We start from the raw sequence: 56944 nt of genomic DNA, 5'->3' as shown, positions 1-56944 counted from the left end.
CTTACGATAATGATCTAACGTTGCATTTTGTGGAATAATACTTGATCCAGATAAACTATCACCCGGATTAAACGATGAGCCAATAATCCATAATAACGGATAGAAAATGATGGCACACATTACGAAAATAACTAAATAACTTAATGAGAGACGTAACATCTTCTGTCTTTTAATATTCATTTACATCATATCCTCTTCTTGGAATGATTTTGTTCTCTTAAATTGCCATAACGCAACTGTAATAACAATTAACGATAATATCATTGTAAGAGCTGCTGCTTTTCCATACTGCGCTGAAGTCATCGTTAACTTATAAATCCATGAAATTAAAATATCCGTTCCACCTGCGTCTTGTCCAGCTACAGCAGGACCTCCACCGTTAAATAGATAGATGATACTAAAGTTATTAAAGTTAAACGTATATTGCGTAATTAATATTGGTGCTGTTGCATATAACACAAGTGGCAATGTAATTTTGCGAAACTGTTGCCAAGCTGTCGCTCCATCTACTGTAGCCGCTTCATATAATTCTCCCGGAATCGATTGCAGTATACCTGTTGTCATCGCAAAGATAAACGGGAACCCAAGCCACGTTTGAATCATAATTAAAGCAATCTTCGCCCAAAATGGATCTGTCATCCAAGCAATCTTTTCAATTCCGAATAAAGCTAATACTTGATTGTTAATCGCTCCGAATGTTTCATTAAACATACCAGAGAAAACAAGAATAGATACGAATGCTGGAACCGCCCACGGTAAAATGAAGATTGTTCGAATAATCGCCTTTCCTTTAATACCGGGCTGATTTACGATAATCGCTAAGAAAATACCAAGTGCAACTTGTAATGTTGTTGCAACGAATGTCCAAATAACAGTCCAAGAGAATACACTTACAAATGTCTCTCTCCACATCGGTAAAGTGAAAATATCAATAAAGTTTTTAAAGCCCACCCAATCTACTAATTTAGCTGGAGGAGAATGATATAAATCATAGTTTGTAAATCCAATTAAAATTACGAAGATGATTGGAAATACAACCACAAAGATAAGTAGTAGAAAACCTGGTGAAACCATTAAATAAGGAAAACCTTGATCTAACAAATTACGGTATTGCTCTTTTACAGAATTTAACGGTGTTCCGCTATCACGTTTCTTTCCATTTTGGTATGCATCATATAAGTTAAATGCATATATGCCGAGCCCAAAAGCGATAACGATAAGGGCCAAGATTCCTTCTACTAATAGAAAAACAGAATGGTCACGTGGAACTTCTGTACCAAGCGTTACAATACCCCATAATCCCATATTTAATAAATCAGCAAAGGCTACAATAAATGAACCTGTTAATACTAGAAAAATAAGACCTTTTACAAATTGTTTATTATACATTTGGCCCACGCCTGGAATGATTGATAACATGGTTGCCATTTTCCTATGCTTTGAATGGTTTAACCCATTTGCTGGTTCCATAGATGTTTGCATGTTCCTTCCCCCTTTTTTCTTCCTACATGGAAGGGAGAGAATTCGTGCCTCTCATATTCGAGGCACGAATTTCACCTTATTTTTTCTTGTTATGATTTGCCTCAATATTACCTTTAATTTGTTTCACTGCACTATCAAGCGCCGCTTTTGGTGCCTCTTTATCTGTAACAACTAATTGAAGCGCATCTCCAGCTGGTTTCCAAACTTCTTGCATTTCTGGAATGTTTGGCATTGGAATTCCATTTTCAGATTGCGTTGCAACTGCTTTTGCAGCTTCGTTATCTTTAATAATTGGATCTTCCATTACTGATTTTACTGGAGGAATTTCTTTTGTTTTCTCAAATCGAATTTTTGCGTTTTCTTCATTTGTTACCCACTCAGTGAATTTTGTAGCTAAATCATTTTGTTTAGAGAAACTTGTTACATGCCATCCTTTAACCCCAACAAACGTTTTCATTGGTTGACCATTTGGTAATTTCGGCATTGGAGCAACGCCATAATCAATCCCGTTCTTTTCCATTGCTTGGAACGCCCATGGGCCATTCATGATAGAAGCTGCTTTTCCTTCATTGAATAGTCCATCAGCAGCAGGCCCACCTGATTCACCGATAATACCTTTTGGGAATAATTTTTCCTTGTACCATTTTTGAAGATATTCAGCACCTTGTACTGCTCCGCTATTATTTAATCCAACATCACTTGCATTTGGCTTTCCATCTTTTTCACCAAATACATAACCGCCCATACCTGCCATGAATGCATTAGCAAAGTAGAAGTTATCTCCTAATGCTAAAAATCCGTACTTGCCATCTTTCGTAAATTCTTTTGAGAAGTTAAACAGCTCGTCCATCGTTTCTGGCGCTTTTGGCATTAGTTTTTTATTGTAAATAAAGACTGGTGTCTCAATTGCTTTTGGTAAACCATATAATTTCCCATTATATGTCTGTGCTTCTATTGATGAATTAGTAAATTTACTCTTTACAGCATCATCTGCTTTCACTTCAGAAAGTAAACCTTCTGTTACTGCATTTCCGATTTGATCGTGTGGCAATGTTACAACATCTGGTCCAGTCCCCGCTGGCCCATCAAGGCGTAACTTCTTCACTTGATCTGTCATTTGCATTTCAACAACTTTTACTTTTACTTTATATTTTTCCTCAAAGCTTTTCACTGCTGGTTCTAAACCAACACCTTTTTTATCATCTTCCCAAACAAGAAGATCATAGTCTTTTTTCGCTTTACTTTCCTCTTTTTTCCCTGAATCTTTCGGCCCACATGCAGATAACATACCAATAGATAATGCTGAAACCGTTAATAATGATAATGCTTTCTTCATCCCAAAAACCTCCCTAAATTGTCTATGTACCTCAGTAACTGAAAACGTTTGCATTTAATAGTTTAATTGAAGCGCAAACAATATCTCAATCTATGAAAACGTTTGCGCTATTTGTCTATCATTATACATTCTTTTATTCATTTTGCAAATATTAATTTAAAAATTATGTCATTATACTCTTTATACATTGACTTTATATGAAATGAATACTACTCTTATAAGCAATATTAAAGCTACGAGAAAGGCAATCGTTTGCAATATAGGCTTTATTATTACACTTAAGGGAATACTATGTATAGAGATATTGAAGGGGGATTTTCTATATGTTTAAAGAAGCCATTTATCATAGGCCGAAAGATAATTATGCATACGCTTATGATGAACAAACAATTCACATCCGAGTACGTACTAAGAGAGATGATATTCAAAGCGCCGATCTTATTTACGGTGATCCTTACGAATGGAAAGACGGGAAATGGATATCAGCAAGTACACCCATGAAAAAAACGGGTTCTACTGCATTATTTGATTATTGGTTCATTTCAATCGAACCAAAATTTAAGCGCTTACGTTATGGGTTTGAATTAAAATCTGAAACAGACACTCTTATTTATGCAGAGCGAGGATTCTTTTCTAGCATTCCAAATGATGATGTTGGTAACTTTTTCTGTTTTCCATTTATTCATGCAGATGATGTATTCAAAGCACCATCTTGGATTAAAGACACCATTTGGTATCAGATTTTCCCTGAGCGATTCGCTAATGGCGATAGTACGCTGAATCCAGAAAACACCCTCCCTTGGGGAAGTGCGAATCCAACTCCAACTAACTTTTTCGGCGGAGATTTTTCTGGTGTTATTCAAAACCTTGATTACCTTGTTAAGCTTGGCATTTCCGGAATATATTTCACACCTATTTTCAAAGCTCATTCAAACCATAAATATGACACAATTGACTATATGGAAATTGACCCACAATTTGGGACGAAAGAAACTTTTAAAGAGCTCGTTGAAGAATGTCATAAGCACGGTATAAAAGTAATGCTCGATGCTGTGTTTAATCATAGTGGATACTTTTTCGAGAAATTTCAAGACGTACTAGAGAATGGTGAGAAGTCCGCATATAAAGAGTGGTTCCACATTCATGAATTTCCGATTATAACAGAACCACTTCCAAATTATGATACTTTCGCCTTTACACCGTATATGCCAAAATTAAATACAGCTCATCCAGATGTAAAAGAATACTTACTTGAAGTAGGACGTTATTGGGTACGAGAATTCAATATAGATGGCTGGCGCCTTGATGTCGCCAATGAAGTCGATCACAACTTTTGGAGAGAATTCCGAACTGAAATAAAGACACTAAATCCTGAAGTATATATTTTGGGAGAAATTTGGCACGATGCCCTTCCGTGGCTACAAGGCGATCAATTTGATGCTGTCATGAGCTATCCTGTTACAAACGCTCTACTTTCTTACTTTGCTAACGATTCCATTAAAGCAAGTGAATTCATGAAGCAAATTACAGAATCTCTACATTCCTACTCTATGAATGTAAATGAAGCAGCATTTCATTTATTAGACAGCCATGATACTCCAAGAATTTTAACAACATGCAACGGAGATAAAAATAAGTTGAAATTGCTCTATGTATTCCATCTTTCTTTCATCGGCTCTCCTTGTATTTATTACGGAGATGAAATTGGTATGGATGGCGGCATGGACCCTGATTGCCGTAAATGTATGATTTGGGATACTAAAGAACAAGATCATGCATTATTTACCCATATACAAACATTGATTTTATTACGGAAACAACATAAAGCATTTGGAGGACATGGTACTTTTCAATTCATCGAAGCAAATGATGAACATAATTATATTTCTTATACGAAAACATATGAGGATGAAACTATCTTTTTCGTTTTAAACCCTACTAATAGTGAAGTTACAGTTTCACTCCCTCTTCATGTTACTGGTAAGAAAATAATTAACATTTATACAAACGAAGAATTTTCAGCAGAAGCAAGTGTATTACAAGTTACACTTCCTCCATATGGATTCTCCATATTAAAATGGTAATCCAAAAAAGCCTTATGCCAAGTTTGAAGTGGCATAAGGCTTTTTCTTATTTCAATTTGAACACTATCGCTTCATACGGACGTAATGGAATGTTATCTATTGATCCGATTTCTACATCGTAATTGTGTATAAATAACTCTGATTCACTATAACTAATATCCTTAGGCATTTCAAATACACTTTCATCCGCAGTAAAGTTTGCAATGACAAGTAGTTTTTCATCTCCATATGTTCTTACATAAGCAAAAATAGAAGGGTCATTATCTAATATTAAATCATATGATCCATACACAACTATTTCATTATTTTTGCGTAGTTCAATTAATTTCTTATAGTAATAAAAAATTGAACCTTCATCTTGGATTGCTTGTTTCACATTAATCTCTTTATAGTTAGGATTTACAGTAATCCAAGGTTCACCTTTTGTAAATCCAGCGTGATTCTGATCATTCCACTGCATCGGAGTTCTAGCATTATCACGACCCTTTATATAAATAGATTCCATTACTTTTTCTATATCTTCACCATGGTCTATCACTTTTTCTTTATACATATTTAACGTTTCAATATCTCGATATTCATCAATTGATTGGAACCGAACGTTCGTCATTCCGATTTCCTCTCCTTGATAAATATATGGCGTTCCTTTCATCATATGAAGAACTGTCGCTAACATTTTTGCTGATTCAATGCGATACATTCCATCATTACCAAAACGAGATACAACGCGAGGCTGATCATGATTATTCCAATAAAGGCTATTCCATCCGGTATGCTCTAATGCTTTTTGCCACTTTGTTAAATTCTCTTTTAAAGTAAGAAGTGAGCATGGTTTTACATCCCACTTTCCACCTTCTCCTGAATCTAAATCCATATGTTCAAATTGGAATACCATTTGCAATTCTTTTCGTTCTTCTCCAGTATACAATTTCGCTTCTTCTGTCGTTACACCAGGCATTTCACCAACCGTCATAATATCATAATGCGATAATACTTCCTCATTCATTTCATGTAAATATTTATGAATGTTTGGACCGTTCATAAAATGCTTATGACCTGAAACATACCCCTCTTCTTCTGTTTCAACAGCTGGTAATCCCTCTTCTTTAGAAATAAAATTAATAACATCCATACGGAAGCCATCAATTCCTTTTTCTAACCAAAACTTCATCATTTCATAAACATCTTGTCTTACCTTTTCATTATCCCAATTTAAATCTGGCTGTTTTTTAGAAAACAGATGTAAATAATATTCATCTGTCATTTCATCATACTGCCATGCTGATCCACTAAACGCTGCTCCCCAGTTATTCGGCTCTTTTCCTTCTTTTCCAGGGCGCCATATATAGTAATCTCTATATTTATTATCTTTTGATTTACGTGATTCAATAAACCAATTATGTTCATCCGAAGTATGATTAACAACTAAGTCCATCATAAGTTTCATATTACGTTCATGCATTTCATGTAATAGCTCATCCCAATCTTCCATTGTTCCGAACTCGTTCATAATTTTACAATAATCGCTTATATCATAACCATTATCATCATTTGGAGATTCATAGACTGGTGATAACCAAATCACATCAATCCCTAACTCTTTTAAGTAATCTAGCTTTGAAATAATCCCTTGAAGATCTCCTATACCATCACCATTACTATCCATAAAGCTACGAGGATAAATTTGATATACTACACTTTCTTTCCACCATTGTTTTTCCATTATGCTACCCCATTTCATTCATCATTCATTTTTCTCTTTTTTAAGGCGCAAACGTTTTCATTAATGAATGATAACAGATTCTATCTCAATTTAAAATAGCGCTTACAATTTTTATTGTTCTTTTTCTAAGAAAACATATGAAAACCACTAATAAATCTCCAATAAATGAAAACGTTTTATTTTTTTATTTATTTTTTGAATCTATTCGTTTATAATGAACTCAAAGAAAACGTTTGCATAATTATTTCTAGGGGGAAATACCATGGCAGAACTTAAATTAGAAAACATTTATAAAATATATGATAATAACGTAACAGCTGTAACTGATTTTAATTTACACATTCAAGATAAAGAATTTATTGTATTTGTCGGTCCTTCTGGATGCGGAAAATCTACAACATTACGAATGGTAGCTGGACTTGAAGATATTTCAAAAGGCGAGTTTTCAATTGATGGTAAACTAATGAATGATGTTCCTCCAAAAGATCGAGATATCGCTATGGTATTCCAAAACTACGCTCTTTATCCACATATGAGTGTATATGATAATATGGCATTTGGATTAAAACTTCGAAAAATACCAAAAGATGAAATCGATCGTCGTGTGAAAGATGCAGCAAAAATTTTAGGACTTGAACAATATTTAGATAGAAAACCGAAAGCATTATCAGGTGGACAGCGCCAACGTGTTGCGTTAGGTAGAGCAATCGTTCGAGATGCAAAAGTTTTCTTAATGGATGAACCATTATCAAACTTAGATGCTAAACTCCGTGTTGCAATGCGCTCAGAAATTTCTAAGCTACATCATCGTCTTGGAACAACAACAATTTATGTAACACATGATCAAACAGAAGCAATGACTATGGCTTCGCGTCTTGTCGTTATGAAGGATGGAAAAATCCAACAAATTGGAACTCCAAAAGAAGTATATGAAACACCAGAAAACATCTTCGTGGGTGGATTTATCGGCTCACCAGCTATGAACTTCTTCCGTGGTAAATTGACTGAAACCGATTTCGTTATAGACAATACTATAAAAATTAAAGTATCTGAAGGAAAAATGAAGATGCTACGTGAACAAGGCTATGTAAATAAGGAAATTGTTTTAGGTATTCGTCCAGAGGACATTCATGATGAACTACTATTTTTAGAAGCTTCACAATCTACTGCCTTCACAACAAAAATTGAAGTCGCTGAGTTATTAGGTGCTGAATCCATTTTATATATGAAACTTGGGAATCAAGATTTTGCGGCACGTGTAGATGCAAGACATACGTTTTCACCTGGTGACCAAATTAAATTAGCATTTGATATAAATAAAGCGCATTTCTTTGATAACCAAACTGAACAACGTATTCGCTAAAAAATTTATCTTTACTATACACATATAAAAAACCGTCCACATATATTGAGGGCGGTTTTCATTATTATACTAGGGCTTCTACTGTATGAAATGATTGTCCTTTCGTGTCAATAATACCGAAAATCGGTAAATCACTAAGCACCACTTCTTCTTGCTGTTTCATAAAAGATGACGTTAATTGTTTTATCTCTATCCAAACGTCATTAATACAAAGTACATTGGAATCGTTCTCTTGTTGGCGAGAAAAAATAGAATCTATTTTATATAAACCAGCATTTTGAAAAAGCATGTCAATGCGACTGAATGCATTCAAAGTAATGCTAATAACGCGTTGCCAATCTCCTTGCTTTTCCATATCATAGAATACAAAAAGGGCTTCTCCGCCTAGATTCGTAATTTCCTCCACTGTTGCTTGTCCACTCTCTTGATCAATGTCCGTTACAATAACTTTTGCGCCTTGTTTAGCCAACAAAAGAGCTGTATTACGTCCAATACCGATGCCACCGCCAGTTACGATAGCAACTTTTCCTGCAAGCTTCATTTTCATTACCCCTTCTATAAGTCTTACCGTCATTCAGTATACTCCTTTATGAGATTATTCTGCAAGCAAGAAAAATTGCCATTCGATTTGTAAACGTTTACTTTTTATCCTTCTTTTTTCTTACTCTTACGCTGATCAAGAACTAGACCGATAAAAATAAGAATGCCCCAAAAAATTATGCTACCTCCTGTCATCTCAACTTCCCCCTTATTATATAAAGTAAAACTTTAATCAGCCCCAAATGGTGAGATAAAGATATTATTTTTAATCATTATACCATTATCTTAATTTTCAATCTATTATAAATGGAAATGACACATTTTAGCTTTTCCTTACTGTAAATATTCACAATATACTTATAAAATAAAAGAAGACCCTTTTATATATAAAAAGGTCTTTTTTTATTTTATTATACAAGACTTATTATTTTCGTCTTTGTAATTAAGTCCTGAAAACCGCAATTGTCTTTGCGGAACAACATCATATATACGTTACATATTAATGGAATTCCTAATAGCAATACGTTCGGTAATAACACTACAAAAAATCTTATAATTAATGTTTGCAACGTTAGCTTTTCACTCTTCAATGAAATTAATTTTATTCTCGTTACCTTTTTGCCAAGTGTAACACCGTTCCAAATAAAGGGTAATACAATAAAATATATCGCCATTAATATGAAAACTACTGCGAAATCATATCTAAAATCACCTAAGCTTATATTAAAGCGCTTAAACATAGCACTATAGTTTCCGGTCATAATAGCTACTACTGCACCATACATAACCGAGATTAAAAACATGTCAATTAGGGAAGCACCTATGCGATTCATTACAAGCGCTGGACGATGCATCTTTAACTTCATTTTATGTCGACTCCTTCATATCCTTCTTTACCCGTCTCATCGTACCACTTCTAAAAAACATTGTAAACTAGCGTTTCTCTTACTTTTCTTGTACAATTTGTTACAATAGCATTATAAAGGAGGTTCCCATATTGAAAAAATGGATAATCCTATTCGTCGCCTTCCTATTAACTGGTTGTGCAGGAAACACAAGTCACTTAACTTATACGGTTAACGATGAATACGAACTCATACGTACTTCTGGAAATGCATTTGAACTTTTCCCCTCGCAAGATGCTGTATATGCCACACAATACATCCCTGCAAAAATTACAGACATTGCTTGGGATGATAAATACATTATTGCAAAACAAACTGAGGAAAAATCAGATCCAAATAACCCTGACGCAGCAATTGCAAATAAAAAAAGTGAACATTATTGGATTATTGATGTAAAGCACAATAAACGTTTCGGTCCCTACAATGAAAAGCAATTTAATGAACAAAAAGATGCGTTTAAAATTAAGGTGCCTTTTCAAAATGTAGATTCATACATAAAAGAAATAAAAAAACAGTCAGCATAATATTTGTATGCTGACTGTTTTGTCTTACATTATTTTAGTGAGATGTTAAACGTTTGTGGCTCTTTTACAACATCTTGTGTTTCTGAATCTCCTGCAAGTAAATCATCAGTTGTAAACTGAATATCCTTTACCTTGTCTTTTCCATCGTCAAGTATTAAACCAATAATACCATCTCTTATTTCACCAGGCTTATAGTCTTCTCTTGATACATTTTTTGTACCAACTAACGTATCTTCGTCATATAAAAAGTTTTGAGTGGCTACTTTAAAATGTTGCTTACCATTAATCATAACATCATTCATAGAGAAAAATTGCATATTTTTATTTCCGCTATTCTCCACTTTATATGTAATCTCAACGTAACGAATTGTATTACTAATCTCTGTTCCACTTAGCGATGCATATAATTCTGCATCTTCTTGGCTTACTTTATCCCCTAATCTACGTTTTACTTCTTCAGGAGTTAGTGCCGTGTATACTTTCAATGTATTTTTTGCCTTTTCACTCATTTGTGATAAAGAGATTACTTTCACATCTTGTACGTGAATTTTCATTGGCGCTACTTCAAATGTTTGATTCACAGAATGCATCTGCTCTAACTTGAAATTACCCCATCCTGTTTCTTTCACTTTTTGTCCTACTTTTTTCAGCTCACGCCCACCATATTCTTTCGTTTCAGGAATAGATTCTTTCTTCTTCGGTTCAGCTTTCTTTTCTTCTTGATGGAAGCAACCACTTAACATAAGAAGAAAACTACATAAAACAAAAATACTTTTCCATGCTTTCATCATTTCATTTCTCCTAACGCTATCATTCATGAATATAAAATTAGTCCCTTGCTTTGTAAACTATAGAAACAATGACAATTCCACAAAATGAACTTGTCAATCCAGATACTATTATACCTCCAATTTGGAAAATATGAAAATAGGGATCTAGGAACGCATGCACGATAAATATAAAAGCTGTCACAATGATTATCGAAACCCAATACTTTCTTTTTTCTAAAGCTACAATCATATCTTTCCCTGTTTCATCTTTATACTTCCATAGTACGTATAATAGCAATAATAAGCCAACACATGTACTCCCATGTTGCATATATTTATACAATGGAATACTGCGTAATTCAATTTGTAACAATGCTATTTTCATAACGAAATAGCCTGTATTATGAGTAAATGCATCCCAAACAACATGCGTGAGCATACCGAATAATGCAGAATAGCAAAATACAAAGAATTCTTTCCAGGTATGTAGCCCCCACCTCTCATCTATTGCATATGAATAATAACCAGCAAACGGTTTAGGCAAATGCGTTATAAACGGCTTTTTTAAAATGTAATGATATATGTATGCGATTAGAAATACAAGCGGTAAATTTAAATATAAGAACCCAAGCCATGTATGGCCAATAACACCATAGGGTCTAAAGTGCAAAAAATATTCAAAGTCAGGCGCCATACTACCTAATATAAGAGCCGTTACTGAAATATGTTTAGAATGCTTTTTCGCAAAAGGAAGAACTGCTGCTGGATGTGCAAATGTAAACGGCATACTTTAACTCCTTCTCACATTTTCAATAGAATACCATATATCATAACGAGAGAATGGATCTCCATGCAATATTTATTTTCACATTGGAATATGATAGTTTAAATGATATAATCCACATAAAATATTCAGAAAACAAGAAGGGATTCAGGTGTCATTAACACTTGTATTTGCTGCCTTTTTAAATTCAAAATCCGTTATGAATTGAGGTTTATATATTGATTGACGTACCCTTTTTACAAAATGTCACATTAAAAAAAGAAAATATCCCTAGTTTTTCCGCATATCCTTACTGCTTACCCGCTATTCGAACATTACAATCACTAGCTTTCCATCCAAATGTAACATTCATTATTGGAGAAAACGGAACAGGTAAATCAACATTACTTGAAGGAATTGCAATTGCGTTAGGTTTTAATGCAGAAGGTGGAACGAAGAACTTCCGCTTTAGCACAAACGATTCCCATTCATCTTTACATGAATACCTTCGCATTTCAAAAAGTTTCAATACACCAAACGACGGTTTCTTTCTTCGCGCTGAATCATTTTATAACGTTGCTTCTTATATTGATGAAATAGATGCTGATAGAGAAGCACGTGGGAATCCGGTTATCAACTCTTATGGTGGTATCTCACTACACAAACAATCACACGGTGAATCATTCTTCTCATTATTTATGAACCGTTTTTCAGGACAAGGTTTATACATTTTAGATGAGCCTGAGGCAGCTTTATCACCAATGAGACAACTTTCCATGCTCATTCGAATGCACGAACTAGCTGAACAAGGTTCACAATTTGTTATCGCGACGCATTCTCCTATTTTAATGGCTTATCCTGAATCCACTATATATTCTTTAACACAAGAGGGAATTCACGAATCCACATTAGAAGAAACTGAGCATTACCAAACGACGAAACTTTTCTTTGAAAATCGCGATCGATTATTCCATCATCTATTTGAGTCGTAAAAAAAGAAGCAGCAATAGCTGCTTCTTTTTTATAGTGCTTCTATAAATAAGGCAACCCCGATACCGCCACCGACGCATAAAGAGGCAATTCCTTTTTCTAACCCACGTCTTTTTAATTCGTGAATTAAACTTACTGTAATACGAGCCCCTGTACAACCAATTGGATGCCCAAGTCCTACGCCACTACCGTTTACGTTCACTTTTTCACGGTCTAAGCCTAACTCTTTCTCTACAGCTAAATATTGAGCCGCGAAAGCTTCATTAATTTCAAGTAAATCTGCATCTTCCAATGACCAATCTACTTTTTCTAAACCTTTACGAATTGCTGGTGCTGGTCCAATACCCATAATTTTTGGATCTACTCCAGCTACTGAATATCCAACAATTCTAGCTAACGGTTGTAAACCTTTTTCTTTCGCTTTTTCTTCGCTCATTAATACTAGAACTGCACTCCCGTCATTAAGGCCAGATGCATTTCCAGCAGTCACTGATCCATCTTTACGGAATGCCGGCTTCAATCCAGCTAATTTTTCAGCTGTAATATCTGCACGTGGATGTTCATCCTTCGAAAATACAACTTCTTTTCTACGCTCTTTTATTGTAATAGGAACAATTTGATCGTCAAAGTATCCAGACTCGATTGCCTTCAGTGCCAATGTATGACTGCGAAGAGCAACTTCATCTTGTTCCTCTCTTGTAATTTCATATTGTTCAACTAAATTTTCCGCTGTTTCACCCATCATAATATGGTGAATCGGATCTTCTAACACTTCCCACACCGTATCACGAATTTCTCCGTGCTGTAGACGTTGTCCCCAGCGGTGCTGTTTCAATGCATAAGGGCTCGAACTCATCGCTTCTACCCCACCTGCAACAACAACATCACTTACACCTAATTGGATTTGCATTGCAGCTGACATAATTGCTTGCATACCTGAAGAACATTGACGTTGGATTGTATATCCCGTAACTGTGTCAGGAAATCCTGCCGCTAATGCAGCTGTTCTCGCCGTATTTGCTTCATCAGTTCTTTGAATACAATGACCTAAAATTACTTCATCAACTTCATGTGGTTCTACCCCGCCTCGTTTTACAGCTTCCTGAAGTACAGGAACAGCTAATTCTACTGGCGTTACATTTTTTAGCGCTCCTCCAAAAGTTCCAATTGGCGAACGAACTGCAGCTGTAATAACAACATTATGCATTTTGCACTTGCCCCTCTCTTATGTACCCTAGTCAGTTTTTAGGTGAAATTCCATAAGATGTATATCTATAACTATCATACTATAAACATACTAAAAAATCAAAATATTTAATATAATAAAAATAGAAGGAATTAACCTTCTATTCTGTCAGCGCATATAAAAACTTTTGTAAAATTTTCTCTGTCGTTTCATTCAATTTTGGCAACTTATCTACTGGAAAATATTGAAGTTTTAACCCTTCATGATCGAGCTTTAATTCCCCGCTCACATGATGTGCCTGATACAGATGAATAACATTGAAAATTTCATCGCCATTCGGATAACGGAAATATACTTCTTTTCCAGATAGAACACCAAGAAATTGCATTATTTTTGCAGTTAACCCCGTTTCCTCAAATAACTCTCTACGTGCAGTTTCTTCTGTCGTTTCGCCCAGTTCCATCGCCCCACCAGGTACACCCCAATCATATGTATCTGAACGATATTGAAGCAATACTTCTTGATTATCGTTTAATATAATAATTGCTGATCCTACGAGAATGAGCGGCCTTGTACCAACGACTTTTCGTAACTCTTCAATATACCCCATATGTAAATTCCCCTTTCCCTAACCTCCCTTATCATAACAAAATTTTGCTCTTTTTGTTCATGTAATTTTAAAGAAAAAAAGAAGCTTTCGCCTCCTTTTTTTCACCTTTATTTCTTAAAACTTTCATATTTTACAGCTTCAAAAGCTTCCTCAATTTCATCATTACGATAATGGACATATGTAAAACGCCCCAATTCTACTAATCTTGCTATTTCCTGTAACGCTTTATGCTGCTCATATGTTTCTTTCAGCTTAATATGTACATAAAACTTCATTAACGGATGTTCATATAAAGGTTCTCCCACCTCTACATATACATCTTCCACCCCTTGTACAACTCTTACATAACTCGCAAATTGATAAAGTGCTTCTCTGTCTGAAACGATTTTTAATGTATACATATATTCTCCCCCTTTCCTTTACTATATCAAAAAGATGATCACACTACGTTATAGAACTATGAAATTTTTTCGACTTGTCATCTATATATTCAATAAAGAAGGCGTTTATCCATACATGACATCTTTTTCCCACATATATTATAGGAAGAACTTTTTTCATTTGAGGTGTTCCTTATGGATCCATACGTCAATATATGTATTTGTATTACTCCCGGCGCCGATATTTCTGATGACCGCATCGCAAAAGATTTAGCTGTTGCAGAATCAATTTGGCACCCCATTACATTTCAAATTCAAGAAGTAATTGTATTAAATGAACTTTTCCGTTTTTTTGACCGTGAAATCAGTTATAAAAATTCCATTCAAAGTCAAGAAAAGCTGGCATCCTTTTTCCAAACATGTGTAAATGAAGCTCCTGAATGCGACCTTTATATTTGTTATATTGGCAGTGATTATTTCAAAGAAACAGCAGTAATTGCCTGCGCTTACTCTTTAGCAAAACAGCAACAACTTACAGGATATATCGTTTTAACAAACTCAGCTGCTCCTATGAAAAATATATATACGCTCGCTCACGAAATCGGTCATATCTTATTTACAAGACGTATTCACGGAAAACTTACTCATGCAGATCCTCATTCCCCAACTGGCTCGGAGCACCATCCTTCTCCAACCAATCTTATGTATCCGATAGTCCCTCGTCCAGAAAACGTTCATATTCATTCCTTATTAACAGCAGAACAAAAAGCGCTCTCTTTACAAAGCTCTTTATTACAAAGAAAAAAACAGTAACCCTCATGTTACTGTTTAAAACGACTTATTCCAATCAACAAACCAAATCCCGGCTGCTAGAAATAAAAATAGACAACTAAATGTAAATGTAATCCCTCTAAAAATCCCTATATAATATTTCTTTGGAAATAATTTTTGGTGTATCCAGAGCAGCCCTTTTCCAATAAAACCGAAGAACAGAATATAACCCGATGTGTCATCTAATAAAGTATCGAAATAGTCATCATGTACCTTTTTCACAAAGGTAGTATAGAGCCCAAAAATCGTTAAACCTAAAAACACAATAGACAATATACCTAGAAATATACTTTGCATATTCGTTCCCCCCTTGATAAAAAATTCAGTTCGTTCACTTCACTATTAGTATAAAACTAGCTTATAGTTTTTTCCTCTTCATTTTTAAAAGACCATCTCATTAATACATATAAACTTCCGTACAGAAGTAAAGGCTCTAACATTCCCCAATATGGGTTTTGCTTCCCTAATTCTTTAAATACAAACATAATTAATAACGGTATGATAACAGCTAATATTCCAATCCATCCAAGTATGTACGCTTCACCAATTAGCAGTACTAATAAGATTATTCCAGCTAGTATATAACTTTGCATTGTAGTTAATTGCAATACAGGTGTCCCGTACCATTTATTCATAAACATTAATAACACTAATAATAAAATAGGTATCATTACTATTACATAAATAATTCCAAACTCTACTAATTTACTTTTAAAAGAAGACATTCTAAACGCAAAAACCGTTCCAATAATTGTAATAATTAAAACGATAGGATAACCAATTAACTGTACATTTGTTAACGTAAATTGTTGATTCGAATTTCCAAATAAAATATTGGTTAGTAACCAATACCAATAATCATTCCTAAAACACTCTTTATACTTCCGCTTTTATCCTTCTCCATCTCTTTCGCTAATTCTTCCGCATACTCTTTTGGTGAGTCACCAAATATGTCCCTTACCGTCTTTCCCTTTTTTTCACCTTCTATTAAATGAAGTTCTGCATCTTCTAGAAAGGCGTTCACCTCTTCTTCTTTAATCCCTTTTGTTATTAAATATACTTTCGTATCGATTAAAAACTTTTCTCCTTCTTTAGAAACATTCATTATAACCCCTCCCTTATTTAACCATTTCTCTTCTATTCGTCTTCATCATAATTTCAAGGAAAATTAAAATAAACAAACTTCCGTATAAACATATAATTTGAAATAGCATTGGCATAAGATCTTCCGATGTAAATGTTTTAAACAGTAACATAATAGAAAGTGGAATGATTAAATATAAGTTTTTAAACCATCCTTCAAAATATATATTTATCGCTACTGTGATCATAAAAATCCCACCAGCTACTATATAACTTTGGACTTCGGTGAATGTGAGCATTTTTGTAGGATATATCACATCTAATATCGTAACAGCTCCTAATAAAAACAATGGAGCAATCATAACTAAAGACCACATGGAAAACCATGTTTTTGTAAAGCTTGTGACGAAGGTCATTTTGCGAAGTAGAAAATTAGGACCTATAACAACTAAAATCAATGAAAAACTGTAACCGATACACTGAATAAGTGAAATCTGTAACATTCCATGATTCACTATTAAGATAGAAGCAATAATCCAAAACGATACGATATTCATTACTGTAAAACCAATTTGCTTCCACGTTTCCTGTCTATCTCTTTCCATTACTTTGACAAGTTCATTTGCATATTCTTTCGGTGAGCTTCCGAAAATATCTTCTACACTTTTCCCATCACTCTCCCCCTCAATTAAATGGAGTTCCGCATCTTCTATAAAATTTTCAATATCGCTTTCTTTCACACTCTTTGCCGTCAAAAATAATCTCATATCTAACAAAAACTTTCGCGCTTCACTTGATAGCATTATTTTCTCCTTCCCTTCCCTTCAAGTAGACGTTCTACACTACTTTGCATCGTTTCCCAGCGATCCATAAATTCATCAAGTGCTTCCTCGCCTTTTTCTGTTAATGTATAATATTTTCTCTTTGGACCAGATGGAGATTCCTTCATTACGCTTGTTATTAGTCCTTCTTTTTGCATTCGTATTAATAACGGATAAATACTTCCCTCACTCGCCATTGTAAAACCATACTTCGCTAGCTTTTCACTCATTTCATAACCGTATATTTCGCCTTCAGAAATAATAGCAAGTAAGCATCCTTCTAAAATCCCTTTCAGCATTTGACTTGTCGACATAATTCAAATCCTCCTACTATCTTGCTTTACAAGATAGATAAGCGTAAGTATCTTGCTTTACAAAATAGTATAGCAAAGACTATTTTGCAAAACAAGATAGCTAACGATATTTTTTCCAAATGTTTGCAGGAATTTCATTATAGCTTCTCTAAATAGAGCACTATGAAAACTTTATTATGAAGGGATGTTTTTCATCATGGTTACAAATCGAGTTGTCTTTTTAACAGGTGCTGCAAGTGGCATTGGTTATGAAATGGGAAAGGCTTTTGCAAAAGAAGGTGCAAAAGTTGTGATTACCGATCGGCTTGAAGAACGCGCAAAAGAAGCTGCTGAACAATTACAAAATGAAGGTTTTCAAGCTATCGGTTTAAAATGTGACGTTACATCTGAAGAGGAAATTACAGCAGCAATTTCTCAAACAGTTGATCATTTCGGTTCATTACATATATTAATTAACAACGCAGGAATGCAACACGTTTCACCCATTGAAGACTTTCCAACTGAAAAGTTCGAGCTACTAATTCAAATTATGCAAATTGCTCCGTTTATTGCAATTAAGCATGCCTTTCCGATTATGAAACAACAAAAATATGGTCGTATTATTAATATCGCTTCTATTAACGGCCTTGTCGGGTTTGCTGGAAAAGCTGCCTACAATAGTGCAAAACATGGCGTAATTGGATTAACAAAAGTTGCCGCTTTAGAAGGTGCTACGCATGGTATTACTGTTAATGCCCTTTGCCCTGGTTATGTTGATACCCCCCTTGTACGTAATCAACTACAAGACTTAGCTACTACACGAAATGTACCACTTGAAAATGTTTTAGAAGATGTTATTTATCCACTCGTTCCACAAAAGCGCTTATTACAAGTACAAGAAATTGCAGATTATGCGATGTTTTTAGCGAGTGAAAAAGCTAAAGGTATAACTGGTCAAGCTGTCGTTATCGATGGTGGTTATACCGCTCAATAAAAATAAAGTTTGCTCAAGAAGAGCAAACTTTATTTTTTATCCCGAGGATCTTCGTACTTTAGTAATTGCCGCGGGAGCTTCTCAATTGCAACAATTACCCCCTCTAATTTACTTTCAATACGGTGGAGTAAATATAATGTTACAACAATTGGAAACCCTACATTACCTATCATCTTGATCCACTCTTCCACCCTCTTCCCCTCCTTTCATTATATAAGTAAGAGAAAACACTGCATTTAGGCATAAAAAAACAAGCTATTATGTATTAGCTTGTTTTTCAAATAATGATGCAATTTCTCGTTTATAGTCCCCGCGTATAATACCTTTCTCAGTAATAATTCCTGTAATTAATTCATTCGGCGTTATGTCAAATGCTGGATTATAAACATCCGTTCCAATTGGTGCTACTTGTTTTCCAAAGATTTTCGTAACTTCTGTTTCATCTCTTTCTTCAATAATAATTTCGGCTCCAGTTTCTTTCGTAACATCAAATGTTGACAGTGGCGCAGCAACGTAAAATGGGATATTAAAGTACTTTGCTAAAATAGCTAAATTCATTGTCCCTATTTTATTGGCTGTATCTCCATTTGCGACAATTCGATCCGCCCCCACAATAATTGCGTTTATTTCTTTCGTTTGAATAGCATGAGCTGCAGTATTATCTGTTATAAGGGTCACATCAATATTTGCTTGCTTCAATTCCCACGTCGTTAAGCGACCACCTTGTAAAACTGGTCTCGTTTCACACGCATATGCATGTAAACGCACACCTTTCTCTTTTCCAATATAAAAGGGAGCTAATGCAGTTCCATATCTGGCAGTTGCGATACTTCCAGCGTTACAGATTGTTAAAATATTATCGCCATCTTTAAAACATGTTAACGCATATTCCCCAATATTTCGACACACCTCTTCATCTTCCTGTTGAATGCGAAGCGCTTCTTCTTCTAATATTTTTTGTGCTTCTTTTATTGTAGTAATCTCTCGAATAGATTCTCTCATACGATCAATTGCCCAAAATAAATTTACTGCCGTTGGGCGTGATGTCCCTAAATAGTTACAGTCTCTATTAAACTTCTTTTGAAATTCTTCGATATGTAAAGTATTATATTTTTTCGCTGCAAGCGCCAAGCCAAATGCAGCTACAATTCCAATTGCAGGCGCTCCACGTACTTCTAACATTATGATACTTTTCCAAACCCCTTCAATAGTCGTTAATGTTTTGTATTCTGTGCTATGTGGCAATTTCGTTTGATTTAATACTGCAATTGCATCACCTTTCCAACTTACAGATCTCGGAACAGTAACAATTGTACTCATGCTTTTACACCCCTTGAAACTGTCTGTTGAAATAATGTTCGAAACAGTTGAATATCAGCACTTTTAGATTCATATTTTATTAGTTCTTTTCCTAAGGATAGCGCTTGTTTCTTAGCTTGAATTCTTGTTTCTTTATTTTCTATTTCATCTAAATCTGCTACATGAGCTAAACCAATTGTTCTACGAATTAGTTCACATCCGGCAAATCCAACAGCATCAGTAAAGATATTTTGCAAAATAATTGGTAACCATTGTTTTTCTTTCGTATATGCTTCTACACCTTCCCCAATCCATAACTTTGTAAAAGTCTCTACAAAATAACTCCACGTCTTTTCTATATGAAAAAATAGTACACTTCTCTTTTCTTCTTCTCTAGATAAAGCATTTAATAATAGATTTGCAATAAATTGACCTATATCAAATCCAAATGGGCCATATGTCGCAAATTCTGGATCAATCACTTTCGTTTCAGAAGGTGACGAAAAAATACTACCAGTATGTAAATCACCATGAATAAGAGTTTCTTTTCTTGTTAAGAACTTATATTTATATTGTGCTACTTTTAGTTTTAAAGTTTTATCACTCCAAAGTTCATCAACCACGAGCTGTAAATCTGGCTCATAATCATTTGTATCATAATGCCCAAAAGGATCTGTAAACACTAAATCCTCTGTAATTTTACATAGGTCCGGATTTACAAAGGTACCTTCTAGTATCCTCTTCTCTTCTGACTGTAAACCAAAATCTGAAGTGTAAAATAAAACATGTGCTAGAAAACGACCAATATGCTGGGATAAAAGCGGATATTCTTCTCCGTCTATTAATCCTTTTCTTGTAATTGTTAGTCTTGATAAGTCTTCTATTACCGTTATCGCTAACTCTTCATCATGACTGTACACTACTGGAACATAATCCGGTACATACTGCGCAAAAATTTGTAATGCCTTGCTTTCAATCGTTGCTCTTTTTATAGACAATGGCCAGCTTTCACCAACTACTTTAGCATAAGGCAGTGCTTGTTTTATTATAATGGATTTCTCTCCATCATCTAATTTGAACACGTAATTTAAGTTTCCATCTCCAATTTCATGACAAATGACATTTGCCTTCTCTTCAAAATAACCATGATCTTTCGCATATTGTACAGCTGTTATTTCTGTTAATGAATAATATCCCATCGTCTTCTCCCCCTTTTTAAATTCAGAGGTTTTTCTAACACAGAAAAACCTCTTTCCACTAAGAAAGAGGTTTGAAGTTTATCTTCTCCCCTCTTATCTGCCAGAAAGTTTTACTTTCTGCTGGAATTAGCACCGTGCCTTTTGGCGTAATAAACGCCCCATTTCACAATGGTATTACGGTCGGTTGCTGGGCTTCATCGGGCCAAATCCCTCCACCTGCTCTTGATAAGAGTTGTATAATTTTTTGAATTTTTAACTTTATGTTGATGACTATACCAAGAATAAAAATCACTTGTCAACATTTTATTTGTATAATTCTGGACGACGATCCGCAAAAACTGGAATTCCTTTTCGTACTTCTCTAATTTTCTCGAATACAAGCTCTCCAAATAAAATTGATTCCTCTTCATTCGCCTCTACTACAACTTCACCCCAAGGATCCACAATTAAAGAATGACCTGCAAACACATTATTCGGATCCTTTCCTGCTCTATTACACGCAACAACATAACACTGATTTTCAACTGCTCTTGCTTGCAATAGCAAACGCCAATGTGCTAAACGAACTAATGGCCATTCTGCTACAACAAATAATACTTTTGCCCCTTTAGCAGTATGAACACGCATCCACTCTGGAAAACGAATATCATAACAAATTGTTCCAGCGCATTCAACATCATCTAGCTTAAATTCGCCCGTACCATTACCAGCTATTAAATATTTATGTTCATCCATAAGCTGAAATAAATGTACTTTACTATATTCGTTGACTAACTGTCCTTCATTATTTACAACATACATCGTATTTGTAACGCCTTGCTCTGTTTGCTTTGCTATGGACCCACCAACAATATGTACATCATATTGCTTCGCCCATTCTATTAACTTTTCTTTCGTTTCCACTCCATCCCTATCTGCAATTTCAGAAAGTCTCGTTAAATCATATCCTGTTGTCCATAGTTCTGGTAAGACGATAACATCTGGCCTTTCCTTCATAGCTTCACTTATTTTATTTTTAGCATTCTCAATATTTTTTTCTACATCTCCAAAAACAATATCCATTTGAATACATGCGACTTTCATTTTTTCAGCCCCATTCTTATTTTTCTCTTTACAAAATACTGGAAAGATTATATCATTTGTCACTAGAATTGTAACAACTTTCAAAAGAGGTGGAAAGTATGAAATTATTTCAACCTTCTGAGATAGTAACATCATTGCCAACACAATTTTTCGCTTCACTTGTTGCAAAAGTTAACAAAGTCGTTGCAGCTGGTCACGATGTTATTAATCTAGGTCAAGGTAATCCAGATCAACCAACACCGCAGCATATCGTAAAAGCTTTACAAGATGCTGCCGAAAAGACCATTCATCATAAATATCCGCCATTTCGCGGACATGAAAGCTTAAAGGAAGCCGTGGCTACATTCTATAAACATGAATACGGCGTGGAATTAAACCCAAAAACTGAAGTTGCTATTTTGTTTGGAGGGAAGGCTGGACTAGTAGAATTACCGATTTGTTTTACAAATCCCGGTGATACGATTCTCGTTCCGGATCCAGGTTATCCAGATTATTTATCCGGGGTTGCTTTAGCAAAAGCACACTTTGAAACAATGCCGCTTATTGCAGAAAATAACTTTTTGCCAGATTATACGAACATTGATGACTCTATTGCAGAGCGTGCAAAATTAATGTTTTTAAACTATCCAAATAATCCTACCGGTGCTACTGCATCAAAAGATTTTTTTGATGCAACCATTCACTTTGCTAATAAACATAATATATTAGTTGTTCACGATTTTGCTTATGGCGCTATCGGATTTGATGGTCAAAAACCTGTTAGTTTCTTGCAAGCAGATGGTGCGAAAGATATAGGAATTGAAATTTACACATTATCAAAAACTTTCAATATGGCTGGCTGGCGCATCGCTTTTGCTGTAGGGAATGAAAGTGTGATTGAAACAATTAACCTATTACAAGATCATATGTATGTTAGTATATTCGGTGCAGTTCAAGATGCTGCTCGAGAAGCGCTATTAAGTTCACAGTCTTGTGTAATAGACCTTGTAAATAGTTACGAATCTCGAAGAAACGCTCTTATTTCAGCCTGTCACTCAATTGGTTGGAATGTAGACATTCCAACAGGATCATTCTTTGCATGGCTTCCCGTTCCAACAGGATATACCTCTGAGCAATTTTCTAATATTTTACTAGAAAAAGCACATGTCGCAGTTGCTCCTGGTGTTGGATTTGGTGAGCATGGGGAAGGGTATGTCCGTGTTGGTCTCTTGCATACAGAAGATAGATTACGAGAAGCCATTAATCGAATTGATAAATTAAATTTTTTCAAAAAGTAATTGACAACACGAAAAATATCTGACAAAATTCAGTTATCTTAAAAATTTAAACATTTCTAAATACTTCTTATCAAGAGCAGGTGGAGGGACGAGCCCGACGAAACCCGGCAACCGATCTACAATTGTAGACACGGTGCTAATTCTCGCAGCATTACGCTGACAGATAAGGAGCTGGTTGTAAAAAAACCTCTCCTTAGCTGAGAGGTTTTTTTATTTAACTAGGAGGTTATAACAATGAGCGGAATTATAGCGACGTATTTAATCCATGATGATTCACATAACTTAGAAAAAAAAGCTGAGCAAATTGCACTCGGTTTAACAATTGGCTCTTGGACTCATTTGCCACACTTATTGCAAGAACAATTAAAGCAGCATAAAGGCAACGTCATTCATGTTGAGGAATTAGCTGAACATGAACATACCAATTCGTATTTACGTAAAAAAGTAAAACGCGGAATTATTAAAATCGAATATCCGCTATTAAACTTCAGTCCAGATTTACCAGCGATTTTAACGACTACATTTGGAAAGCTATCACTTGATGGCGAAGTAAAACTAATTGACTTAACTTTTTCAGACGAGTTAAAAAAACATTTTCCTGGTCCAAAATTCGGGATAGATGGTATTCGAAATCTTTTACAAGTGCATGATCGTCCCCTTTTAATGAGTATTTTTAAAGGAATGATTGGACGAAACATTGGGTATTTAAAAACGCAATTACGCGATCAAGCAATTGGTGGTGTAGATATAGTAAAAGATGATGAAATATTATTTGAAAATGCATTAACACCCCTTACGAAACGCATTGTATCTGGAAAAGAAGTTTTACAATCTGTCTACGAAACATACGGTCATAAAACGTTATATGCCGTAAATTTAACAGGGCGAACTTTTGATTTAAAAGAAAATGCTAAACGTGCAGTGCAAGCTGGAGCTGATATTCTATTATTTAACGTATTTGCTTACGGACTAGATGTACTACAATCACTTGCAGAAGATGATGAAATCCCAGTTCCTATTATGGCACATCCTGCTGTAAGTGGTGCTTATTCAGCATCCAAGTTATATGGAGTTTCATCTCCATTATTACTTGGAAAGCTACTACGTTATGCTGGGGCTGACTTTTCATTATTCCCATCTCCATACGGAAGTGTTGCGCTAGAAAAAGAGGAGGCTCTTGCTATCTCAAAATATTTAACTGAAGACGATGCATTTTTCAAGAAGAGCTTTTCTGTTCCGTCTGCTGGTATTCATCCTGGTTTCGTTCCCTTTATTGTACGAGATTTCGGTAAAGATGTTGTTATTAATGCTGGCGGCGGGATACACGGACATCCAAATGGAGCGCAAGGCGGCGGTAAAGCTTTTCGTACTGCAATTGATGCTACTTTGCAAAATAAACCACTCCATGAAGTAGACGACATAAATTTGCATAGTGCACTACAAATATGGGGAAATCCCTCTTATGAGGTGAAATTATGAGTATTCAAGTATTTTGTGATTTCGATGGCACGATTACAAATAATGATAACATTATGTCCATTATGGAAAAATTCGCACCACCAGAAGCCGAAGAAGTAAAGAATAAAATTTTATCACAAGAACTATCCATTCAAGAAGGTGTTTCTCAATTATTTCAATTAATACCTACTAATCTGCACGATGATATTATTCAATTTTTAATAGAAACTGCTGAAATCCGTAGTGGTTTTCATGAGTTTATACAATTCGTAAAGGAAAATAACATTTCTTTTTACGTGATATCAGGTGGAATGGATTTCTTCGTCTATCCACTCTTACAAGGAATCATTCCAAAAGAGCAAATTTATTGTAATGAAACAGACTTTTCAGCAGAGTTTATTACAGTTAAATGGCCTCATTCTTGTGATGATCATTGTCAAAATCATTGCGGATTATGTAAATCATCATTAATCCGTAAATTAAGTGATACAGATGACTTTCATATTGTAATTGGAGATTCTATTACTGATTTACAAGCCGCGAAACAAGCTGATAAAGTATTCGCTCGCGATTTTCTTATTACAAAGTGTGCAGAAAATCATATTGCTTATACACCGTTTGAAACATTTCAAGATGTGCAAGCTGAATTAAAACTTTTGTTGGAGGTGAAGGCATGAAACAACTTTTTCGTCAATGGTATGACTTAAGCGAGATAAAAAAAGAGTTAACAACACGAAATTGGTTCCCAGCAACAAGTGGTAATATTTCTATAAAGGTTAGTCATGAACCACTTACTTTTCTTATTACGGCAAGCGGTAAAGATAAAACAAAAACCACTCCAGATGATTTTCTATTAGTAGATCATGTAGGAGTTCCCGTTTTAGAGACTGAATTACGTCCTTCAGCAGAAACAATATTGCATACACACATTTATAACAATACGAATGCCGGTTGCGTACTTCATGTTCATACAACCGATAATAATGTCATCACAAATTTATATAGTGATGCAGTCACCCTTCAAAATCAAGAAATTATTAAAGCACTCGATATTTGGGAAGAAGGTGCAACAATTCACATTCCTATTATCGAAAACCATGCCCATATCCCAACGCTTGGAGAAAACTTCCGAAAGCATATACAAGGAGATTCGGGTGCAGTATTAATCCGTAACCACGGTATTACTGTATGGGGCCGAGATAGCTTTGATGCAAAGAAGAGATTAGAAGCTTATGAGTTTTTATTCCAATTTCATATAAAACTATTATCAATTCAGGGAGGCGTTTCTAATGGCGCAAATTCGTATTCATGAAGTAAATACTCGTATTGAAAATGAAGTGGAAGTATCTAAATTTCTACAAGAGGAAGGCGTTTTATATGAGAAATGGAATATTTCTAAACTTCCTACTCATTTAAATGAAAATTATTCGTTAACAGATGAAAACAAAGCTGAAATATTAGCTATTTTTTCAAAAGAAATCGCTGATGTTTCAGCACGCCGTGGTTATAAAGCACATGATGTAATTTCACTTTCAAATAGCACCCCTAACCTTGACGAATTATTAATTAATTTCCAAAAGGAACACCATCATACAGATGACGAAGTTCGCTTTATCGTCAGTGGTCATGGCATTTTCGCTATTGAAGGTAAAGATGGGAAATTCTTTGATGTTGAACTTGAGCCAGGCGATTTAATATCTGTTCCTGAAAATGCAAGACATTATTTTACCTTGCAAGATGATCGCCAAGTTGTAGCTATTCGTATTTTTGTGACAACTGAAGGCTGGGTTCCAATCTATTAAGGTAGTTAGTTGAATAAAAGGACTTGGACCCCCTTTTCCAAACTTTTATTCACTCTACATATATACATCCTCCTATGGAACAGGCTTATTTCATTTTGAAATAAGCCTGATTTTTTATTTACTTGAAAGTACCATTTCATCACAAATTTAACACCTTGATTTTTCAAGTGCATTTTTCGAACATTTTTTGAACATTTATTGAATTTTTTCTGAAAATTCTGTTTTATGTGTGATATACTACAATTAACTAAGAAGGAAAATAATATCGCAAACAGAGGGGGATAATCATGAGCTTACTTATCGCACTTATACTTGGAGTTACATGTGGAGCATTTCCTGTTATTTTAGGAGCTATTATGGAAGAGTTAGAAATTGGTGTTTTAGGATTTGTCGCATCTTGTGTAAGCGCTTTATTATTTGGTTTATTCGGCGCTATTCCTGTTTCAATTCTGTGTGCTTTTTATATAATACGCCATGCTCGTACAAAACAATTTGGTCCTAATCATATCGCACAAATTATCCCGTTCCCGGTTGAACGATGCCGCCGGGCTTCTAACTTATAATTATAAAAATTAAAGATGACTAAATAAATAAAAGTCCTCATTTGAGGACTTTTATTTATTTTCTTCTAGAAATTGAAACAATTCTTGTAGATGTAGGGCATCTTCACCATAGCTAATAGATACATAAAATATGCCGTCAATCTCAGCTTGCATATAAAGATCCACTCCATCACGATCATATTTCAATGCTAAATAAAACTCCATTTCTTCTAACATCTTTTTTGAGGTTCGAATTACATAATGCCCCTTCTCATCTCTTCCATATTCAAATTCTGGTTCAAAATCATATTTTTGTTTAAAAGCTTCTTTTTGTTTTTCATTAATTTGCATACAAGTAGCTCGCTGTACAGTATCAATCATCTCATCAAACTTTTGAAGGTCCACCTCGTTTACCCCCTTATATATTTTTTATATAGTACTTGTGTTCCACTATTTTCTTCGCCATCCTTAATTAACTCTTCATACAATTCTTTCGCCAAACTTAAGCCTGGGACTGGTAATTGTAATTTTTCTGCTTCCTCTAAAGCAATTTTCATATCTTTCATAAAATGCTTTACATAAAATCCTGGCTCAAAGTCTCCTTTTAACATTCGAGGAGCTAAATTACTTAATGACCAGCTACCTGCTGCCCCTGTTGAAATACTCTCTAACACTTTATCTGGATTCAGTCCAGCCTTCTTCGCGTAAGCAACAGCTTCACATACTCCAATCATATTGGAAGCAATCGCAATTTGATTGCACATTTTTGTATGTTGTCCACTCCCAGCTGGTCCTTGTAATTGAATGTTTGTTCCTAACTTTTCAAGTAAAGGTAAGCATCTATCATATATTTCTTTCTCCCCACCTACCATAATTGCGAGTTTTGCCTCTTTCGCACCAACATCTCCTCCTGAGACAGGTGCATCTAACGTATATATATTTTTGCTTTTTGCAACTTCATTAATCCGTTTTGCTAAAGTAGGTGTAGATGTCGTAAAGTCAATTGCTATCGTACCTTCTTTTGCATGTTCTATAATTCCTTCTATACCAAAATACACTTCTTCTACATCATGTGGATATCCAACCATTGTCATTACAATATCAACTTGCTTCACTAACTCTTTTGGCGTATTACACCAATTTGCACCATCTTGCACTAAAGAATCTGTTTTTGCTTTCGTTCTATTATATACATATACTTTATGACCATCTTGCATTAAGTGATAAACCATACTTTTTCCCATTACGCCAATCCCAATGAAACCTATTGATAAAGTTTTATGTTCCATTTTCTCATCCCCTTTGTTCTAATAAATCATTTACCATCTTTCGGAACTCTTTATTAAAGTCATCATCCATACTATTTTTCACATTTGAAAATAAAATAACAAAAGTTCCTTTTTCTTTATTAAAATTATTGAAAGTGTTCCAACCAGATAATACACCATGATTATGAAAATAATCTGGATATATATATAAACTAAATGCATATTTCCGTTCTGCTGAAGGTGAAAACATTGCCTGTATACTTTGTTCAGAAAGAAGTTTTCCATTTATAATTGCTTCGTCTAATTTCTTCATATCTCCAACTGTCGTATACATCTCACCACAACCATATAGCCAATCCATGCCTAACTTCTGCGCTGGTACAAGCTCTTGATCTTTTTTCACATAACCCTTTGTAAAATTTTTATCTCCAGGTACCATATTTCCCATACCGGATTCATGCATATCTGCTTTTACAAATATGTTTTCTTTTATGTAATCTCCTAAAGGTTTTTTCGATATATGTTCTATTATATAAGCAAGCACCATATAATTATAATCTGTATATCTCCAACCTGTTCCTGCAGGAAATTCTAAATTTTGACGTCCAATCCAATTAATTAATTGTAAGCGGGAAGCCGCATTAATATTGCCTTTTGCGTGTTCAGGTAAACCAGAGGTATGCGTTAATAAATGATATAGCGTAATATTTTTATTCTCCGGAAATGAAGGAATATATTTATTTACATTATCTTGAATATTCAATTTCCCTTGTTCTTGCAGCTGTAAAATAGATGTGGCAACGACTGTTTTCGTAATAGAACCGATACGATATTTTGTTTGAGGCGTATTTTCTATTTTATTTTGAACATCAGCATACCCATATCCTTTATTCAATATAACATGCTCTTTATCTGTTACCAAAACTGTTCCATTGAATTGCTTTCCGACTAAATATTGATCTAATTTTTGAGATATGCTAGCATAATCAATTTGTTGCTCTTCTTTTTCTTCTATATTCCCTTGTACTTCCGATTCAATAGTAGGATTCACTTTCGTTGTTAATACAGTGTTTTCCTTTATATTGGGGCTAACAAGAAAATAGTATACTCCGCCGCCAACTATAGCAGACAGTGAAGCCACCACCATTACTTTTTTTATCATATTAATCCTCCATAATTCCTTCGCTAAAAATTGTCCCCCTATTCTATTATCAAACAATAAAAAAAAATCGCAACAATTTGTTGCGAAAAATCACATTTTTTCTTTTCTATACACACATACTTGATTCTTTCCATTTTTTTTCGCTTCATATAATGCAATATCCGCTCGTTGCATTAATTCTTCTCTTGTAGTTCCTTGTTCATATAACGCAACTCCAAAGCTAGCTGTTAACTTCGAAATTCCAGTGAATTGCTTTGTTTCAATGAAGAATCGTAATGATTCCGCAACTTGAAATGCTTCCTTTTCTACTGTATTTGTCACTAATATAATGAATTCTTCCCCTCCCCATCTTGCAAATACATGTTGCTGCTCCACTTTAGATTTCATAAGCTCTGCAAGTTGTATTAATGCCAAATCGCCAAAATCATGACCATATGTGTCATTAACTGTTTTAAAATTATCTATATCAAATAAAATAATTGCTATTTTCTCATCATTACGTATTACCTTTTCCCATTCTACCTCTAGTATTTGTTGAAACTTTAAACGATTATAAATCTCTGTCAATGAATCTATCATAGCAAGTCTTTCTTGTTCTTGATAGATTTCATCTAATTCTGTAATTTCCGTGCACTTTACAATAAATCTTGATAAATCTTCTGGCAATGGTGTCGCACGTAATAGAAAAGTAGATACTGCCCCTTCATAATTTGACATCTTAATTCTTCTACCGCTTGATAAAGTATCGTCTAGCCATGTTATATCATGCGTCGTCGAGTAGTATCCATTTTCTCTAATAAAATGTTCAGCAAATACTAAATGTTGCTCGCGATAGGCAAACAAATTTTCATATCCGAAAAACGTTAAAAAATTTGTATTACAATCAACAATTTCATCATCTTCTACTATAAATAATAAATCATTTTGAAAATCAAACATCGTTTGAAGCAGTTCCTGTTGTAAACTAACTTGCCTTACCAAAGAAAGTTGATACAAACTCTTATTCACTTCTTCTAACACTGCTTGCGGAGTTACAGGGGCTATTACAATATTACGTATTCCTAATGCAAGTACATCTGTAAATTCTTTTGTTATTTGTTGATCCCAAATGACAATGAATGTACTTTGCGAGGTATACATATTCTTTATATATTTTATTTGAGAATAATCTGTTACATACATAATTATAATGTGCGGTTTCGTTCTTTGAAATAATAGTTCACCCTCTTCAAAACTATTTGCTATAAACATACATTTTGGATGGATATTTTCTATCGTTTGTTGATGTTTACATCCATTTTCTATATAAAGGACATTTAACTGCAGATCTTGTAACACATTTTGGAAAACCGTATTCTCTAATAAAAAATGTAGTATGTTCATCACTAGTCTTCACTCACTTCATATATCTTGTTCTACTGAATTCCTCACAAATATTTTTAAAAGACTGTTCTCCAATAAACTTTAATTTGTGAGAAATACATATTAACAAGCTAATTGAGAATGTTATCTTCCCTTTTCACTCTATAAATTCCTTTTTTAGTGTATGATTATAGGAATTATATCGTTTGTATGAATGCCCTAGCTTATTTCTTAAAACTTGACAATTAAAATAAAGATATTATATTCTTAAATTCGATAACTTACAAAATGTAAGTAATATACATTGCGTTTTCCTGATAATTTTATATACAATTTGGAGGATATATTATGACAAACGACAACTTTTTTAACGTTCTATATGAACGCACATCTACACGTGCATTCAACCCAAATAAAGAAATCTCATCTACAGAATTACATGAGATTTTAAAAGCAGCAGCACAAGCACCTTCCGCTTGGAACTTACAACACTGGAAATTCCTTGTTTTTCAAGGTGAAGATGTACAAAAACGATTACATCCAATAGCTTATAACCAACAACAAATTCTTGATGCTTCTGCAGTAGTCGCTATTTTAGGTGATTTAGAAGCTTATAAAAATGTTGAGCCAGTATATGGTCCAATTGTAGAACAAGGATTTATGAAAGAAGAAGCAAAAGAACGCTTAGCTAAAAATATTGAATCTGCATATGCTCGTGAACAATTCCCAAGAGATGCTGCCTTTTCAAATGCATCTTTAGCAGCAATGCAACTTATGCTTGCAGCTAAAGCAACTGGTTGGGATACTTGTGCTATTGGTGGCTTCAATCCACAAGCACTGACAGACGAATTTAACGTTTCATCTCGTTACGTTCCAATTATGCTTATTACAATTGGTGAATCAACTTTAAAAGGCCACCCTGCACCTCGCATGAGCGTAGAGCAAGTGAGCGAGTGGGCAAAATAATAAAAAACGAAGGCAACTACATTGCCTTCGTTTTTTTATTCCCTGTCATACTTTTGTAATATTACTACAAATCATTCGACATTTATACTTATGGAAAAGTATATTCTATTCCCTTCTCATAAATAAACGTGACGTTTCGTGTCGAATTTTGTTAAGGCGTTGAAATATACCCGTGTATTTTTGTTACAATTGTGATACAATGATAACAAATAGATAACAAGAGAGGGATTTTCATTGAGTTCATACGGAAGCTTTATCGCACTTTTATGTTACATAGTAACTGTACTGCTTCTATATTTTATTGGTGATGCCGCAAACATCTCCATTTTACAATTTCCAAAAGAAGAAGCATTCCAATTAGAATCAGAAAAACATACTGCACGATCCATTGTACCACTACTCCTAGCTCTTCCTGTATATATCATCGTTTTATATAAAAGTAAAAAAGTGTAAAGGCTACCCATTTCATTTATTTCGGTGGTTTTTACATTTTTTTGTTATATTCCCCCTATTTTAAACATCATTCCATACTAAACACCCAGCTAGTCATTTAAAATGAGAAAATCCCCTAGAAAAAATTCCACTCTCTGTCCAGTCACTAACTACCGAACTTACATAGATTATAAGTGTGAAGGGGGTGATGAGGATTATGTTTGGATCATTTGGATGCTGTGATAACTTTAGAGAATGTCATCATCATGAAAGAGAGCGCGACCATCGCGAGAAAGAGAGAGAGAGAGAGGTTAGACCACAACAACCAGCTGTATGTAACGTACTTGCTAACATTTCAGTTGGAACAGAACTTTCTCTTTTAAGCATTAGAGGTAACGGCACATTCAACAATGTTATTTTTGAAGGTTTCGCTAACGGTGTTGCTCTTTTCTCTGCTTTAGCTCGTAATGACAAAGACAACAAAGATAACAATAAAGACGATAAGAACAATCAAAATCGAAATACTTTTACTGGTATTTTACGTGTATGCCCAACTGATATCGTTGCAATCGCTATCTAATTCTGTCTCTTATCCTCGATAGTAAGCAAATAAGATTTACTTTTCTCATAGAAAAAACCTGAGACCGATTTCAAATCGACTCAGGTTTTTTTATTAATTATATGCTTTTAACTAGTTCAACAACTTCTTCAGCAGTTGACATCATTAATGCTTTTTCTGCTAATGTTTCCATTTCTGCTTTTGACAACTTGCTTAGCTGTGTTCTTGCAGGAAGAATAGATGTTGCACTCATACTGAACTCATCTAAACCTAATCCTAATAATAATGGGATAGCAAGTGAATCGCCCGCCATCTCACCACACATACCAGCCCATTTGCCTTCTTTATGAGCAGCATCGATAACCATTTTTACAAGACGTAAAATAGATGGGTTATATGGTTGGTATAAGTATGATACTTGTTCGTTCATACGGTCTGCAGCCATTGTGTATTGGATTAAATCATTTGTTCCGATAGAGAAGAAGTCAACTTCTTTCGCGAATTGATCTGCTAATACTGCTGAAGCTGGAATTTCAACCATCATACCAACTTCAATAGAATCAGAAACAGTTGTACCCGCTTCTACAAGTTTCGCTTTCTCTTCTAATAAAATCGCTTTCGCTTGACGGAACTCATCAAGAGTTGCAATCATTGGGAACATAATTTTTAAGTTACCGTATACGCTAGCACGAAGTAATGCACGAAGTTGTGTACGGAACACATCTTGCTCATCAAGACATAAGCGAATTGCACGGTATCCTAAGAATGGGTTCATTTCTTTTGGTAAATGTAAGTATGGAAGCTCTTTATCTCCACCGATGTCAAGTGTACGAACAACGACTGGCTGACCTTCTTTTACACCTTCAAGAACTGCTTTATACGCTTCGAACTGCTCTTCTTCTGTTGGAAGATTGTCACGGCCCATGTATAAGAATTCTGTACGGTATAAGCCAACGCCTTCTCCGCCATTATCGATAATACCTTGTACATCATTTGGTGTTCCGATATTTGCAACAAGCTCAACGTGATGTCCGTCACTTGTTACAGTAGCTTGGTCTTTTAATTTAGCCCATTCAGCTTTTTGCTCTTCAAATTTCGCTTTCTTTTCTTCAAACGAACGAAGAGTTTCTTCTGATGGGTTTACAATTACTTCTCCATCTAAACCGTCAATGATAACGATATCGCCGTTTTGGATTTTCTCCATAACAACTTTCGTACCAACAACAGCTGGAATTTCCATAGAACGAGCCATAATTGCAGAGTGAGATGTACGTCCACCGATATCAGTAGTGAAACCTTTTGCATACTTACGGTTTAATTGAGCTGTATCAGATGGTGTTAAATCTTCAGCAATGATGATTACCTCTTCAGAAATTGTACCAGGATTTGAGAAGTTAATTCCTAGTAAATGTGCAAGAACGCGTTTTGTTACGTCACGAATGTCCGCAGCACGTTCTTTCATATATTCGTTATCCATGTTTTCAAACATAGAAATAAACATTGATGCAACTTCATCCATTGCAAATTCAGCATTTACTTTTTCGCTATTTACTTTATCTTTTACTGGATTTACTAGTTCTGGATCATTTAACACTAATAAATGTGCTTCAAAGATCGCAGCTTTGTCAGCACCTAGCTCAGCAAATGCGTGGTCCTTAATAGCTTCTAATTCAGTTTTTGCTTTCTCAAGCGCAGCGTCTAAGCGTGCAATTTCTGCAGCTTCGTTTGTAATTGATTTCTTTTCGATGTTAAATTCAGGATTTTCAAGTCTGAAAGCCTTTGCAATAGCAATCCCACTTGATGCAGCGATCCCTTGAATGTTAAGAGTCATTATTCTCCTAATCCTTCGTTTTTCATAGTTTCTTCGATAGCTGCTAGTGCTTGAGCTGCATCATCACCATTTGCAGTGATTTTAATTTCTGCGTTTTGTTGAATGCCTAAAGACATAACGCCCATGATTGATTTTAAGTTAACGTTCTTTCCGTTATACTCTAAGTTAATGTCAGAACCGAATTTGCTTGCAGTGTTTACAAGTAGAGTTGCTGGACGAGCATGAATTCCTGAGTCGCTAGTTACTTTAAAGATTTTTTCCATGATAATTTATCTCCTTTAAATTACAGTATTTTTTAGTTGTATAGACGTGAGTACTACATCATCTATTGTATATAATAGGCGATGTTCGGTCAACCACATCGCCTATTATAATTATAAACATTTTGCGTCAAATTCCTACTGAATGTCAATAATAGCGGTTTCGCCCTTCTTAACATTTCCATCTTTTTTCAATTCGACTTGTTGCCCTTGTTGTAAGTTTGTAAAGACAATTGGTGTAATGATAGATGGTGCATTTTCTTTTACAAATGCAAGATCTACTTTTAATAATGGTTGGCCTTGTTTCACCTTGTCGCCTTGTGCTACAAGCGCTTCAAAACCTTCACCATTTAATTTTACAGTATCAATACCGAAGTGGATTAAAATTTCTTTTCCGCCTTCAGATTGAATACCAATCGCATGTTTTGTAGGGAATACATTGACAATCTCACCGTTCACTGGAGAAACTACTGTTCCTTCAGTTGGCTCAATTGCAAATCCGTCTCCCATCATTTTTCCTGAGAATACTTGGTCAGGCACTTCTGTAATTGGTAAGATTTTCCCTTCGATTGGTGATACAATTGTTTCATTTTCATCAACTTTTTGAGGAGTTTCTTCCACTTTTACAGGTTCTTCTTTTTCAACATGAGGTGTACGACCTGACATAATATCATGAATTTGTGATTTTAATGTGTCAGATTTCGGTCCGAAAATAGCTTGAATGTTATTTCCAACTTCAAGTACACCAGCTGCTCCAAGTTCTTTTAAGCGGTCTTTGTTTACATTCTTTTGTTCGTTAACTTGAACACGTAAACGAGTAATACAAGCATCTAAAGAAGCAATGTTTTCTTTACCACCAAGTGCTACTAATACTTCACGAGGAAGTTCGCCTGCTTCTGCTTTTCCTGCGCCGTCATTTGCATTTGCCACTTCACGACCAGGTGTTTTTAGATTCCATTTACGAATTGCAAAGCGGAATCCGAAGTAGTAAATAACTGCTAGTACAAGACCAACAATAATTACCCACCACCATGCTGTACGGCCTGGTAGTACACCGAATAATAGGAAGTCAATTAAACCACCAGAGAATGTCATACCAATTTTAACACCTAAAATTTGCATTGTCATAAATGATAGACCAGCAAATACAGCGTGAATTCCGAATAATACTGGCGCTACGAATAAGAATGAAAATTCAAGTGGCTCTGTAATACCTGTTAAGAAAGATGTTAATGCTGCAGAACCTAAAATACCTGCTGCTAATTTTTTATTTTCTGGACGTGCTTCATGGTACATTGCTAAAGCTGCTGCTGGAAGACCGAACATCATGAACGGATACTTACCAGTTGTAAATGTACCTGCTGTTAATTCTACACCGTCTTTTAACTGTGCCATAAAGATTTTTTGGTCACCACGGATTAATTCGCCAGCTGCATTTGTATACTGACCGAATTCGAACCAGAACGGTGAATAGAAAATGTGATGTAATCCAAATGGAATTAATGAACGTTCAATTAAACCGAATATAAATGCTGCGATTGTTCTATTTGCATCAATCATTTGATGTGAGAACGTATTTAAGCCACCTTGAATGTATGGCCAAACGAAGCACATGATAATACCTACTATTAAAGAGAATGTTGCAGTTGCGATCGGTACGAAACGCTTACCTGCAAAGAAACCTAAGTATGATGGTAATTCAATGTTGAAGTATTTATTATAGCAATATGCCGCTACTATACCGACGATAATACCACCAAATACCCCTGTTTGTAGCGTTGGAATACCTAATACGTTCGCATACGCTGGATCTGCAAATCCAATTTTTACTGGGTCTGCTCCAGAACTTGTTACTTTCACTAGCTTATCTACTTCTAAGAACACACTCATCGTTTTGTTCATAATTAAGTAGCCGACGAATGCTGCTAAACCAGCTACTCCGTCTCCACCAGCTAAACCAATTGCTACCCCAACTGCGAATAATAATGCAAGGTTAGCGAAAATAATATCACCAGATTGTTCCATAATTTTTGCAACCATTACGAACCAATCTGCTTTTAAAGCAGGAATAACATTTGTTAACTGTGGATTTTGAAATGCATTACCAAATCCAAGTAAAATACCTGCCGCCGGTAAAATCGCTACTGGAAGCATTAACGCTTTTCCGACTTTTTGAAGAACACCAAAGATATTCTTAAACATGGAAACCCTTCCTCTCTTATCTATATTGATACCTTCCGACAAACGCCAAAAAGACATGAGGAAAAAAAGATAGAACGATAGCTATACAAAGGGTAGTATATCCCTTTCTCTAGCTTACATTCCTTACTTTTCTCCACTCATGCCTGATCGAATCAGTAACACGTGTCAAAAATAGGTTTACGTATAAGTTCACTATAATTAAGGCAAACGTTTTCGTTACTCACCTTAATGTGTTTGTCGAAATTTGTATAACTTTGCAATAGTTATTATACATAACTATTGTAAGCGATTCAATCATTTTTTTTAACGTTTTCATTTTAGACAAAAATATATGACTTTTTACACATGCTCTGCCTTTACTAAGCGTTGCAAGTGCATCGTTAAATAAATACTTTCAGCTTCATATACAGGTAGTTGCAACTCTTTTTGCATGACCTTAACTAGCTTCCAAGCCAAGTTATAGCAAACTGGATACTCCGCCTTTAATAAATCAGCAAAACTTTGCGATTCCTCTACTTTTTCTCCTTTTTTCACCCTCTCAATAGCATATTGAAGATGACGAATAAGACGTAAATAATGAATGCTCTCTTGATCTAATGTAATTTGTAAGTTTGTCTCAATTAAAGATACAAGTTGTGCAATAAGACGGGAGTTTTGATTAACTGAAGATAAATCAGAATTTGTAAGCGAACTGTAAATGTGCAGTGCAATAAAACCAATTTCTCCTTCAGGCAATGTAATTTGCAAACGAGAATTTAAAAGTTCTACAACACCTTCCGCAATTTCATATTCCTCTGGATAGAGCATTTTTGTTTCAACTAAAAAAGGGTTATCAATTGTAAGTCCTTGTTTTAACCTTTTAATCGCAAATGAAATATGATCTGTTAACGCAATATGAATATGTTCATTTAGTGGAGATTTCGCTTTTCCTTGAATGTACAGCATAATATCGTTCATCAATTCAATTAATTTTTCACTAATATGCGGCACTAATAATTTGTATTGTTCACGATCACGTTCATTTTTTAAGACAAACATTTTTTCGATTTGTTCTTGCTCCAATACATCTTTCGCTTTTTTCCCAAATCCAATTCCTTTACCAATCACTACTACTTCCTCGTGTTCCGGATGGCTAGCAATGATGACATTATTATTTAAAACTTTTTTAATTTCTAGATAATTACTCATATAACACCACCCTCGTACTTAAATAGCCTACTTTTATGTTACAGAATATTCTTCTTTGTCGTCAATGTAAAACATCTGCCATTTAATAAAAATTCATTTTTTAGACATGTTTATATATGATGCGTATAATGTAAGAGCAACTGTACATAGAAAGGAGATAACAGCATGATTAAAATGTTTGTAAGTGATATCGATGGTACAATGATGCAACACGGAGGTCTTATTGATGAACAAGATGTTGCGGCACTGCGCAGCCTTGCCGAACAAAATGTTATTCTTTGCTTCGCTTCCGGAAGACTTGATAATGAAATTGCAGACTTAATGAAAGCTGTGAATACAAATTTTCATCGTATTAGTGTAAATGGTGTTTTTGTATATACACATGAAAATAAACAACTATTATCTGCAACTTTTGATTCCAGCATACTTCCCGATTTGTTAGCTATGACGAATGAAGAGCCTTATTTCCGTTATGTAAGTGATGAGCATAATTATTACATTGAAGAGAAAACACCTTTTATTCAAGAACTTGAACAACAAGTAACTATGACTTCTGTTGAAGAACCAAACTTACTACAGAAGATTGATGATACAATTTTCCCAAATAAAATTTCTGTCGGCGGAACAAAGGAGAGCTTACAACTCCTTCAGAAAAAAATTGATGAAAAATTCCACGGGAAAGTTAGTACTTTCATCTCAGCAGAACAATGTTTAGATGTAATGCCACCGAATGTTAGTAAAGGCTCTGCCATTTCTGTTTTATTAAATGAGTTTCAAATAAAACCTGAGGAAATTGCTTGTATAGGGGATTCTTACAATGACATTCCTATGTTTTCTTTAACTCCTCACAGTTTTGCTATGTCACAAGCAGATGATGCAGTAAAAAATCACGCTCACTATGTAGTAAATCACGTCAAAGATGCTGTTAACCACGTAATTGCTCATAATAAAAATACGACTCATTCCTTATAAGGATGAGTCGTATTTTTATTTCTTTACATGTTAACCATTTTCAATTCCACTGTACTTCACAAACTGAAATATACTATTTGTTACGTGCGATATTCGTAATAAATTTATAACGATCTCCACGATAAATACATTTCACGTACTCTAGCGGTACCTCACCTTCTGAATATGACCATTGACGCATTACAAGTACAGGCGCCTTTTTAGGAATATGCAGATGTTCAGCTTCATTTTCCGTCGCAACGGAAGCTTCAATTGACTGAGTAGCGCTAACAAGTTTAAAGCCCAGTTTTTTCTCTAAATGTTCATATAAAGATTGTTGCAATATCTCTTCGTTAATATCTTTTACAAGAGCTGGCGACAAATATGTCGTCTCAAAAGCAATCGGTTCATCATCAGCTAAGCGAATACGCCTCACTTCATAAACCGATTCCCCCTCCTGTATTCTCAACCGGTCTGCTATTTTAGCAGTAGCTGGAACTAGGCGGAAACTAAGTAATTGACTACTTGGGTTCATCCCACGAGAAATCATGTCTTCTGTGAATCCCGTCATTCCTTGCAATTTTTGTTCCACTTTCGGAAGTTGGACAAATGTTCCAATTCCACGCTTCCGATATAAATAGCCTTGTTCCACTAAATTATTAATCGCCTGTCTGATTGTCATTCGACTCACTTCGAACTTATCACAAAGTTCATTCTCAGATGGGATTTTATCTCCCGGCTTCCATTCGCCGTCCTCAATTAGCTGTTTCACCCACTCTTGAATCTGATAATAGATCGGAAATGGTGAATACTTGTCGATGTTCATCAGCAATCGCCTCACTGCATAAAGATAGAGCTTCTTGATCAGCGATTACGGTTACATTCGGATGACGTTGTAAAACTGTAGCCGGACACTCTTCACTATATTCACCTTGCAATAATTCTTTAACAGCTTCTGCCTTTTTAGAACCCATAGCAACAAGTAGAACTTGTTTCGCTTTCATAATGCTTCCAATTCCCATTGTAATCGCATGAGTTGGCACATCTTCTTCTTTTTCGAAGAAGCGAAGGTTTGCTTGGCGTGTAGATTCTGTTAATTCAACAATGTTTGTTGGAGAATTAAACGGTGTTCCTGGCTCATTAAATCCGATGTGACCGTTTTCACCGATTCCAAGAATCTGTAGGTCAACTGGGTTAGCAGCTAGAATGCTCTCGTAACGTTTGCACTCTTCCTCTAAATCACTTGCCATCCCGTTTGGTACATAAGTTTGTTTAAATGGAAGATGATCAAACAACTGTTCTTGCATGAAATAGTGATAGCTGTTTTTATCTTCATGTGGTAAATTTACGTACTCATCTAAGTTTACAGTGGTTACACGGCTTGTATCAAGTTTATTTTTTCGCATTTCTGCATAAATACCTAATGGAGAGCTTCCTGTAGCCATTCCTAATGTTGGATTTTCTTTTGTTTTTACAACTTCTTCAATTAATTTATAACCTGCTTCTGCTAGTTCTTCTGGAGTTTTTACAACAAGAATATTCATTTAATTACTTCCCTTCCTTCATATGAATTCCTAAACGAACCGTATCATATACATGTAAATCTTCATTCATCACAACAAAGTCTGCATCTTTTCCTACCGCTAATGCACCTTTATTATTTAATCCAAACTCTTCTGCTTGGTTAACTGATGTCATCAGTACTGCATCTTCGATTGAACAACCTGTAAATTCAATTACATTTCGGAAAGCTTGATCCATTTTTAGAATACTACCAGCTAACGTTCCATCTTCTAATCGAGCACTACCATCTTTTACATGTACTGGCTGTCCGCCAAGCTCATATAATCCATCTTCAAGACCTTTTGCACGCATTGCGTCAGTAATAACACTTACTTTTTTTGGTCCTTTTAACTTATATGCTAATTTCACCATATCAGGGTGAATATGAATACCATCTGTAATTACTTCAACCATTACATCTGGATTTAATAACACATGACCAACAACTCCTGGTTCACGGTGATGTAATCCACGCATTTGATTGTATAAATGTGTTGCATGTGTAATTTTTCTATTTTTTAGTTGCCCATCAATTGCATCTGTATGCCCCATTGTGCCAACTACACCAGTTTCAGCAAGATATTGTTCAAACTCTAATGCTCCCTCTTCTTCTGGTGCATATGTTACTAATTTAATTAAATTCCCACTTGCTTCTTGCCATTGTTTAAATTGCTCAATATTTGCAGGAACGATATGTTCAAGTGGTTGTGCACCTGCACGTTTCTTTGAAACATAAGGTCCTTCTAAGTGAATATATTCGAAATGCGCTCCTTTTTCTTTTGCTTCTTTTGCAGCAGTTAACGCTGCTTCAATTGCCTCTGGAGCTTGTGTCATTGTTGTTGGGAAGTAAGTTGTAACCCCTTCTTTTAACATTTCTTTACCTAGAGTTACTAACCCATCGCTATTTGCATCCATCGCATCAATATCGTATCCACCATGAATATGAACATCGATCATACCTGGAATTACAATCTTCCCTGTAGCATCAAAAACAGTTTCATTTTCTTGTGGTACATATTGAGCCATCAAACCAATTTCTTTAATGGTTTCTGCGTAACGAATAAATCCGTTTTCCACTATTTCTTGACCTGTGTAAATTTTGGCATTGATGACAATTTGCGTTTTCATTTTCATCGATCCTTTCCCATGAATTACCTACTTGTTATTATTACCTTATTCGCCTAGTTCCATCTTAATATACACACGAGTAGTTGTCTATACATTCTAATGAAATTTCCTTTTTATTCAACAGAAAAGGAAATTTCTTACGTCTCTTATAATTATAATATATATTATTCATTTTTCCAAAAAGGGACAGTATCGCCCCCCTAATATAGAAATCACTTCAATAATGGCATTAACCCGCTAGACTCTAACATAATATGTTCACCATCTGTTTCCATTTCTACTGTACTTTTATTCGTTCTATATACCATTATACCGTGCCTTTTTAAGCGTTTCACTACACTTTGGTGAGGATGTCCATACGGATTACTACTCCCGTACGACAAAATAGCAAACTGCGGTTCCACTTTTTTTATAAACGTTTCACTTGTTGAAGTATATGAGCCGTGATGCCCCACTTTTAACACATCTGCATGGACATCAAATTGTTTTAATATTTCATGTTCTGTCCGTACATCCGCGTCACCCATTAATAAAAAATCCGCTTTTCCATATCGCACCTTTAAAACAATTGAGGATTCATTATTTTCATCTTTTGATTTCCCGTTGTTTAATACTTGTATAGAAACATGTGGATCCAGCGGTATATATTGTCCTTCCTTTACTGAAACGAAAGGTATCCCTCTTTTTTTTATATTATTCCGATACGTATGATAAGTAAGAGAACTATATGTTTTTCCGCTATCTAATATAAGCGATACCGGCATTTGCTCTACAATTGGAATTAACCCCCCTATATGATCCATATCGGGATGCGTACTGACAATTACATCTAAATGATTAATCCCTTTCTCAATTAATTTCTGAATAATAACCTCTCCTGCTTCATAAGGTCCTCCATCAATTAACATTGTTTGTCCATTTGGCATTATAATAAGTGTTGCGTCACCTTGCCCCACTTTTAAAAAGCTCACTTTCATTTTACTAAGATGTTGCCGATGCATATGTAAAGGAGACGTAGTATGAATGGACATCATATACCTTTTAGCTGATGCGCTATTTAAAGAAAAACATAATAAAACAGAAACTAATAATAAAATAATCCGCATACCTCTCATAACTCGTCTCCTTTTTTCATTTAGTATGGCACTGTAAATAATTGATATACAAAAAAAGCTTAGCAAAATGCTAAGCTTTTATTTCGATATCTCTTGTAAGGAACCGAAGAATAAATCTGCTTCATTCATTTGTTCATTCTCTTCAGAAAGCGGTGGTAAATCATCTAATGTTTTCAATCCAAATGTGTCTAAAAATTCTTTTGTTGTTCCGTATAAAATAGGACGCCCTGGTCCTTCTGCTCTTCCCATTTCTTTTATAAGTAAATGTGAAACCAACGTTTGTAACGCCTTATCAGTTTTAACTCCTCTAATCTCTTCCATTTCAGTCCTTGTGATTGGTTGGCGATATGCAACAATCGCTAACGTTTCGAGGGCAGCTTGTGAGAGTGAAGCAGCTGTTGGTGTATCTATTAATTTTTGATAATATGAAGCATGTTCTTTCTTTGTAGCAAAACGATATACTTTTGCATACTGTACAATTTGCAAACCACGGTTTGCACCTTCACATTCTTGTTGCATTTCTTCTAAAATATTAATTGCTTCATTCATTTCAATTTCAAGAACTTTCGCTATTTGTTCTGGATAAATCCCTTCATCACCAGAAACAAATAAAAGGCCTTCAATAATTGACTTTTGTTCTTTCCTATCCATTTCACGAGCTCCTTCCTTCTATTTTCTCATAAAAATACACATCAAAAAACCGAATCACAATTAATGCGTTCGGTTCAATATTTTTTCTCTTGTTCCAAACGATACATTAAAACATAGCATGAGATAAAATGTTGCTATCCCATTTTCACATACTTGCTCTATGCAGATTTATTAGAGCTTGATACGAAAATTTCATCAAAATTATGTTCTTGCTCAATTATGATTTGTTGATTTTTCATAAGTTCCAGAACTGCTAAAAATGTTACAACCATTATTTCACGTTCATCATCAACAAACAAATCATAAAAACTTTGGCGACCACCCTTTATTTTTAACTGTTTTAAAATATCAGTCATTCGCTGTTCAATTGGTATTTCTTGACGAGTAATACGTGTTGTTACAGGTTTTTTTGCCTTTTTACGGCGCATTAATTTTTGAAATGCTGCTAGCATATCATATAACGTAACATCAAGAGGTAAGCTTGTCTCCTCTTCTTGTTGCAACGATGTAAAGTCAATTGGTGGACGTGTATATAGCTGTGCTCTTTCTTGTTCTCTTTCTTTTAACTCAGTAGCAACTTGCTTATATTTCTTATATTCAATTAACCTCTCCATCAATTCTTGACGAGGATCATCTATAAAATCATCACCGTTATCAAGTACATCTTCTTCATGTTTCGGCAACAACATCTTACTTTTAATTTGTAATAACGTTGCAGCCATTACTAAATACTCACTTGCAACATCTAATTGAAGTTCTTTCATCGTATGCACATAAGATAAATATTGCTCTGTAATATCTGCTACAGGAATATTATATATATCAATTTCATAACGATGTATTAAATGTAACAATAGATCTAACGGCCCTTCAAAAGCCTCTACTTTAAAATTATATTGCACAAAGCATCCCACCACATTTTTTCTATAACAACATAAGTATAGAGCATACTCATGTTCTATCCAACCTTTTTAAGAAATTTAATTAAAAATAGACCGATGCCTATGTCATCATGCCCACCACTTCATATGATAACAGTGTAGTAAGAACAATGTAGGAGGTCAAAAAACTATGGGTCACGTTGATTGTGGTTTTAGCGGTGGGTTCGCATTACTTGTTGTACTGTTTATTTTACTAATTATTGTAGGAGCAGCTTGCTTCTGCTAATATGAACAATAACGGCTAGGGGGAAACCTCCTAGTCGTTTATTGTTCATATTTCTATGATACACTTATATGTATAACCGTTAGATAGGAGCGAGAAAACATGTATCCTACCGAATACATACAATTTTTAATTCATTTCCATGGAGATTATGACTATTTTGAATGCCACGAAATACTAGAAGAGTATTGGAAGACAAAACCAAGAGGTAATCGTGATCATTACTTAGTTGGTCTCATTCAAATTGCAGTTTCTTTATACCACCAAAGACGTGCTAATTGGAATGGTTCTACAAAAATGATGAAAAGCGCAATTACAATTTTAGAAAAAAGCGGTGTGCCTTTACAACGTTTAGGAATTAATCAAGTACAACTTCTTTCCTTGCTCAATGAAAGATTGCAATCTATCCATAAAAAAGAACGTTTTGTACCTTTATTTTTACCCTTATCAGATTCATCGTTAGAGAAGCAGTGCATAGAGTTATGTCAAAAACAAAACCTCCCTTGGAAAGACTTGAATGCTATCCCAGGTGAATATATTATAAACAAGCACACTTTGCGTGATCGCACAGAGGTCATTACTGAACGAAACGAACAATTACAAAAAAGAAAGCAGAGATAATAAACTACTTATCTCTGCTTTCACGAATGTATATTTTGTTCTAGCCCTTTACATTTTTCGCAAAAACTTGCTGTTTGCTCATTTCCGCAAATTGTAAACTCAAGAAATTTACTCTTTAACTCTTGAACCATCTTCGTCCCAATCCCCACATGACGGTGAGACGGGTTCACACTCAAATGCTGAATTTCTAATACTTGATTCTCTTTTTTTACAATCCCCATTATTCCAACAAAATCTTCATTTTCTTTCCACAAATACAATTGCCAATCATCTTTTGCTTCATATTCTTTCATTGTCAATTGTAATGTTTTCACATCTTTTTCAGTTGGCATAAACGAAAGAAGCCCCATTGCAATTTTTTCATAACTTTTTTTAAAACGAATTAACATAACCCTTATCCCTTCTTACAAAAGTTACAAACTAGTAATCCCCTCAATCACTCTTTTCATATCACATTCATTTTACAATATTTTCAACAGAGTGAGAAGAGTCTAAAACAACTTGATAATCATACAAAGCGAAAAGAAGAAAGTCAAATCTATGTTTCAGCACTATTCCTTTAATAAATAGAGTTAAAAAAAGAAAATTTTATATGGAATGGAAAGAAACATATCATTCAACAGCACTTCATTTATAGTTACTCTAAAGCAGCACAATTCTAGCAAAATTAATATAACAAAAAATATTTATTGAAACATATAATGTAATGTATTCTATGTAATTGGTTAAAGGTTTGTTCTCACAAGCAATATATTTTAGCAACAATACTACTTGTATGATGAGCTGTAGAAGTAGTACTCAATCTCATTAAAAATAAAAAAGAGAGCAAAAGCTCTCTTTTTCCTTACCTTATTCTTCCCAAACTTTAACTTCTTTCATTACATCGCCTTGACGCATTTTTAATACTGTTTCAATACCGCTTGTTGCTTTACCGAATACAGTATGAACACCATCTAAATGCGGCTGTGGCTCATGAACGATAAAGAATTGGCTACCGCCTGTGTTACGGCCAGCGTGAGCCATAGAAAGTGATCCTACAAGGTGTCTATGAGGGTTTCCATCAGTTTCACATGGAATAGAGTATCCTGGGCCACCTGCACCTGTACCTGTTGGGTCTCCACCTTGGCTTACGAAGCCAGGAATAACACGGTGGAATGTAACACCATCATAAAATCCTTGCTCTGCTAATTTTTTAAAGTTTTCTACTGTTTTCGGTGCTTCTTCTGGGAAAAATTCCAAGTCGATTTTTTCACCGTTTTCCATTAATATGTATCCTAAAGTTTTCATACGTATATGTCTCCTTTCAAGTATCTCAGCACTATATTACCACATTCATGACTAGAAACAAAAAGAATCCGACAATCTAGATACTTCTTTTTTGAAATGTGGAAAAAGCTAGGTGACAAATAAGAAATATATACTATAATAACTTTGTTGCCCGAAAATTTTAGAAAGAGAAAGGGAGCGATTTTTCGTGAAAACGAAATTACTAGCTCTGCTATTAGCTGTAACGGTATTTATGATGCCAACAGCTTCGTTTGCAGACATCATCGAGGGAGAATCAATTGTTACATTAGGAGAGAACTTATCTGAACAACAAAAACAAGATCTGTTAAAAGAAATGAAAGCACCGAAAGATGCTACAATTATTACTGTATCTAATGCGGAAGAACATAAATTTCTAGAAGGCATTGTTCCAAAAGCACAAATTGGTACGAGAGCAATTTCTTCTTCTATGATTACATACACAAAACCAGGATCTGGTCTTATTGTACGATCAAAGAACATTAACTGGGTAACAGATGCAATGTACACTAACGCTTTGATTACAGCAGGTGTAAAAGATGCAGAAATTCAAATTACTGCACCTTTTAAAGTTTCAGGAACTGCAGCTTTAACTGGATTAATGAAAGCATACGAAACTGCGTCCAATAAACAAATTCCTGAAGAAGTTAAAAAAGTAGCGAATGAAGAAATGGTACAAACAGCCCAGCTTGGTGATAAAATTGGTGAAGAAAAAGCAGTTCAACTTGTTGCAAAAATTAAAGAAGAAATTGCAAAAGAACAGCCAAAAACAACAGAAGATTTACGTTCATTAATTAAAAAAATTGCTGATCAACTCGGCATTACATTGACAGATGAACAGTTAGATAACTTAGTATCGTTATTTGATAAAATGAAAAATCTTAATATCGATTGGAATCAAGTTGGTAGTCAATTAAACAAAGCAAAAGAACACGTTTCTGCCTTCTTAGGTTCTGAAGAAGGACAAAGTTTTCTAGATAAAGTGAAAGATTTCTTCTCAAGTATCATTGATTTTGTTAAATCTTTATTCAAGTAAAAAAGAAGCCCGCCAGTGACGGGCTTCTTTTTTTATACAAGTAACGGTAATTTCATAACAGCCTCTTCAACCGAACGCACTATATGATTTGCTTTCTCCTTTACATATGGATGGGCATGATGAAGAGTAAATGAATGCGGGGTTACTTCAAACATAGAAATATCATTGAAAGAATCTCCAATACAAGCAACTTCATTTGCTTCAATTTGCAAATGGTCCATTAGTCGCTTTAGAGCACTCCCCTTACTCACGCCTCTTGGCATAATATCAACATAGCGTTTACCTGATATAAAAACTTCCGCTTCGCCTTGAAACATATCTCGTAGCTCTTGATCTAACGTCACAATTTTCTCTTCTTCTCCAAAAACAAACAATTTTGCAGGGTGTACAGTCTTACCAAACTCTTCTTCTAACGCTTCAATTTCAGCGATATGCACGCCCATATACGCTTCAAAATTATGGTGATGTTCATTCTTCCTTTTTGTATATCGCTGCTCATTTGCACAAACAATATCCGCTAGTCCTTTTTTATGTATATATCGATATATTTCCTGGGCAACCACATTTTCAAAACTCGATTCATGAAATAAATTTCCATCCGGAAGCAACATTGTCGCTCCATTTAAGCCAGTTGTGTAATATGGGAATGAAAACCTTTTTACAACTTCATCAATTCTGTGTGTAAAGCGGCCAGAGGCAAAACAAATATTTGTCCCTTTCTCAGCTAACCAACACAGCGCACGTTCATCTTCTTTTTGCATATGATTCACATCGTAAACGAGCGTGTCATCTAAATCACTTACAAATAATTTAATCATGTCCTCTTCCCCTTCCATACACAATATCTACTCTAAGTGTACACAAAAAATGTTTGATTTTTGTTAAAAAATAATAAATTTTTGCTAAAAAAAAATAAACGGGTGTATAATCCCGTTTATTTTTGTCTTTTTACATTTTGAGGTCTTACAATACTTGGTCGTACTTTTAAACTAGACATCGTTGGACGGAGTAAAATTTTTGTTAATGCGCCCCAATCAAATGGTAAAAACGGCCATAAATAAGGTGTTTGTAAACTTTTTATAGACGTTAAAAATAAAATTAATATCGTCATACCAATTACAAATCCCATCTCATGGAAGAGGCCTGTTAAAATAATAACAAACAATTTCCCAACCTTATTCCCTAATCCTAATTCATAACTCGGTGTTGCATATGCACCAATCATCGAAACTGCTACATACAAAATCACTTCTGGCACAAACAAACCTACATCAATTGCAATTTGACCAATTAATATAGCGGAAATCAACCCTGCTGCAGACGATAACGGCGTTGGAGTATGAATGGCTGCCATCCTTAAAAACTCAAGTCCGACCTCTGCCATTAACACCTGTAATAAAATTGGTAAATGCGTCATCTTAGTCGGTCCAATAAAAGCAAGATTTGCTGGCAAAAGAGTTGGATCAAATACAAACACTAACCAAAATGGTAATAAAAATAACGAGAATATAACACCTAAAAAGCGCACCCAGCGTAAAAATGTACCGACAGCTGGATTTTGTCTAAACTCTTCCGCGTGCTGTAAATGATGAAAATATGTTGTCGGTGTAATCATAGCACTTGGCGATGTGTCAACAAGTACTAACACATGTCCTTCTAGTAGATGATTTGCTGCTACATCTGGCCTTTCTGTATATCGAATAAGTGGGAATGGGTTATAGCTTTGCTTTACAACAAATTCTTCTACTGTTTTATCCGCCATCGTAATTCCATCTACATCGATGTTATTTAATTCTTGTTTTATAATCTTTACTAAATCTGGATTTGCAACATCTTGAACGTATGTAATACAAATATCCGTTTGTGATCTATCTCCTACTCGAACCATTTCATTTCGAAGACGTGGATCTCGAATTCTTCTACGGATTAATGCTGTATTTACAACGATATTTTCAACAAATCCATCCCTTGCACCGCGTACTACCTTTTCGGTATCTGGTTCTGTCGGCGTTCGCCCTGGATAACTACGAACATCGATTGCGAACGCTTCCGTTTCACCTTCCACAAATATCACGATGAGTCCTGATAATACTTGGAGCATTACCTCATCCATCGTTTTCACTTTACTTACTTGTTGATGGATTAAGCGATTCTCTAAAAGCTTCACTGTATCTTCTTCTACATCCCTTATCTCATTTGTATCCACCGCTTCTTCTAAAATAGGGATAATATAATTTGTATCACAAAGTCCGTTTACAAATAACACACCAATTTCTTTATTCAAAATTTGAAATTTACGAATACCAACATCGTATGTAACGCCTAGTCCAACTGTCTGCTTTAAATAATTTTCATTGTCACTTATGAAAGTTGATATAGGGATATCCACTTTTTTAGGCTTCGTCATAAAAACCACTCCTTTCCAAAATTAATTGAATTGCTTTCTTCGTAATAGGTGATCCCCTCTCCCATTCATCATTTCCACACATCTTACCAATGTCACCGACTCCAACGATGACAGGAACATTCAAGTCATCTAAACAATAAATTGTATCTCCGCTAATTCTGCCAATTTCACCATCTGGAAGTCCAAATTTATCAACACCGTATTCGGTTAAATTCCCGTTCCGATCTACACTTACATCTACACGTGCCCATTCCCAATGATGCGTATTAGACGCTACCGCTAAAATACCGAGCACATCAATTTGTTTATGGGTAGCCACATATTTTAAAGCCTTTTCACCAGATCCTTCTCCAATAAATCCACTGTCATCAAACATGACAAATACAGGGTCATATGGCGTTTGCATAATAAGCTCAACAACTTTTTTCCCTGTCAATTTGGTTGGATTACTTTGTGATGCTGAAATACACCTTCCCCCAAATTCCTTCGTTAAAAGCTCAATTGTCCGCTTTGCATATTCATCTCCATCTGTGACCAAAACAACCCTTCGTCTCATTTGATTTATCCTTTCGGTTTACATATAAGTGCTATAAAAAACGAAAACAATATCGCTGCGGAAATGCCCGCAGACGTTAAACTAAACATGCCAATACCAATTCCTAAATATCCATGTTTTTCTGCTGCATGCATTGCTCCGTGCAATAGTGAATGTCCAAAACTTGTAATAGGGACTGTTGCTCCAGCACCTGCAAACTTTATTAGTTTATCGTACAATCCAAATCCATCTAAAATTGCTCCGATGACTACAAAAGTTGCCATTAAATGAGCTGGTGTTAACTTTACGAAATCTAACAATAGTTGCCCAATTAAACAAATAACTCCACCTACAAGAAATGCATATATAAAATCCACAATTCACTCTCCTTTAACTCTCTCAAATACGACACCATGTGCAATTGTTGGAATCGTTTCCTTCTGTTGCATCATCATCGGGCTTAATAATGCACCAGTCGCAACGACAAAAATTCGTTGTAAATTCCCTTTTTGCATCTCGTGTAATAAATGACCATATGTGACAACTGCTGAACAAGCGCAACCACTACCACCTGCAAACACTTCTTCTTGACTTGATTCATAAATCATCAATCCACAATCATTGTATATATGCCCAAGATCATAACCTTCCTCAAGTAAAAGTTGTTTCGCAATCGGCGTCCCAACAGCTGATAAATCACCCGTAACAATCAAATCATAATCATCGGCACTTCTTCTTAAATCTTCAAAATGTTGTTGAATTGTATGAGCTGCTGCTGGAGCCATCGCTGCTCCCATATCCAAAGGATTTGTGATTCCTAAATCTTGCACTTTTCCAATTGTAGCCGACGTAATTTTAATTGCACTTTTTTCATTGCTAATTAATATAGACCCTGCACCAGTCACAGTTGAATTTGCTGTCCCTGGCTTTTGTCCACCGTACTCTGTTGGATAGCGAAATTGTCTTTCAGCCGTTGCATTATGACTACTTACTGTAGCTAAAACACGATTTGCAAATCCACCGTCTATAAAAGCTGAGCCAACTGCTAAAGTCTCCATAGACGTCGCACAAGCGCTAAACATTCCTAAAAAAGGAATGCCCCATTTACGCGCAACATAATTTGCTGTCACTGTTTGATTTAATAAATCTCCCGCTAAAAAGAAATCAATTTGCGATGTTTTTATATTCCCTTTTTGCACTGCTTGTTGAATTGAGTCTGACATTAATCTTCGTTCGGCAAGCTCCCAATTTTCTTCTCCACAATGCAAGTCATCATATGAAGTATCAAATTTTTTCCCAAGAGGGCCCTCAGCTTCTTTCGGACCGACAGCAGTACCCGTTGCATTCACATATATATCATTTTGAAATACCCACGTTTGTTTTCCGGTCAACCTCATACTAGCCCCTCCTTTAAGACATAAAAATTTTAAAGGTATACCTTATTAACCCAATGATATATGCACCAACAACCCCAAATACAATCACACTTCCTGCCAGTTTAAACATATTTGTAGCAATCCCTAGAACAACCCCTTCGCTCTTATGTTCTAAGGCAGCGCTCGCCATAGAATTTGCAAATCCTGTTACCGGTACCGCTGATCCTGCTCCAGCAAATTGACCGATTTTATCATATACACCACACCCTGTTAAAATCGCGGATAATAAAACAAGGGTTGCAACAGTTGGGTTTCCTGCCTCTTGTTCACTGAAGTGAAAATAATGTATATAAAATTTCATCAATACTTCTCCAACTGTGCAAATGAGTCCACCTACAAGAAATGCTTTGATACAATTTAGTAAATAGTTTGGCTTTGGATGATACTCCTTCACTTTATTTATGTAATCATCCTTCAATTTCTGACTTGTCATTTATATACTGCCTCCTACTTTACGAAATAAATCCAGTGAAACAACGATCCTATTACTTTCCCAAGTACAAGAGCAACGAGTAAAACAATAATCTTCCCCTCTACCCCTACTCGTTTCGCTAAAATAGGTAGAACATTTAACACCTCTGTTAATGCCGCAGCAAGCATTCCGATGAATGTGCCACAAAATATCCCTAATATAACGAGCCAATATTGCGACGTTTGAAATGTAATGTTTTTCAAACTGCACCAAGCCCCTGTTAAAGTACCTGCAATGACTGCCCACTCAAAATATTGAATATGCTTTCCACTTCTCGTTAATTGAGCTAAACGGGGGATTATACCAAGTACAGCTAAAAATGCGACATATCCGCTACCTACCGCAATCCCTCCAGCTAAACCAATTAAAATAACAAATCCAGACTCAATCATCGGCAAGTTGTTTCATATTATCCTTGTTTTCATTAACGATTACATACTGATCAAGTGACTGTTGGTATTGAAACATCTCAACTTCTAACGGACTCGGCTCTTCATTAATTCGCTTTTGAAATACATGATTAAAGAATAAAACCATCCCTAAGCCAAGACCTAAAGAATAAGGAATTTGAAATAAAAGTGGTTGTGCATTAAATTCTCCAGTAATCATGTAATATAACCGTTGATGTACTTGTTGCATACTTACATCTTCATGGAAATAAATGATCGCAAGGGCCGCTCCAATGAACAGTAACAGCCATACAAGCCCGAAAAAAATTGGGTGTGTCTTCTTTTTTTCGTATATAATTTCAACAAGAGTTTGTCCAGAACCGAGTAAATTAATTTGTACGTGAGATGCTTTCTGTTGAATAATCTCAATTACTTTCATAACATCAATTACAACATGCGTCTTATCATGCGCTGTTATTTTGTAAACTATCTCATTTTGTAACAACTCAACTACGGAAGAATCTCCGGCAAGTTGAGCAACATCGCCCAGCTTTACTTCATAAGTAGGAGAAACTTTTAAACGATTGCGCATTTTAATATAAATCGTTTGTTCCAACTTTCATTCACCCCTTCACTCTTCCTCGTAGTTGTAGTATGGTTATTGAATTTTTTTCTAATACAATTTTTTCATAAAAAAACATCTGCACCATTTCGGTACAGATGTTTTTTACTTATGCCTTTTTCTTAAATAAGTTTGCAATACTTAATGCAAGCCCTCCCCAAATGACTACTATTCCAATAACCATCATCATAATCGCTGATCCACTCATTATGAAACACCTCGATCTTTCCATTCTTTTTCAAGCTTGGCAGAATCCGAATGAATTTGTGCATCCCATTTTTTCAGGCCAATGATTATTGCAACTATGAGGAATGCTGCTGCTATCGACCAACCATACGTTACAACAAACTCAGTCGGATAATCTCCGTAGTTCTTTTTAATATTTTGGATTGTACCATCAATTAGCATATACCCTAACATAAGCGGAGTAATAACGAGTAAACTCACTCTCCAAAACGTTCCTAATTTAATATCAGATACAAAGTTTGCATGATTTTGATAAACTGGTAAACGGCGTAAAATGAGTCCTATCGTAACTACTTCCGCAAGTGCAATTGTAATTAATCCGAAATTATTAGCGAAATAGTCGACAACATCTAAGAACATAAGTCCACCACGTGTTGCAAAAACAAGAGAAACTAACACGAGAAGGGTTCCCATAATTCCAATAGTTTTTTCCCGACTTAAACTGAATTTTTCAGATACAGCGGCAAAGCATACTTCCGCGAGTGAAATAAGTGATGTAATTCCAGCAACCGTTAACGATAAGAAAAATAAAACACCAAACAACGGTGACATCGGCAATTCATTAATAATTTGGGGAAATACTACGAACGCAAGCCCAACGCCAGCACTTGCTACTTTATCAACCGGTACTCCCATATTATTTGCCATAAATCCAAGAGCTGCAAAGACCCCAATACCTGCTAATAATTCAAATCCTGAGTTTGCAAATCCAGTAATAAAGGCATTATTTGTTGTATCCGAGTTTTTCGGTAAATAACTAGAATACGTAATCATAATTCCAAATGCTAAAGATAAACTAAAGAATATTTGACCGTAAGCAGCAAGCCATACTTTCCCATCAAAAATACGACTCCAATCTGGTTTAAAGAATGCATCTAGTCCTTGCATAGCACCTTCCATCGTCACTGCACGAACAACGATAATAAGGAACATAACAACTAATAAAGGAATAAATATACGGTTAACAACTTCGATTCCTTTTTTAACTCCTTTAAATGCAACGCCAAGCACAATAATCCAAACGAGAGCTAACGGAATTAATACTTCTGGTACAAGTCCTCCAAATTGTCCTGGCTTATCTGCAACATGTAAGTACTCTTTAAATAAAAATGATTGCGTGTCTTTTCCCCATGCTCCAGTAATTGCAAAGTATGTATACGATATAGACCAAGCAATAATCACTGCATAATATGTTGAAACAATAAATGTTACGCACATTTGCCACCATCCAATAAATTCTGCACGCGGGCTAATACGGAAAAATGTAAGTGGTGCTGAGCCACGATGACGATGACCAAGGGCAAACTCAAACGCTAACAATGAAATACCAGTCGTTAATAATGCAAATAAATACGGTAAAAAGAATGCTCCTCCTCCATTTTCATACGCTGTATAAGGAAAACGCCATATGTTTCCTAATCCAACGGCAGATCCGACCGCTGCGAAAATAAATCCAGCTCTCGTTCCCCACTGTTGCCTCGTTTCCATGTTTCCTTCCCCCTTTATGACAAGTTCATACTTGGATTATATTTTAAATTTACTAAATTATCAATAAATTCTGTTAATTTTTGCGAAAATTAACATCTCTCTCCTATTAACGGCATAAAAAAATCGAATAGACAATTATTCGTCTATTCGATCTTTCATCTGTTTTAATATTTTCTTTTCAAGTCTTGAAACTTGTACTTGCGAAATGCCTATGCGCTCGGCTACTTCTGACTGTGTTTGATCTTTATAGTAACGCAAGTATACAATTAAGCGCTCTCGTTCATCTAGTTCTCTAATCGCTTCTTTTAAAGCAATTTTATCGAACCATTTCGTTTCAGATTGATCTGCAATTTGATCTAAAATAGTGATTGGATCTCCATCGTTTTCATATACAGTTTCATGTATAGATGAAGGGGCCCGGCTCGCTTCTTGTGCTAGAACAACTTCCTCTGGCGTTAGTTCTAGTGCCTCTGCCACTTCATTAATCGTTGGAGCCCTTCCGAATTCTTTCGAAAGCTCATCTCTCATCTTTCGAATTTTGTTTCCTGTTTCTTTTAAAGACCTACTAACTTTCACTGATCCATCATCACGTAAGAAACGTTGTATTTCACCAATAATCATTGGAACTGCATATGTTGAAAATTTCACGTCGAAAGATAAATCAAATTTATCTACCGATTTCAAGAGCCCAATACATCCAATTTGAAATAGGTCGTCTGGTTCGTATCCTCGATTAAGAAACCGCTGTACAACCGACCAAACGAGGCGCATATTACTTTGAACGATTGTATCTCTCGCTTGTTGATCTCCATCTTGACTTTTTTGAATTAACGCTTTTAGCTCGTGGTCCTTTAACTGAGGTTTCTTCTTCTCATTTTTGACCTCTATGTCCATAGGCTATTCTCCTTAATTGCATAGAGCGTTACTATTTGATAAGTATTTTGTCAAATGGATTGTTGTCCCGAAAGATTCGTTTGAAATAACTTCTACTTCATCCATAAAATTTTCCATGATAGTAAATCCCATTCCGGAACGCTCTAATTCAGGTTTAGTTGTAAAAAGGGGTTGTCTCGCTTCATCTAAGTTAAAGATTCCAATCCCTTCATCTCGAATCGTGAGTTTCACCATTGCTTCTTCCAAAATTACAGAAATATAAACAATACCTTCTGCATTTCCTTCGTATCCATGAATAATTGCATTTGTAACCGCTTCTGACACAACTGTTTTAATCTCCGTTAATTCTTCCA

The 56944-nt window shown here is 35.2% G+C and carries 66 protein-coding genes, 1 pseudogene and 2 riboswitches (2 of these 69 only partly in view); of the genes and pseudogenes, 19 read left to right on the top strand and 48 right to left on the bottom strand.

The window, feature by feature from the left end; translation table 11 throughout:
• From malD to ACTFRU_RS16170, 3 genes are all read right to left on the bottom strand, one after another.
• A protein-coding gene (gene malD, locus ACTFRU_RS16180; RefSeq protein ID WP_001022608.1) for a maltosaccharide ABC transporter permease MalD crosses the window boundary here: on the bottom strand, positions 1 to 180 show its 5' end (the start). Its footprint begins 663 nt before the window's first position; 180 of the gene's 843 nt are visible here — the first part of the coding sequence; its start codon is at positions 178 to 180; its stop codon lies off the left edge, out of view.
• Positions 181 to 1482 (bottom strand): maltosaccharide ABC transporter permease MalC, encoded by a 1302-nt coding sequence (gene malC, locus ACTFRU_RS16175; protein ID WP_001194996.1) that lies wholly within the window; start codon positions 1480 to 1482, stop codon positions 181 to 183. It abuts the gene before it with no gap.
• Positions 1483 to 1558: 76 nt separating this feature from the next.
• A complete protein-coding gene (locus ACTFRU_RS16170) occupies positions 1559 to 2818 on the bottom strand; it encodes an extracellular solute-binding protein (RefSeq protein WP_000709923.1) in 1260 nt (419 codons plus the stop codon).
• 323 nt (positions 2819 to 3141) lie between these two features.
• Here ACTFRU_RS16170 and ACTFRU_RS16165 point away from each other — a divergent pair, with 323 nt between their 5' ends.
• Complete coding sequence (locus ACTFRU_RS16165) at positions 3142 to 4902, top strand: alpha-glycosidase (RefSeq protein ID WP_000471775.1); 1761 nt, start codon at positions 3142 to 3144, stop codon at positions 4900 to 4902.
• Positions 4903 to 4948: 46 nt separating this feature from the next.
• On the opposite strand, the gene malL is transcribed toward ACTFRU_RS16165, so the two are convergent.
• On the bottom strand, positions 4949 to 6625 hold the full coding sequence (malL, locus tag ACTFRU_RS16160; RefSeq protein ID WP_000415178.1) for an oligo-1,6-glucosidase: 1677 nt from the start codon (positions 6623 to 6625) through the stop codon (positions 4949 to 4951).
• A gap of 262 nt (positions 6626 to 6887) precedes the next feature.
• On the opposite strand from malL, the gene ACTFRU_RS16155 reads away from it, so the two are divergent.
• Entirely contained in the window at positions 6888 to 7988 is a 1101-nt protein-coding gene (locus ACTFRU_RS16155) for an ABC transporter ATP-binding protein (protein WP_440037713.1), read from the top strand.
• Between the two features lie 64 nt (positions 7989 to 8052).
• Here ACTFRU_RS16155 and ACTFRU_RS16150 read toward each other — a convergent pair whose 3' ends face one another.
• From ACTFRU_RS16150 to ACTFRU_RS16140, 3 genes are all read right to left on the bottom strand, one after another.
• Positions 8053 to 8562, bottom strand: a complete 510-nt coding sequence (locus tag ACTFRU_RS16150; RefSeq protein WP_440037712.1) for an SDR family NAD(P)-dependent oxidoreductase — start codon at positions 8560 to 8562, stop codon at positions 8053 to 8055.
• A 71-nt stretch (positions 8563 to 8633) separates the two neighbouring features.
• Positions 8634 to 8723 (bottom strand): hypothetical protein, encoded by a 90-nt coding sequence (locus ACTFRU_RS16145; protein ID WP_000145638.1) that lies wholly within the window; start codon positions 8721 to 8723, stop codon positions 8634 to 8636.
• Positions 8724 to 8938: 215 nt separating this feature from the next.
• The gene (locus ACTFRU_RS16140; protein WP_000769080.1) at positions 8939 to 9394 is read right to left on the bottom strand and encodes an RDD family protein; all 456 of its coding nucleotides are present in this window, start codon (positions 9392 to 9394) and stop codon (positions 8939 to 8941) included.
• Between the two features lie 131 nt (positions 9395 to 9525).
• Between ACTFRU_RS16140 and ACTFRU_RS16135 the strand changes: the two genes are divergently transcribed.
• On the top strand, positions 9526 to 9957 hold the full coding sequence (locus tag ACTFRU_RS16135) for a DUF3997 domain-containing protein (RefSeq protein WP_000758789.1): 432 nt from the start codon (positions 9526 to 9528) through the stop codon (positions 9955 to 9957).
• 29 nt (positions 9958 to 9986) lie between these two features.
• On the opposite strand, the gene ACTFRU_RS16130 is transcribed toward ACTFRU_RS16135, so the two are convergent.
• Both ACTFRU_RS16130 and ACTFRU_RS16125 read right to left on the bottom strand, forming a co-directional pair.
• Positions 9987 to 10748 (bottom strand): hypothetical protein, encoded by a 762-nt coding sequence (locus ACTFRU_RS16130; protein ID WP_173600350.1) that lies wholly within the window; start codon positions 10746 to 10748, stop codon positions 9987 to 9989.
• 37 nt (positions 10749 to 10785) lie between these two features.
• Positions 10786 to 11514 (bottom strand): DUF4184 family protein, encoded by a 729-nt coding sequence (locus ACTFRU_RS16125; RefSeq protein WP_001116855.1) that lies wholly within the window; start codon positions 11512 to 11514, stop codon positions 10786 to 10788.
• Between the two features lie 215 nt (positions 11515 to 11729).
• Here ACTFRU_RS16125 and ACTFRU_RS16120 point away from each other — a divergent pair, with 215 nt between their 5' ends.
• On the top strand, positions 11730 to 12482 hold the full coding sequence (locus ACTFRU_RS16120; RefSeq protein WP_000567998.1) for an AAA family ATPase: 753 nt from the start codon (positions 11730 to 11732) through the stop codon (positions 12480 to 12482).
• A gap of 29 nt (positions 12483 to 12511) precedes the next feature.
• On the opposite strand, the gene ACTFRU_RS16115 is transcribed toward ACTFRU_RS16120, so the two are convergent.
• From ACTFRU_RS16115 to ACTFRU_RS16105, 3 genes are all read right to left on the bottom strand, one after another.
• A complete protein-coding gene (locus ACTFRU_RS16115; protein WP_000552078.1) occupies positions 12512 to 13687 on the bottom strand; it encodes an acetyl-CoA C-acetyltransferase in 1176 nt (391 codons plus the stop codon).
• Positions 13688 to 13826: 139 nt separating this feature from the next.
• Positions 13827 to 14276: an NUDIX hydrolase gene (locus ACTFRU_RS16110; protein WP_000540529.1), complete on the bottom strand. Its 450-nt coding sequence runs from the start codon at positions 14274 to 14276 to the stop codon at positions 13827 to 13829.
• Between the two features lie 107 nt (positions 14277 to 14383).
• Entirely contained in the window at positions 14384 to 14677 is a 294-nt protein-coding gene (locus tag ACTFRU_RS16105) for a DUF3928 family protein (protein ID WP_000288330.1), read from the bottom strand.
• A gap of 174 nt (positions 14678 to 14851) precedes the next feature.
• Here ACTFRU_RS16105 and ACTFRU_RS16100 point away from each other — a divergent pair, with 174 nt between their 5' ends.
• Positions 14852 to 15469 carry an ImmA/IrrE family metallo-endopeptidase gene (locus tag ACTFRU_RS16100; protein ID WP_000371605.1) on the top strand — a complete coding sequence of 206 codons (618 nt, stop codon included), beginning with the start codon at positions 14852 to 14854 and terminating at the stop codon, positions 15467 to 15469.
• A 15-nt stretch (positions 15470 to 15484) separates the two neighbouring features.
• Here the strand turns inward: ACTFRU_RS16100 and ACTFRU_RS16095 are convergent, their stop codons facing one another.
• The 4 genes and pseudogenes from ACTFRU_RS16095 to ACTFRU_RS16080 all read right to left on the bottom strand — a co-directional run bounded on the left by ACTFRU_RS16095 (position 15485) and on the right by ACTFRU_RS16080 (position 17705).
• Positions 15485 to 15784: a hypothetical protein gene (locus tag ACTFRU_RS16095; protein WP_001190643.1), complete on the bottom strand. Its 300-nt coding sequence runs from the start codon at positions 15782 to 15784 to the stop codon at positions 15485 to 15487.
• Between the two features lie 56 nt (positions 15785 to 15840).
• Positions 15841 to 16592, bottom strand: a pseudogene (locus ACTFRU_RS16090) (DUF1129 domain-containing protein).
• 13 nt (positions 16593 to 16605) lie between these two features.
• Positions 16606 to 17373 carry a DUF1129 domain-containing protein gene (locus ACTFRU_RS16085; protein WP_000952889.1) on the bottom strand — a complete coding sequence of 256 codons (768 nt, stop codon included), beginning with the start codon at positions 17371 to 17373 and terminating at the stop codon, positions 16606 to 16608.
• Positions 17373 to 17705 carry a PadR family transcriptional regulator gene (locus ACTFRU_RS16080; protein ID WP_000107982.1) on the bottom strand — a complete coding sequence of 111 codons (333 nt, stop codon included), beginning with the start codon at positions 17703 to 17705 and terminating at the stop codon, positions 17373 to 17375. Before ACTFRU_RS16080 ends, ACTFRU_RS16085 begins: the two co-directional genes overlap by 1 nt.
• Positions 17706 to 17901: 196 nt before the next feature.
• On the opposite strand from ACTFRU_RS16080, the gene ACTFRU_RS16075 reads away from it, so the two are divergent.
• Positions 17902 to 18678: a 3-hydroxybutyrate dehydrogenase gene (locus tag ACTFRU_RS16075; RefSeq protein WP_000258427.1), complete on the top strand. Its 777-nt coding sequence runs from the start codon at positions 17902 to 17904 to the stop codon at positions 18676 to 18678.
• Positions 18679 to 18707: 29 nt separating this feature from the next.
• Here the strand turns inward: ACTFRU_RS16075 and ACTFRU_RS16070 are convergent, their stop codons facing one another.
• From ACTFRU_RS16070 to ACTFRU_RS16055, 4 genes are all read right to left on the bottom strand, one after another.
• Entirely contained in the window at positions 18708 to 18869 is a 162-nt protein-coding gene (locus tag ACTFRU_RS16070) for a YvrJ family protein (protein WP_000393336.1), read from the bottom strand.
• 67 nt (positions 18870 to 18936) lie between these two features.
• Positions 18937 to 19998: an S-methyl-5-thioribose-1-phosphate isomerase gene (mtnA, locus tag ACTFRU_RS16065; protein ID WP_000104624.1), complete on the bottom strand. Its 1062-nt coding sequence runs from the start codon at positions 19996 to 19998 to the stop codon at positions 18937 to 18939.
• Positions 19995 to 21176, bottom strand: a complete 1182-nt coding sequence (gene mtnK, locus ACTFRU_RS16060; RefSeq protein WP_000542682.1) for an S-methyl-5-thioribose kinase — start codon at positions 21174 to 21176, stop codon at positions 19995 to 19997. The genes mtnA and mtnK overlap by 4 nt, the downstream gene beginning before the upstream one ends.
• A 90-nt stretch (positions 21177 to 21266) precedes the next feature.
• Positions 21267 to 21408: riboswitch (SAM riboswitch) on the bottom strand.
• Positions 21409 to 21479: 71 nt separating this feature from the next.
• A complete protein-coding gene (locus ACTFRU_RS16055) occupies positions 21480 to 22343 on the bottom strand; it encodes a carbon-nitrogen family hydrolase (RefSeq protein ID WP_016123295.1) in 864 nt (287 codons plus the stop codon).
• 14 nt (positions 22344 to 22357) lie between these two features.
• Between ACTFRU_RS16055 and ACTFRU_RS16050 the strand changes: the two genes are divergently transcribed.
• The 6 genes from ACTFRU_RS16050 to ACTFRU_RS16025 all read left to right on the top strand — a co-directional run bounded on the left by ACTFRU_RS16050 (position 22358) and on the right by ACTFRU_RS16025 (position 27359).
• Positions 22358 to 23536, top strand: coding sequence for a pyridoxal phosphate-dependent aminotransferase (locus ACTFRU_RS16050; protein WP_000765508.1), 1179 nt, complete (start codon positions 22358 to 22360; stop codon positions 23534 to 23536).
• Positions 23537 to 23600: 64 nt separating this feature from the next.
• Positions 23601 to 23706, top strand: a riboswitch (SAM riboswitch).
• Between the two features lie 64 nt (positions 23707 to 23770).
• Complete coding sequence (mtnW, locus tag ACTFRU_RS16045; protein WP_000014180.1) at positions 23771 to 25015, top strand: 2,3-diketo-5-methylthiopentyl-1-phosphate enolase; 1245 nt, start codon at positions 23771 to 23773, stop codon at positions 25013 to 25015.
• The gene (locus tag ACTFRU_RS16040) at positions 25012 to 25671 is read left to right on the top strand and encodes a 2-hydroxy-3-keto-5-methylthiopentenyl-1-phosphate phosphatase (RefSeq protein WP_025709088.1); all 660 of its coding nucleotides are present in this window, start codon (positions 25012 to 25014) and stop codon (positions 25669 to 25671) included. The genes mtnW and ACTFRU_RS16040 overlap by 4 nt, the downstream gene beginning before the upstream one ends.
• Positions 25668 to 26306 carry a methylthioribulose 1-phosphate dehydratase gene (locus tag ACTFRU_RS16035; protein ID WP_000811341.1) on the top strand — a complete coding sequence of 213 codons (639 nt, stop codon included), beginning with the start codon at positions 25668 to 25670 and terminating at the stop codon, positions 26304 to 26306. Before ACTFRU_RS16040 ends, ACTFRU_RS16035 begins: the two co-directional genes overlap by 4 nt.
• Positions 26284 to 26796, top strand: a complete 513-nt coding sequence (locus tag ACTFRU_RS16030) for a 1,2-dihydroxy-3-keto-5-methylthiopentene dioxygenase (protein WP_000057313.1) — start codon at positions 26284 to 26286, stop codon at positions 26794 to 26796. Before ACTFRU_RS16035 ends, ACTFRU_RS16030 begins: the two co-directional genes overlap by 23 nt.
• 287 nt (positions 26797 to 27083) lie before the next feature.
• On the top strand, positions 27084 to 27359 hold the full coding sequence (locus ACTFRU_RS16025; RefSeq protein ID WP_000054659.1) for a hypothetical protein: 276 nt from the start codon (positions 27084 to 27086) through the stop codon (positions 27357 to 27359).
• A 51-nt stretch (positions 27360 to 27410) separates the two neighbouring features.
• Here ACTFRU_RS16025 and ACTFRU_RS16020 read toward each other — a convergent pair whose 3' ends face one another.
• From ACTFRU_RS16020 to ACTFRU_RS16005, 4 genes are all read right to left on the bottom strand, one after another.
• A complete protein-coding gene (locus ACTFRU_RS16020) occupies positions 27411 to 27743 on the bottom strand; it encodes a DUF3909 family protein (protein ID WP_000365620.1) in 333 nt (110 codons plus the stop codon).
• 5 nt (positions 27744 to 27748) lie between these two features.
• Positions 27749 to 28627 (bottom strand): NAD(P)-dependent oxidoreductase, encoded by an 879-nt coding sequence (locus ACTFRU_RS16015; protein WP_000400431.1) that lies wholly within the window; start codon positions 28625 to 28627, stop codon positions 27749 to 27751.
• A 4-nt stretch (positions 28628 to 28631) separates the two neighbouring features.
• Positions 28632 to 29768 (bottom strand): serine hydrolase, encoded by a 1137-nt coding sequence (locus ACTFRU_RS16010; RefSeq protein ID WP_025709089.1) that lies wholly within the window; start codon positions 29766 to 29768, stop codon positions 28632 to 28634.
• Between the two features lie 90 nt (positions 29769 to 29858).
• Positions 29859 to 31151, bottom strand: coding sequence for a GGDEF domain-containing protein (locus tag ACTFRU_RS16005; protein ID WP_001023185.1), 1293 nt, complete (start codon positions 31149 to 31151; stop codon positions 29859 to 29861).
• A gap of 327 nt (positions 31152 to 31478) precedes the next feature.
• Here ACTFRU_RS16005 and ACTFRU_RS16000 point away from each other — a divergent pair, with 327 nt between their 5' ends.
• From ACTFRU_RS16000 to ACTFRU_RS15990, 3 genes are all read left to right on the top strand, one after another.
• Complete coding sequence (locus ACTFRU_RS16000; RefSeq protein ID WP_000180387.1) at positions 31479 to 32096, top strand: nitroreductase family protein; 618 nt, start codon at positions 31479 to 31481, stop codon at positions 32094 to 32096.
• Positions 32097 to 32330: 234 nt separating this feature from the next.
• Positions 32331 to 32549: a hypothetical protein gene (locus tag ACTFRU_RS15995; protein ID WP_000100485.1), complete on the top strand. Its 219-nt coding sequence runs from the start codon at positions 32331 to 32333 to the stop codon at positions 32547 to 32549.
• Between the two features lie 196 nt (positions 32550 to 32745).
• Entirely contained in the window at positions 32746 to 33108 is a 363-nt protein-coding gene (locus ACTFRU_RS15990; protein WP_000468040.1) for a DUF3915 domain-containing protein, read from the top strand.
• Between the two features lie 97 nt (positions 33109 to 33205).
• Here ACTFRU_RS15990 and ptsP read toward each other — a convergent pair whose 3' ends face one another.
• From ptsP to glcT, 4 genes are all read right to left on the bottom strand, one after another.
• Positions 33206 to 34918, bottom strand: coding sequence for a phosphoenolpyruvate--protein phosphotransferase (gene ptsP, locus ACTFRU_RS15985; RefSeq protein WP_000174207.1), 1713 nt, complete (start codon positions 34916 to 34918; stop codon positions 33206 to 33208).
• Positions 34918 to 35181 (bottom strand): phosphocarrier protein HPr, encoded by a 264-nt coding sequence (gene ptsH, locus ACTFRU_RS15980; protein ID WP_000411080.1) that lies wholly within the window; start codon positions 35179 to 35181, stop codon positions 34918 to 34920. The genes ptsP and ptsH overlap by 1 nt, the downstream gene beginning before the upstream one ends.
• 135 nt (positions 35182 to 35316) lie before the next feature.
• A complete protein-coding gene (gene ptsG / locus ACTFRU_RS15975; protein ID WP_000475799.1) occupies positions 35317 to 37380 on the bottom strand; it encodes a PTS glucose transporter subunit IIABC in 2064 nt (687 codons plus the stop codon).
• Between the two features lie 339 nt (positions 37381 to 37719).
• Positions 37720 to 38568 carry a glucose PTS transporter transcription antiterminator GlcT gene (gene glcT / locus ACTFRU_RS15970; protein WP_000073858.1) on the bottom strand — a complete coding sequence of 283 codons (849 nt, stop codon included), beginning with the start codon at positions 38566 to 38568 and terminating at the stop codon, positions 37720 to 37722.
• A gap of 165 nt (positions 38569 to 38733) precedes the next feature.
• On the opposite strand from glcT, the gene ACTFRU_RS15965 reads away from it, so the two are divergent.
• Positions 38734 to 39540 carry a Cof-type HAD-IIB family hydrolase gene (locus tag ACTFRU_RS15965; protein WP_000594248.1) on the top strand — a complete coding sequence of 269 codons (807 nt, stop codon included), beginning with the start codon at positions 38734 to 38736 and terminating at the stop codon, positions 39538 to 39540.
• 73 nt (positions 39541 to 39613) lie between these two features.
• On the opposite strand, the gene phnF is transcribed toward ACTFRU_RS15965, so the two are convergent.
• The 6 genes from phnF to scpA all read right to left on the bottom strand — a co-directional run bounded on the left by phnF (position 39614) and on the right by scpA (position 44878).
• On the bottom strand, positions 39614 to 40345 hold the full coding sequence (gene phnF / locus ACTFRU_RS15960; RefSeq protein WP_021727649.1) for a phosphonate metabolism transcriptional regulator PhnF: 732 nt from the start codon (positions 40343 to 40345) through the stop codon (positions 39614 to 39616).
• The gene (gene nagB / locus ACTFRU_RS15955; RefSeq protein ID WP_001024210.1) at positions 40275 to 41063 is read right to left on the bottom strand and encodes a glucosamine-6-phosphate deaminase; all 789 of its coding nucleotides are present in this window, start codon (positions 41061 to 41063) and stop codon (positions 40275 to 40277) included. The genes phnF and nagB overlap by 71 nt, the downstream gene beginning before the upstream one ends.
• A gap of 4 nt (positions 41064 to 41067) precedes the next feature.
• Positions 41068 to 42210 carry an N-acetylglucosamine-6-phosphate deacetylase gene (nagA, locus tag ACTFRU_RS15950; protein ID WP_006928115.1) on the bottom strand — a complete coding sequence of 381 codons (1143 nt, stop codon included), beginning with the start codon at positions 42208 to 42210 and terminating at the stop codon, positions 41068 to 41070.
• A gap of 212 nt (positions 42211 to 42422) precedes the next feature.
• Positions 42423 to 43325, bottom strand: a complete 903-nt coding sequence (locus ACTFRU_RS15945) for a ComEC/Rec2 family competence protein (protein ID WP_001214830.1) — start codon at positions 43323 to 43325, stop codon at positions 42423 to 42425.
• Between the two features lie 78 nt (positions 43326 to 43403).
• Positions 43404 to 43976 (bottom strand): segregation/condensation protein ScpB, encoded by a 573-nt coding sequence (gene scpB, locus ACTFRU_RS15940; protein WP_000375168.1) that lies wholly within the window; start codon positions 43974 to 43976, stop codon positions 43404 to 43406.
• 158 nt (positions 43977 to 44134) lie between these two features.
• Positions 44135 to 44878, bottom strand: a complete 744-nt coding sequence (scpA, locus tag ACTFRU_RS15935; RefSeq protein ID WP_001199753.1) for a segregation/condensation protein A — start codon at positions 44876 to 44878, stop codon at positions 44135 to 44137.
• A 169-nt stretch (positions 44879 to 45047) separates the two neighbouring features.
• On the opposite strand from scpA, the gene ACTFRU_RS15930 reads away from it, so the two are divergent.
• Together ACTFRU_RS15930 and ACTFRU_RS15925 are read left to right on the top strand one after the other, a co-directional pair.
• A complete protein-coding gene (locus tag ACTFRU_RS15930; RefSeq protein WP_000510194.1) occupies positions 45048 to 45143 on the top strand; it encodes a YjcZ family sporulation protein in 96 nt (31 codons plus the stop codon).
• 99 nt (positions 45144 to 45242) lie between these two features.
• Complete coding sequence (locus ACTFRU_RS15925) at positions 45243 to 45761, top strand: DUF309 domain-containing protein (RefSeq protein WP_000283596.1); 519 nt, start codon at positions 45243 to 45245, stop codon at positions 45759 to 45761.
• 20 nt (positions 45762 to 45781) lie between these two features.
• Here the strand turns inward: ACTFRU_RS15925 and ribT are convergent, their stop codons facing one another.
• Both ribT and ACTFRU_RS15915 read right to left on the bottom strand, forming a co-directional pair.
• Entirely contained in the window at positions 45782 to 46150 is a 369-nt protein-coding gene (gene ribT, locus ACTFRU_RS15920) for a GNAT family N-acetyltransferase RibT (protein ID WP_000908401.1), read from the bottom strand.
• Between the two features lie 460 nt (positions 46151 to 46610).
• Positions 46611 to 47048: a peptidylprolyl isomerase gene (locus ACTFRU_RS15915; protein WP_000853782.1), complete on the bottom strand. Its 438-nt coding sequence runs from the start codon at positions 47046 to 47048 to the stop codon at positions 46611 to 46613.
• A gap of 187 nt (positions 47049 to 47235) precedes the next feature.
• On the opposite strand from ACTFRU_RS15915, the gene ACTFRU_RS15910 reads away from it, so the two are divergent.
• Entirely contained in the window at positions 47236 to 48102 is an 867-nt protein-coding gene (locus ACTFRU_RS15910; RefSeq protein ID WP_000850515.1) for a DUF1002 domain-containing protein, read from the top strand.
• A 32-nt stretch (positions 48103 to 48134) separates the two neighbouring features.
• On the opposite strand, the gene ACTFRU_RS15905 is transcribed toward ACTFRU_RS15910, so the two are convergent.
• From ACTFRU_RS15905 to spoIIAB, 12 genes are all read right to left on the bottom strand, one after another.
• Positions 48135 to 48938: a Cof-type HAD-IIB family hydrolase gene (locus tag ACTFRU_RS15905; protein WP_002024734.1), complete on the bottom strand. Its 804-nt coding sequence runs from the start codon at positions 48936 to 48938 to the stop codon at positions 48135 to 48137.
• Positions 48939 to 49036: 98 nt separating this feature from the next.
• Positions 49037 to 50509: a spore germination protein SpoVAF gene (gene spoVAF / locus ACTFRU_RS15900; protein WP_000165595.1), complete on the bottom strand. Its 1473-nt coding sequence runs from the start codon at positions 50507 to 50509 to the stop codon at positions 49037 to 49039.
• Complete coding sequence (locus ACTFRU_RS15895) at positions 50496 to 51065, bottom strand: stage V sporulation protein AE (RefSeq protein ID WP_001254415.1); 570 nt, start codon at positions 51063 to 51065, stop codon at positions 50496 to 50498. Before ACTFRU_RS15895 ends, spoVAF begins: the two co-directional genes overlap by 14 nt.
• 5 nt (positions 51066 to 51070) lie before the next feature.
• Positions 51071 to 51421, bottom strand: coding sequence for a stage V sporulation protein AE (gene spoVAE / locus ACTFRU_RS15890; RefSeq protein ID WP_000345916.1), 351 nt, complete (start codon positions 51419 to 51421; stop codon positions 51071 to 51073).
• A 3-nt stretch (positions 51422 to 51424) separates the two neighbouring features.
• Positions 51425 to 52441 carry a stage V sporulation protein AD gene (gene spoVAD, locus ACTFRU_RS15885; RefSeq protein ID WP_006921412.1) on the bottom strand — a complete coding sequence of 339 codons (1017 nt, stop codon included), beginning with the start codon at positions 52439 to 52441 and terminating at the stop codon, positions 51425 to 51427.
• A 13-nt stretch (positions 52442 to 52454) separates the two neighbouring features.
• The gene (gene spoVAC, locus ACTFRU_RS15880; RefSeq protein WP_000203810.1) at positions 52455 to 52913 is read right to left on the bottom strand and encodes a stage V sporulation protein AC; all 459 of its coding nucleotides are present in this window, start codon (positions 52911 to 52913) and stop codon (positions 52455 to 52457) included.
• A 14-nt stretch (positions 52914 to 52927) separates the two neighbouring features.
• Positions 52928 to 53344, bottom strand: a complete 417-nt coding sequence (gene spoVAB / locus ACTFRU_RS15875; protein ID WP_000572936.1) for a stage V sporulation protein SpoVAB — start codon at positions 53342 to 53344, stop codon at positions 52928 to 52930.
• Positions 53337 to 53957 (bottom strand): stage V sporulation protein AA, encoded by a 621-nt coding sequence (locus tag ACTFRU_RS15870; RefSeq protein WP_000438369.1) that lies wholly within the window; start codon positions 53955 to 53957, stop codon positions 53337 to 53339. Before ACTFRU_RS15870 ends, spoVAB begins: the two co-directional genes overlap by 8 nt.
• Before the next feature lie 115 nt (positions 53958 to 54072).
• Positions 54073 to 54171, bottom strand: coding sequence for a methionine/alanine import family NSS transporter small subunit (locus ACTFRU_RS15865; RefSeq protein ID WP_000016826.1), 99 nt, complete (start codon positions 54169 to 54171; stop codon positions 54073 to 54075).
• Entirely contained in the window at positions 54171 to 55697 is a 1527-nt protein-coding gene (locus tag ACTFRU_RS15860) for a sodium-dependent transporter (protein WP_000450088.1), read from the bottom strand. The genes ACTFRU_RS15865 and ACTFRU_RS15860 overlap by 1 nt, the downstream gene beginning before the upstream one ends.
• A gap of 135 nt (positions 55698 to 55832) precedes the next feature.
• Complete coding sequence (gene sigF, locus ACTFRU_RS15855) at positions 55833 to 56591, bottom strand: RNA polymerase sporulation sigma factor SigF (protein ID WP_000350729.1); 759 nt, start codon at positions 56589 to 56591, stop codon at positions 55833 to 55835.
• Between the two features lie 12 nt (positions 56592 to 56603).
• Positions 56604 to 56944 carry the 3' portion of an anti-sigma F factor gene (gene spoIIAB / locus ACTFRU_RS15850; RefSeq protein ID WP_001243398.1) on the bottom strand. It continues 100 nt past the right edge of the window, so only the last 341 of its 441 coding nucleotides appear in the window; its start codon lies beyond the right edge, outside the window; the stop codon is at positions 56604 to 56606.

Origin of the sequence: Bacillus cereus group sp. MYBK220-1 (assembly GCF_051916445.1) — a bacterium.
Lineage (GTDB): Bacteria > Bacillota > Bacilli > Bacillales > Bacillaceae_G > Bacillus_A > Bacillus_A cereus.
The sequence above is the reverse complement of the archived record's forward strand: the minus strand, read 5'-3'. Positions and strand labels throughout refer to the sequence as shown.

Coding starts and splice junctions, on each gene's coding strand:
- malC (WP_001194996.1), bottom strand. CDS start 1,482: ATGCAAACATCTATGGAACCAGCAAATGGGTTAAACCATTCAAAGCAT.
- ACTFRU_RS16170 (WP_000709923.1), bottom strand. CDS start 2,818: ATGAAGAAAGCATTATCATTATTAACGGTTTCAGCATTATCTATTGGT.
- ACTFRU_RS16165 (WP_000471775.1), top strand. CDS start 3,142: ATGTTTAAAGAAGCCATTTATCATAGGCCGAAAGATAATTATGCATAC.
- malL (WP_000415178.1), bottom strand. CDS start 6,625: ATGGAAAAACAATGGTGGAAAGAAAGTGTAGTATATCAAATTTATCCT.
- ACTFRU_RS16155 (WP_440037713.1), top strand. CDS start 6,888: ATGGCAGAACTTAAATTAGAAAACATTTATAAAATATATGATAATAAC.
- ACTFRU_RS16150 (WP_440037712.1), bottom strand. CDS start 8,562: ATGACGGTAAGACTTATAGAAGGGGTAATGAAAATGAAGCTTGCAGGA.
- ACTFRU_RS16145 (WP_000145638.1), bottom strand. CDS start 8,723: ATGACAGGAGGTAGCATAATTTTTTGGGGCATTCTTATTTTTATCGGT.
- ACTFRU_RS16140 (WP_000769080.1), bottom strand. CDS start 9,394: ATGAAGTTAAAGATGCATCGTCCAGCGCTTGTAATGAATCGCATAGGT.
- ACTFRU_RS16130 (WP_173600350.1), bottom strand. CDS start 10,748: ATGATGAAAGCATGGAAAAGTATTTTTGTTTTATGTAGTTTTCTTCTT.
- ACTFRU_RS16125 (WP_001116855.1), bottom strand. CDS start 11,514: ATGCCGTTTACATTTGCACATCCAGCAGCAGTTCTTCCTTTTGCGAAA.
- ACTFRU_RS16115 (WP_000552078.1), bottom strand. CDS start 13,687: ATGCATAATGTTGTTATTACAGCTGCAGTTCGTTCGCCAATTGGAACT.
- ACTFRU_RS16110 (WP_000540529.1), bottom strand. CDS start 14,276: ATGGGGTATATTGAAGAGTTACGAAAAGTCGTTGGTACAAGGCCGCTC.
- ACTFRU_RS16105 (WP_000288330.1), bottom strand. CDS start 14,677: ATGTATACATTAAAAATCGTTTCAGACAGAGAAGCACTTTATCAATTT.
- ACTFRU_RS16100 (WP_000371605.1), top strand. CDS start 14,852: ATGGATCCATACGTCAATATATGTATTTGTATTACTCCCGGCGCCGAT.
- ACTFRU_RS16095 (WP_001190643.1), bottom strand. CDS start 15,784: ATGCAAAGTATATTTCTAGGTATATTGTCTATTGTGTTTTTAGGTTTA.
- ACTFRU_RS16085 (WP_000952889.1), bottom strand. CDS start 17,373: ATGCTATCAAGTGAAGCGCGAAAGTTTTTGTTAGATATGAGATTATTT.
- ACTFRU_RS16080 (WP_000107982.1), bottom strand. CDS start 17,705: ATGTCGACAAGTCAAATGCTGAAAGGGATTTTAGAAGGATGCTTACTT.
- ACTFRU_RS16075 (WP_000258427.1), top strand. CDS start 17,902: ATGGTTACAAATCGAGTTGTCTTTTTAACAGGTGCTGCAAGTGGCATT.
- mtnA (WP_000104624.1), bottom strand. CDS start 19,998: ATGAGTACAATTGTTACTGTTCCGAGATCTGTAAGTTGGAAAGGTGAT.
- mtnK (WP_000542682.1), bottom strand. CDS start 21,176: ATGGGATATTATTCATTAACAGAAATAACAGCTGTACAATATGCGAAA.
- ACTFRU_RS16050 (WP_000765508.1), top strand. CDS start 22,358: ATGAAATTATTTCAACCTTCTGAGATAGTAACATCATTGCCAACACAA.
- mtnW (WP_000014180.1), top strand. CDS start 23,771: ATGAGCGGAATTATAGCGACGTATTTAATCCATGATGATTCACATAAC.
- ACTFRU_RS16040 (WP_025709088.1), top strand. CDS start 25,012: ATGAGTATTCAAGTATTTTGTGATTTCGATGGCACGATTACAAATAAT.
- ACTFRU_RS16035 (WP_000811341.1), top strand. CDS start 25,668: ATGAAACAACTTTTTCGTCAATGGTATGACTTAAGCGAGATAAAAAAA.
- ACTFRU_RS16030 (WP_000057313.1), top strand. CDS start 26,284: ATGGCGCAAATTCGTATTCATGAAGTAAATACTCGTATTGAAAATGAA.
- ACTFRU_RS16025 (WP_000054659.1), top strand. CDS start 27,084: ATGAGCTTACTTATCGCACTTATACTTGGAGTTACATGTGGAGCATTT.
- ACTFRU_RS16015 (WP_000400431.1), bottom strand. CDS start 28,627: ATGGAACATAAAACTTTATCAATAGGTTTCATTGGGATTGGCGTAATG.
- ACTFRU_RS16010 (WP_025709089.1), bottom strand. CDS start 29,768: ATGATAAAAAAAGTAATGGTGGTGGCTTCACTGTCTGCTATAGTTGGC.
- ACTFRU_RS16005 (WP_001023185.1), bottom strand. CDS start 31,151: ATGAACATACTACATTTTTTATTAGAGAATACGGTTTTCCAAAATGTG.
- ACTFRU_RS16000 (WP_000180387.1), top strand. CDS start 31,479: ATGACAAACGACAACTTTTTTAACGTTCTATATGAACGCACATCTACA.
- ACTFRU_RS15990 (WP_000468040.1), top strand. CDS start 32,746: ATGTTTGGATCATTTGGATGCTGTGATAACTTTAGAGAATGTCATCAT.
- ptsP (WP_000174207.1), bottom strand. CDS start 34,918: ATGACTCTTAACATTCAAGGGATCGCTGCATCAAGTGGGATTGCTATT.
- ptsH (WP_000411080.1), bottom strand. CDS start 35,181: ATGGAAAAAATCTTTAAAGTAACTAGCGACTCAGGAATTCATGCTCGT.
- ptsG (WP_000475799.1), bottom strand. CDS start 37,380: ATGTTTAAGAATATCTTTGGTGTTCTTCAAAAAGTCGGAAAAGCGTTA.
- glcT (WP_000073858.1), bottom strand. CDS start 38,568: ATGAGTAATTATCTAGAAATTAAAAAAGTTTTAAATAATAATGTCATC.
- ACTFRU_RS15965 (WP_000594248.1), top strand. CDS start 38,734: ATGATTAAAATGTTTGTAAGTGATATCGATGGTACAATGATGCAACAC.
- phnF (WP_021727649.1), bottom strand. CDS start 40,345: ATGAACATCGACAAGTATTCACCATTTCCGATCTATTATCAGATTCAA.
- nagB (WP_001024210.1), bottom strand. CDS start 41,063: ATGAATATTCTTGTTGTAAAAACTCCAGAAGAACTAGCAGAAGCAGGT.
- nagA (WP_006928115.1), bottom strand. CDS start 42,210: ATGAAAACGCAAATTGTCATCAATGCCAAAATTTACACAGGTCAAGAA.
- ACTFRU_RS15945 (WP_001214830.1), bottom strand. CDS start 43,325: ATGAGAGGTATGCGGATTATTTTATTATTAGTTTCTGTTTTATTATGT.
- scpB (WP_000375168.1), bottom strand. CDS start 43,976: ATGGATAGGAAAGAACAAAAGTCAATTATTGAAGGCCTTTTATTTGTT.
- ACTFRU_RS15930 (WP_000510194.1), top strand. CDS start 45,048: ATGGGTCACGTTGATTGTGGTTTTAGCGGTGGGTTCGCATTACTTGTT.
- ACTFRU_RS15925 (WP_000283596.1), top strand. CDS start 45,243: ATGTATCCTACCGAATACATACAATTTTTAATTCATTTCCATGGAGAT.
- ribT (WP_000908401.1), bottom strand. CDS start 46,150: ATGTTAATTCGTTTTAAAAAAAGTTATGAAAAAATTGCAATGGGGCTT.
- ACTFRU_RS15915 (WP_000853782.1), bottom strand. CDS start 47,048: ATGAAAACTTTAGGATACATATTAATGGAAAACGGTGAAAAAATCGAC.
- ACTFRU_RS15905 (WP_002024734.1), bottom strand. CDS start 48,938: ATGGAAGGGGAAGAGGACATGATTAAATTATTTGTAAGTGATTTAGAT.
- spoVAF (WP_000165595.1), bottom strand. CDS start 50,509: ATGACGAAGCCTAAAAAAGTGGATATCCCTATATCAACTTTCATAAGT.
- ACTFRU_RS15895 (WP_001254415.1), bottom strand. CDS start 51,065: ATGAGACGAAGGGTTGTTTTGGTCACAGATGGAGATGAATATGCAAAG.
- spoVAD (WP_006921412.1), bottom strand. CDS start 52,441: ATGAGGTTGACCGGAAAACAAACGTGGGTATTTCAAAATGATATATAT.
- spoVAC (WP_000203810.1), bottom strand. CDS start 52,913: ATGACAAGTCAGAAATTGAAGGATGATTACATAAATAAAGTGAAGGAG.
- spoVAB (WP_000572936.1), bottom strand. CDS start 53,344: ATGATTGAGTCTGGATTTGTTATTTTAATTGGTTTAGCTGGAGGGATT.
- ACTFRU_RS15865 (WP_000016826.1), bottom strand. CDS start 54,171: ATGAGTGGATCAGCGATTATGATGATGGTTATTGGAATAGTAGTCATT.
- ACTFRU_RS15860 (WP_000450088.1), bottom strand. CDS start 55,697: ATGGAAACGAGGCAACAGTGGGGAACGAGAGCTGGATTTATTTTCGCA.
- sigF (WP_000350729.1), bottom strand. CDS start 56,591: ATGGACATAGAGGTCAAAAATGAGAAGAAGAAACCTCAGTTAAAGGAC.